At 64.7% G+C, this 54688-nt stretch carries 56 protein-coding genes and 1 pseudogene (2 of these 57 only partly in view); 30 read left to right on the top strand and 27 right to left on the bottom strand.

Annotated features, from left to right (window positions below; translation table 11 throughout):
* Positions 1-2414: the 5' portion of a DUF2126 domain-containing protein gene (locus AB4Y36_RS12760; RefSeq protein ID WP_368683128.1), read on the bottom strand. The gene continues 1036 nt to the left of window position 1, outside the view; 2414 of the gene's 3450 nt are visible here — the first part of the coding sequence; it begins with the start codon at positions 2412-2414; its stop codon lies off the left edge, out of view.
* 173 nt (positions 2415-2587) lie between these two features.
* Between AB4Y36_RS12760 and AB4Y36_RS12755 the strand changes: the two genes are divergently transcribed.
* Positions 2588-3661 (top strand): putative zinc-binding metallopeptidase, encoded by a 1074-nt coding sequence (locus AB4Y36_RS12755; RefSeq protein ID WP_368683127.1) that lies wholly within the window; start codon positions 2588-2590, stop codon positions 3659-3661.
* A 37-nt stretch (positions 3662-3698) separates the two neighbouring features.
* On the opposite strand, the gene AB4Y36_RS12750 is transcribed toward AB4Y36_RS12755, so the two are convergent.
* Together AB4Y36_RS12750 and AB4Y36_RS12745 are read right to left on the bottom strand one after the other, a co-directional pair.
* On the bottom strand, positions 3699-5171 hold the full coding sequence (locus AB4Y36_RS12750; protein ID WP_368602693.1) for a circularly permuted type 2 ATP-grasp protein: 1473 nt from the start codon (positions 5169-5171) through the stop codon (positions 3699-3701).
* Between the two features lie 133 nt (positions 5172-5304).
* Positions 5305-5964 carry a glutathione S-transferase family protein gene (locus tag AB4Y36_RS12745; protein ID WP_342948641.1) on the bottom strand — a complete coding sequence of 220 codons (660 nt, stop codon included), beginning with the start codon at positions 5962-5964 and terminating at the stop codon, positions 5305-5307.
* 265 nt (positions 5965-6229) lie between these two features.
* Here AB4Y36_RS12745 and AB4Y36_RS12740 point away from each other — a divergent pair, with 265 nt between their 5' ends.
* On the top strand, positions 6230-7570 hold the full coding sequence (locus AB4Y36_RS12740) for a polyhydroxyalkanoate depolymerase (protein ID WP_069263163.1): 1341 nt from the start codon (positions 6230-6232) through the stop codon (positions 7568-7570).
* A 19-nt stretch (positions 7571-7589) separates the two neighbouring features.
* On the opposite strand, the gene AB4Y36_RS12735 is transcribed toward AB4Y36_RS12740, so the two are convergent.
* A complete protein-coding gene (locus AB4Y36_RS12735; protein WP_368602692.1) occupies positions 7590-8027 on the bottom strand; it encodes a cupin domain-containing protein in 438 nt (145 codons plus the stop codon).
* Between the two features lie 207 nt (positions 8028-8234).
* Here AB4Y36_RS12735 and AB4Y36_RS12730 point away from each other — a divergent pair, with 207 nt between their 5' ends.
* The 4 genes from AB4Y36_RS12730 (at position 8235) to AB4Y36_RS12715 (ending at position 12483) form a co-directional block, all read left to right on the top strand.
* Positions 8235-9347 carry a BMP family ABC transporter substrate-binding protein gene (locus AB4Y36_RS12730; protein ID WP_069263165.1) on the top strand — a complete coding sequence of 371 codons (1113 nt, stop codon included), beginning with the start codon at positions 8235-8237 and terminating at the stop codon, positions 9345-9347.
* 26 nt (positions 9348-9373) lie between these two features.
* Entirely contained in the window at positions 9374-9910 is a 537-nt protein-coding gene (locus tag AB4Y36_RS12725; protein WP_368683126.1) for a nucleoside deaminase, read from the top strand.
* A 348-nt stretch (positions 9911-10258) separates the two neighbouring features.
* Positions 10259-11026 carry a ParA family protein gene (locus AB4Y36_RS12720; RefSeq protein WP_069263168.1) on the top strand — a complete coding sequence of 256 codons (768 nt, stop codon included), beginning with the start codon at positions 10259-10261 and terminating at the stop codon, positions 11024-11026.
* A 101-nt stretch (positions 11027-11127) separates the two neighbouring features.
* Positions 11128-12483: a tryptophan leader peptide gene (locus tag AB4Y36_RS12715; protein ID WP_368683125.1), complete on the top strand. Its 1356-nt coding sequence runs from the start codon at positions 11128-11130 to the stop codon at positions 12481-12483.
* Between the two features lie 33 nt (positions 12484-12516).
* On the opposite strand, the gene AB4Y36_RS12710 is transcribed toward AB4Y36_RS12715, so the two are convergent.
* Together AB4Y36_RS12710 and AB4Y36_RS12705 are read right to left on the bottom strand one after the other, a co-directional pair.
* Positions 12517-13278 carry an ABC transporter permease gene (locus AB4Y36_RS12710; protein WP_042270119.1) on the bottom strand — a complete coding sequence of 254 codons (762 nt, stop codon included), beginning with the start codon at positions 13276-13278 and terminating at the stop codon, positions 12517-12519.
* Complete coding sequence (locus AB4Y36_RS12705; protein ID WP_368683124.1) at positions 13275-14270, bottom strand: ABC transporter ATP-binding protein; 996 nt, start codon at positions 14268-14270, stop codon at positions 13275-13277. Before AB4Y36_RS12705 ends, AB4Y36_RS12710 begins: the two co-directional genes overlap by 4 nt.
* Positions 14271-14441: 171 nt before the next feature.
* Here AB4Y36_RS12705 and AB4Y36_RS12700 point away from each other — a divergent pair, with 171 nt between their 5' ends.
* The 8 genes from AB4Y36_RS12700 (at position 14442) to AB4Y36_RS12665 (ending at position 21397) form a co-directional block, all read left to right on the top strand.
* Complete coding sequence (locus AB4Y36_RS12700) at positions 14442-15191, top strand: IclR family transcriptional regulator (protein WP_368683123.1); 750 nt, start codon at positions 14442-14444, stop codon at positions 15189-15191.
* Between the two features lie 70 nt (positions 15192-15261).
* The gene (locus AB4Y36_RS12695; protein ID WP_069263170.1) at positions 15262-16017 is read left to right on the top strand and encodes a transporter substrate-binding domain-containing protein; all 756 of its coding nucleotides are present in this window, start codon (positions 15262-15264) and stop codon (positions 16015-16017) included.
* 17 nt (positions 16018-16034) lie between these two features.
* Positions 16035-16703 (top strand): amino acid ABC transporter permease, encoded by a 669-nt coding sequence (locus AB4Y36_RS12690; protein ID WP_069263172.1) that lies wholly within the window; start codon positions 16035-16037, stop codon positions 16701-16703.
* Entirely contained in the window at positions 16700-17467 is a 768-nt protein-coding gene (locus tag AB4Y36_RS12685) for an amino acid ABC transporter ATP-binding protein (RefSeq protein ID WP_368618262.1), read from the top strand. Before AB4Y36_RS12690 ends, AB4Y36_RS12685 begins: the two co-directional genes overlap by 4 nt.
* On the top strand, positions 17464-18105 hold the full coding sequence (locus AB4Y36_RS12680) for a HutD family protein (RefSeq protein ID WP_368683122.1): 642 nt from the start codon (positions 17464-17466) through the stop codon (positions 18103-18105). Before AB4Y36_RS12685 ends, AB4Y36_RS12680 begins: the two co-directional genes overlap by 4 nt.
* Positions 18106-18136: 31 nt before the next feature.
* Positions 18137-19528: a formimidoylglutamate deiminase gene (locus AB4Y36_RS12675; RefSeq protein WP_368683342.1), complete on the top strand. Its 1392-nt coding sequence runs from the start codon at positions 18137-18139 to the stop codon at positions 19526-19528.
* Positions 19529-19555: 27 nt separating this feature from the next.
* Complete coding sequence (hutG, locus tag AB4Y36_RS12670; protein ID WP_368683121.1) at positions 19556-20365, top strand: N-formylglutamate deformylase; 810 nt, start codon at positions 19556-19558, stop codon at positions 20363-20365.
* A gap of 228 nt (positions 20366-20593) precedes the next feature.
* Positions 20594-21397: a transporter substrate-binding domain-containing protein gene (locus AB4Y36_RS12665; protein WP_069263183.1), complete on the top strand. Its 804-nt coding sequence runs from the start codon at positions 20594-20596 to the stop codon at positions 21395-21397.
* Between the two features lie 70 nt (positions 21398-21467).
* Here AB4Y36_RS12665 and AB4Y36_RS12660 read toward each other — a convergent pair whose 3' ends face one another.
* Genes AB4Y36_RS12660 through AB4Y36_RS12650 form a run of 3 tightly spaced genes read right to left on the bottom strand, consistent with a single transcriptional unit; the run spans position 21468 to position 25523 of the window.
* Positions 21468-22790: a cytochrome c gene (locus AB4Y36_RS12660; protein ID WP_368683120.1), complete on the bottom strand. Its 1323-nt coding sequence runs from the start codon at positions 22788-22790 to the stop codon at positions 21468-21470.
* A gap of 11 nt (positions 22791-22801) precedes the next feature.
* On the bottom strand, positions 22802-25066 hold the full coding sequence (locus AB4Y36_RS12655) for a xanthine dehydrogenase family protein molybdopterin-binding subunit (RefSeq protein WP_342948650.1): 2265 nt from the start codon (positions 25064-25066) through the stop codon (positions 22802-22804).
* A 1-nt stretch (position 25067) separates the two neighbouring features.
* Positions 25068-25523: a (2Fe-2S)-binding protein gene (locus tag AB4Y36_RS12650; RefSeq protein ID WP_368683119.1), complete on the bottom strand. Its 456-nt coding sequence runs from the start codon at positions 25521-25523 to the stop codon at positions 25068-25070.
* A gap of 282 nt (positions 25524-25805) precedes the next feature.
* Here AB4Y36_RS12650 and AB4Y36_RS12645 point away from each other — a divergent pair, with 282 nt between their 5' ends.
* From AB4Y36_RS12645 to AB4Y36_RS12630, 4 genes are all read left to right on the top strand, one after another.
* Positions 25806-26378: a TetR/AcrR family transcriptional regulator gene (locus tag AB4Y36_RS12645; RefSeq protein WP_069263191.1), complete on the top strand. Its 573-nt coding sequence runs from the start codon at positions 25806-25808 to the stop codon at positions 26376-26378.
* A 76-nt stretch (positions 26379-26454) separates the two neighbouring features.
* Positions 26455-27336, top strand: a complete 882-nt coding sequence (locus AB4Y36_RS12640) for an NAD(P)H-binding protein (RefSeq protein ID WP_368683118.1) — start codon at positions 26455-26457, stop codon at positions 27334-27336.
* Positions 27337-27381: 45 nt separating this feature from the next.
* Positions 27382-28098: an SDR family oxidoreductase gene (locus AB4Y36_RS12635; RefSeq protein ID WP_368683117.1), complete on the top strand. Its 717-nt coding sequence runs from the start codon at positions 27382-27384 to the stop codon at positions 28096-28098.
* 375 nt (positions 28099-28473) lie between these two features.
* Positions 28474-29310, top strand: a complete 837-nt coding sequence (locus AB4Y36_RS12630) for a hypothetical protein (protein WP_069263561.1) — start codon at positions 28474-28476, stop codon at positions 29308-29310.
* 47 nt (positions 29311-29357) lie between these two features.
* Here AB4Y36_RS12630 and AB4Y36_RS12625 read toward each other — a convergent pair whose 3' ends face one another.
* Positions 29358-29876: an SET domain-containing protein gene (locus tag AB4Y36_RS12625; protein ID WP_083245191.1), complete on the bottom strand. Its 519-nt coding sequence runs from the start codon at positions 29874-29876 to the stop codon at positions 29358-29360.
* A 246-nt stretch (positions 29877-30122) separates the two neighbouring features.
* Here AB4Y36_RS12625 and AB4Y36_RS12620 point away from each other — a divergent pair, with 246 nt between their 5' ends.
* Positions 30123-30578: a MarR family winged helix-turn-helix transcriptional regulator gene (locus AB4Y36_RS12620; protein WP_069263201.1), complete on the top strand. Its 456-nt coding sequence runs from the start codon at positions 30123-30125 to the stop codon at positions 30576-30578.
* Between the two features lie 255 nt (positions 30579-30833).
* Here AB4Y36_RS12620 and AB4Y36_RS12615 read toward each other — a convergent pair whose 3' ends face one another.
* The 7 genes from AB4Y36_RS12615 to AB4Y36_RS12585 form a co-directional block, all read right to left on the bottom strand.
* Entirely contained in the window at positions 30834-31247 is a 414-nt protein-coding gene (locus AB4Y36_RS12615; RefSeq protein WP_342948654.1) for a VOC family protein, read from the bottom strand.
* A 27-nt stretch (positions 31248-31274) separates the two neighbouring features.
* Complete coding sequence (locus AB4Y36_RS12610) at positions 31275-31808, bottom strand: helix-turn-helix transcriptional regulator (protein ID WP_368602678.1); 534 nt, start codon at positions 31806-31808, stop codon at positions 31275-31277.
* A gap of 98 nt (positions 31809-31906) precedes the next feature.
* Entirely contained in the window at positions 31907-32272 is a 366-nt protein-coding gene (locus AB4Y36_RS12605; protein ID WP_069263210.1) for a hypothetical protein, read from the bottom strand.
* Positions 32273-32538: 266 nt separating this feature from the next.
* Positions 32539-33306, bottom strand: coding sequence for an ABC transporter ATP-binding protein (locus AB4Y36_RS12600; RefSeq protein ID WP_342948656.1), 768 nt, complete (start codon positions 33304-33306; stop codon positions 32539-32541).
* A gap of 30 nt (positions 33307-33336) precedes the next feature.
* Positions 33337-34050, bottom strand: a complete 714-nt coding sequence (locus AB4Y36_RS12595; protein WP_133183127.1) for an ABC transporter permease — start codon at positions 34048-34050, stop codon at positions 33337-33339.
* Positions 34047-34736, bottom strand: coding sequence for an ABC transporter permease (locus tag AB4Y36_RS12590; RefSeq protein WP_254315089.1), 690 nt, complete (start codon positions 34734-34736; stop codon positions 34047-34049). Before AB4Y36_RS12590 ends, AB4Y36_RS12595 begins: the two co-directional genes overlap by 4 nt.
* Positions 34737-34801: 65 nt before the next feature.
* Positions 34802-35560, bottom strand: a complete 759-nt coding sequence (locus AB4Y36_RS12585) for an ABC transporter substrate-binding protein (protein WP_069263218.1) — start codon at positions 35558-35560, stop codon at positions 34802-34804.
* A 266-nt stretch (positions 35561-35826) separates the two neighbouring features.
* Between AB4Y36_RS12585 and hutH the strand changes: the two genes are divergently transcribed.
* Together hutH and hutU are read left to right on the top strand one after the other, a co-directional pair.
* Positions 35827-37383: a histidine ammonia-lyase gene (gene hutH, locus AB4Y36_RS12580; protein WP_368602675.1), complete on the top strand. Its 1557-nt coding sequence runs from the start codon at positions 35827-35829 to the stop codon at positions 37381-37383.
* Positions 37384-37421: 38 nt separating this feature from the next.
* Positions 37422-39110, top strand: coding sequence for a urocanate hydratase (hutU, locus tag AB4Y36_RS12575; RefSeq protein WP_342946305.1), 1689 nt, complete (start codon positions 37422-37424; stop codon positions 39108-39110).
* Positions 39111-39163: 53 nt separating this feature from the next.
* On the opposite strand, the gene AB4Y36_RS12570 is transcribed toward hutU, so the two are convergent.
* Positions 39164-39829, bottom strand: coding sequence for a helix-turn-helix domain-containing protein (locus AB4Y36_RS12570; RefSeq protein ID WP_368683116.1), 666 nt, complete (start codon positions 39827-39829; stop codon positions 39164-39166).
* Between the two features lie 219 nt (positions 39830-40048).
* On the opposite strand from AB4Y36_RS12570, the pseudogene AB4Y36_RS12565 reads away from it, so the two are divergent.
* The 3 genes and pseudogenes from AB4Y36_RS12565 to AB4Y36_RS12555 form a co-directional block, all read left to right on the top strand.
* Positions 40049-40300, top strand: a pseudogene (locus AB4Y36_RS12565) (amidase); the annotation flags it as partial.
* A gap of 2 nt (positions 40301-40302) precedes the next feature.
* Complete coding sequence (locus AB4Y36_RS12560) at positions 40303-40656, top strand: RidA family protein (RefSeq protein ID WP_069263227.1); 354 nt, start codon at positions 40303-40305, stop codon at positions 40654-40656.
* 27 nt (positions 40657-40683) lie between these two features.
* The gene (locus tag AB4Y36_RS12555; protein WP_368683115.1) at positions 40684-41916 is read left to right on the top strand and encodes an NAD(P)/FAD-dependent oxidoreductase; all 1233 of its coding nucleotides are present in this window, start codon (positions 40684-40686) and stop codon (positions 41914-41916) included.
* Between the two features lie 24 nt (positions 41917-41940).
* On the opposite strand, the gene AB4Y36_RS12550 is transcribed toward AB4Y36_RS12555, so the two are convergent.
* The 5 genes from AB4Y36_RS12550 to AB4Y36_RS12530 all read right to left on the bottom strand — a co-directional run bounded on the left by AB4Y36_RS12550 (position 41941) and on the right by AB4Y36_RS12530 (position 46313).
* Entirely contained in the window at positions 41941-42714 is a 774-nt protein-coding gene (locus AB4Y36_RS12550) for a MipA/OmpV family protein (RefSeq protein WP_368683341.1), read from the bottom strand.
* Positions 42715-42728: 14 nt separating this feature from the next.
* Positions 42729-43556, bottom strand: a complete 828-nt coding sequence (locus tag AB4Y36_RS12545; RefSeq protein ID WP_368683340.1) for an alpha/beta hydrolase — start codon at positions 43554-43556, stop codon at positions 42729-42731.
* 94 nt (positions 43557-43650) lie between these two features.
* Complete coding sequence (locus AB4Y36_RS12540) at positions 43651-44427, bottom strand: DUF4118 domain-containing protein (protein WP_069263232.1); 777 nt, start codon at positions 44425-44427, stop codon at positions 43651-43653.
* Positions 44428-44667: 240 nt separating this feature from the next.
* Entirely contained in the window at positions 44668-46002 is a 1335-nt protein-coding gene (locus tag AB4Y36_RS12535; protein ID WP_368683114.1) for an AAA-associated domain-containing protein, read from the bottom strand.
* Positions 46003-46172: 170 nt separating this feature from the next.
* Positions 46173-46313 (bottom strand): hypothetical protein, encoded by a 141-nt coding sequence (locus AB4Y36_RS12530; protein ID WP_176732856.1) that lies wholly within the window; start codon positions 46311-46313, stop codon positions 46173-46175.
* 511 nt (positions 46314-46824) lie between these two features.
* On the opposite strand from AB4Y36_RS12530, the gene AB4Y36_RS12525 reads away from it, so the two are divergent.
* The 4 genes from AB4Y36_RS12525 (at position 46825) to AB4Y36_RS12510 (ending at position 49847) form a co-directional block, all read left to right on the top strand.
* Positions 46825-47193, top strand: coding sequence for a hypothetical protein (locus tag AB4Y36_RS12525; protein WP_069263236.1), 369 nt, complete (start codon positions 46825-46827; stop codon positions 47191-47193).
* Between the two features lie 98 nt (positions 47194-47291).
* Positions 47292-48770, top strand: coding sequence for a carbohydrate porin (locus AB4Y36_RS12520; protein WP_368683113.1), 1479 nt, complete (start codon positions 47292-47294; stop codon positions 48768-48770).
* A 202-nt stretch (positions 48771-48972) separates the two neighbouring features.
* Entirely contained in the window at positions 48973-49488 is a 516-nt protein-coding gene (locus AB4Y36_RS12515) for a hypothetical protein (protein WP_368683112.1), read from the top strand.
* Between the two features lie 161 nt (positions 49489-49649).
* A complete protein-coding gene (locus AB4Y36_RS12510) occupies positions 49650-49847 on the top strand; it encodes a hypothetical protein (protein ID WP_141710627.1) in 198 nt (65 codons plus the stop codon).
* A gap of 7 nt (positions 49848-49854) precedes the next feature.
* Here AB4Y36_RS12510 and AB4Y36_RS12505 read toward each other — a convergent pair whose 3' ends face one another.
* The 4 genes from AB4Y36_RS12505 to AB4Y36_RS12490 form a co-directional block, all read right to left on the bottom strand.
* Positions 49855-50877 carry a hypothetical protein gene (locus AB4Y36_RS12505; protein ID WP_368683111.1) on the bottom strand — a complete coding sequence of 341 codons (1023 nt, stop codon included), beginning with the start codon at positions 50875-50877 and terminating at the stop codon, positions 49855-49857.
* A 130-nt stretch (positions 50878-51007) separates the two neighbouring features.
* Complete coding sequence (locus AB4Y36_RS12500) at positions 51008-51595, bottom strand: LysR family transcriptional regulator (protein WP_368683110.1); 588 nt, start codon at positions 51593-51595, stop codon at positions 51008-51010.
* Between the two features lie 181 nt (positions 51596-51776).
* A complete protein-coding gene (locus AB4Y36_RS12495; protein WP_368683109.1) occupies positions 51777-52595 on the bottom strand; it encodes a sulfotransferase in 819 nt (272 codons plus the stop codon).
* A gap of 358 nt (positions 52596-52953) precedes the next feature.
* A complete protein-coding gene (locus AB4Y36_RS12490) occupies positions 52954-53343 on the bottom strand; it encodes an ester cyclase (protein WP_368683108.1) in 390 nt (129 codons plus the stop codon).
* Positions 53344-53596: 253 nt separating this feature from the next.
* On the opposite strand from AB4Y36_RS12490, the gene AB4Y36_RS12485 reads away from it, so the two are divergent.
* Complete coding sequence (locus tag AB4Y36_RS12485) at positions 53597-53995, top strand: GNAT family N-acetyltransferase (protein WP_342948668.1); 399 nt, start codon at positions 53597-53599, stop codon at positions 53993-53995.
* 114 nt (positions 53996-54109) lie between these two features.
* A protein-coding gene (locus tag AB4Y36_RS12480) for a cation:proton antiporter (protein WP_368602661.1) crosses the window boundary here: on the top strand, positions 54110-54688 show its beginning. 771 nt of this gene lie beyond the right edge of the window; only the first 579 of its 1350 coding nucleotides appear in the window; its start codon is at positions 54110-54112; its stop codon lies off the right edge, out of view.

Genomic DNA, 54688 nt, shown 5'->3' with positions numbered 1-54688 from the left:
ACGCGCGGCGCCTGGCTCGTCGGCCCGATGAAGAGGCCCGAAAACAGGTACGACAGCGAGGGATGGTTGTGCCAGTAGGCCACGAGGCTTGCAAGCAGGTCCGGGCGGCGCAGGAACGGGCTGTCGGCTGGCGTGGCGCCGCCGAGCACGAGGTGATTGCCGCCGCCGGTGCCGGTGTGCCGGCCGTCGAGCATGAACTTCTCGGTGGAAAGCAGCGTTTCGTGCGCGGCCTGATAAAGGAATTCGGTGCGCTCGACCAGTTCGTCCCAGTTCGACGACGGGTGGATGTTCACCTCGATCACGCCGGGGTCGGGCGTGACCTGGAGCATCTTCAGGCGCGCGTCGCGCGGCGGCGGATAGCCTTCGATCACGACGGGCAGCGCCAGCTCGGCGGCGGTGGTTTCGACGGCGGCCAGCAGATCGAGGTAATCGTCGAGTTCGGCGAGCGGCGGCATGAACACGTGAAGCTGGCCTTGCGCGCGGCCAAAGGAGGCGGCTTCGGCTTTTGGCCCGGCGGCGCGCGCGGGGTCGCGTGCTTCGACGCACAGCGCGGTGCGGTGGATCCAGGCGGCGGATTCGCCGCGCTCCGGATAGCGGTTTGTTTCAGGTCCGTTCGCGCTTCCCGTGCCCTCCACCTGACGCGATCGCGCGCTGGCATCGAAGCCTGTTTCGTACTGCATGCGAAGCTCGGCGGCACTGCGCAGCGGCGCCGGGGCGGAGAACGGATCGCGGGAATGCTGCCACGGGTAGTCGCCCTCTGCGACCCACGGCAGCGAATCGAGCGGCAGACGGTAGCCCATCGGCGAGTCGCCGGGGAGGAGGTACATGCGCGCGTCGCGGAAGAACCACGGGCCGCTCACCCAGCGCGGGCCCTGCAGGGCGGGTTGGGCCGCAGGCAGCTCGCCGCGCTCGCACGCGAGCGGCAGCACGTAGCCGGTGACGGTATCGAGGCCCGCGTCGAACACGCGGCGCAGCCGCATGCGTTCCAGCTCGTCGTCGAGGCGCGAGTCGAACGGATCGACGTTCACGGGCAGCCGGCGCTCGCGCCACAGGTAATACCAGGTGTCCTCGTAGCCGGGCTGCACGTGTTGTGGATCGACCGCGAGCTTCGCCGCGAGGTGTTCGATGAAGCGCTGGGCGTCCTTGGCCGTGTGGTGGGTCGGCGAGCGCTCGTCGGCGAAGAGCGCGGGATCGCGCCAGCACGGTTCGCCGTCCGCGCGCCAGAAGAGCGAAAGCGCCCAGCGCGGCAACTGCTCGCCCGGATACCACTTGCCCTGGCCGATATGCAGAAAGCCCAGCGCGCCATAGTGCGCGCGCAGCTTTTCCATCAGCGCGATGGCGTAGCGGCGCTTGGTCGGGCCGAGCGCATCGGTGTTCCATTCGGGCGCGTCGCGGTCGCCCGCCGCCACGAAGGTCGGCTCGCCGCCCATCGTGAGGCGCACGTCCTGGTTGGCGAGCGCGGCGTCCACCTGGACACCTATGGCGTGCATGTCGGCCCATTGCGCTTCGGTGTAGGGCTTTGTCACACGCGGCGTTTCGAGCACGCGCGAGATCGACATCGAATGCGAGAACTCGACTTCGCATTCGTCGAGCGCGCCCGAGATCGGCGCCGCGCTGCCGGGCTCCGGCGTGCATGCCACCGGAATATGGCCTTCGCCCGCGAGCAGGCCCGAGGTCGGATCGAGCCCGATCCAGCCCGCGCCGGGCAGATAGACCTCGCACCAGGCGTGCAGGTCGGTGAAGTCGGCCTCGGCGCCGCGCGGGCCGTCGATCGCCTTGACGTCGGGCGTGAGCTGCAGCAGATAGCCCGACACGAAGCGCGCCGCGAGCCCGAGCTGACGCAGCGTCTGCACGAGCAGCCAGCCCGTGTCGCGGCAGGAGCCGGAGCCTTTCTCCAGCGTTTCCTCGGGCGTTTGCACACCCGGCTCCATGCGGATCAGGTAGCCGATCTCGCGTTGCAGGCGCTGGTTCAGATCGACGAGGAAGTCGATGGTCACGCGCGGCGTGCGATCGATCGTCTCGACGAACGCGGCGAAGCGCGGCGTCGGCTCGCTGTGCGCGAGATACGGCGCCAGCTCCGCGGCCAGCTCGGGCGCGTACGTGAACGGAAAGCGCTCGGCGCTCGGTTCGAGAAAGAAGTCGAACGGGTTGTAGACCGCCATTTCCGCAACCAGATCGATCGTGACGCGGAATTCGCGCGTCGGCTCGGGAAACGCGAGCCGCGCCTGATAGTTGGCGAACGGGTCCTGCTGCCAGTTGACGAAATGACCGGCGGGTTCCACGCGCATCGAGTACGAAAGGATAGGCGTGCGGCAGTGCGGCGCGGGGCGCAGGCGCACCACGTGTGGCGCGAGGCGCACGAGCCGGTCATAGCGATACTGCGTGACATGGTTTAACGCGACACGGATGGACACACCCGACTCCTCGATCGACGTGGATGGAACGGCTGAAAAGGCGCACGGCGCAGCGCGCCTATGATGCGCATGGCGCGAGTGCAGGATGTGACAGCGGTGGCGCCGCGAGTGGGAGGCACGCGGCGTGCTGCGCGAGGCACAGCGGAACGCGCGGCCATCACGGGAATGCGGCAATGAAGACCCTTCACTGCGATCACTGCAATCAGCTGGTGTTTTTCGAAAACGAGCGCTGCGAGCGATGCGAGGCGCGCCTCGGCTATGTGCCGCAGACGGGGGAGATGCACGCGTTCGAGGATGCGGGCGCGGGGCGCTGGCGCAGCCTGAGTGCGCAGGCAAACGGTGCGCTCTTTCGTCAGTGCCACAACTACGCAGTCGAAAAGGTCTGCAACGGCATGATTCCGGCCGATTGCGACGACACGCTTTGCCGCGCCTGCCAGTTCACGCGCACGATTCCCGACCTCTCGCGGCCCGAGAACCGTCTTTACTGGTATCGCCTCGAGACGGCCAAGCGGCGCCTGCTCTACACGCTGGGGGTGCTCGGCCTGCCGCTCGTCACGCGCGCCGAAGACCCGGAACACGGCCTGCAATTCGAATTTCTCGAAGAGACGGGCGACGGCCAGCGCATCATGACGGGCCACGATCACGGGCTCATCACGATGAACATCGCCGAGGCCGACGACGCGCATCGCGAGCGCACGCGCATTTCGCTGCACGAGCCGTATCGCACCTTGCTGGGGCATTTTCGCCACGAGGTCGGCCACTACTATTTCGATCGTCTCATCGCGCAGGAGCCGACGGGGCGTTGGCTCGAACCGTTTCGCCGCCGCTTCGGCGACGAGCGCGCCGACTATGCCGCCGCGCTCGCCGCGCACTACGCCGACGGCCCCGCGCCCGACTGGGCCGAGCGCCACGTGAGCGCCTATGCGTCGGTGCATCCGTGGGAGGACTGGGCCGAGACGTGGGCGCATTACCTGCATATCGTCGATACGCTCGACACCGCAACGGCCTGCGGCCTCGCGCTGCTGCCCGAAAGCCCCGACGAGCCCACGCTGGTCGACCAGACGCCGGTGGACGAGGCGAGCTTCGACAGCCTGCTGGCGCGCTGGTTTCCGCTCACCTACGCGCTGAACAGCCTGAACCGCAGCCTCGGCATGCCCGACGGCTACCCGTTCGCGCTGGCTTCGCCCGTCATCGACAAATTGCGCTTCGTTCATCGCGTGATCTCGGCTTCGTCTTCGCGGTCGTGAACGTCCACGCGCCGCGCGAGTTCGTTGAGGCGCCGGCTCAGCGCTCCAGCACCCAGGTGTCCTTCGTGCCGCCGCCCTGCGAGGAATTGACCACGAGCGAGCCCTCGCGCAGCGCGACCCGCGTGAGCCCGCCCGGCACCATGCGCACTTCCTTGCCCGAGAGCACGAATGGACGCAGGTCGATGTGGCGCGGCGCGACGCCCGTTTCGACCCACGTCGGGCAGGTGGAAAGCGAGAGCGTGGGCTGCGCGATGTACTTGTCCGGGTTCGCGACGAGCGCCGCGCGAAACGCCTCGATCTCGGCGCGCGTGGCAGCGGGACCGATCAGCATGCCGTAGCCGCCCGCGCCGTGCGTTTCCTTCACGACCAGCTCCGGCAGATGGTCGAGCACGTAGCGCAGGTCGTCGGCCTTGCGGCACATCCACGTGGGCACGTTCTTGAGCAGCGGCTCCTCGCCCAGATAGAAGCGCACCATGTCCGGCACGTAGGGGTAGATCGACTTGTCGTCGGCGACGCCCGTGCCCACCGCGTTGCACAGCGTCACGTTGCCCTTGCGGTAGACGTTCATGAGGCCCGCCGCGCCGAGCGCCGAATCGGACCGGAAAACGTGCGGATCGAGAAAGTCGTCGTCCACGCGCCGGTAGATCACGTCCACGCGCTGCGGGCCCTTCGTGGTGCGCATATAGAGGTGATCGTTCTCGACGAACAGGTCCTGGCCTTCCACGAGCTCGATGCCCATTTGCTGCGCGAGGAACGCGTGCTCGAAGTAGGCCGAGTTGTACATGCCGGGCGTGAGCAGCACGACCGTCGGATTGTCGGTGCCGGACGGCGCGGCGGCGCGCAGCGTGTCGAGCAGCAGGTCGGGGTAGTGCGCAACGGGCGCCACGCGATTGCGCACGAACAGATCGGGAAAGAGCCGCATCATCATCTTGCGGTTTTCCAGCATGTACGAGACGCCGGAGGGCACGCGCAGGTTGTCCTCGAGCACGTAGAACTCGCCCTCGCCGGCGCGCACGATGTCGATGCCCGCGATATGCGCATAGATGTCGTGCGCGACGTGCACGCCCTGCATCTCGGGGCGGTACTGCGCGTTGCGCAGGATCTGGTCGGCTGGCACGATGCCGCGCTTGACGATCTCCTGCTCGTGATAGATGTCGTGGATGAAGCGGTTGAGCGCGTTCACGCGCTGGCGCAGGCCGCGCTCGAGCGTGTTCCACTCCTGGCGCTGGAAGATGCGCGGGATCACGTCGAACGGAATCGTGCGCTCGGTGCCCGCACCCGTTATGTCCTTTTCGCCATAAACGGCGAAGGTGATGCCCACACGCCGGAAGATGGCATCGGCTTCGGCGCGCTTCTTGAGCATCTGCTGCTCGCTCTGCCTGCGCATCCAGGCGAAGAATTCGCGGTAGTGGGCGCGCGGCTCGCCGACCTGCGCAAACGCCGTGGCGGCAAGGCCGCGAACGTCGAAATCCCCGTACTCGAACATCTCGTTGAAGGCTGTTGGCTTCATGTGCGTTTTTTCCGTTCGCTGCTCTTTTGCGCGCGATTGTTCGTGTTTGTTCGTGCCGGGTTGCGTAGGGGCAATGCAACTTCCATGCCGAATCCCGCGGCACGACATGCTCGATGTTGGTGCGCGGCGGCGCTCAGAACTCCATATCGAGTTCGTCGATGTCCTCCGTTTCCGACTGGGCCGCCGCGATCCATTCGGCGACGTACGGCTGCTTGAGCACGCGCATGCAGTAGTCGCCGATGTCGGGGTCGATCGGCACGTCATAGGTGAGCAGGCGCGTGACGACGGGCGCATACATCGCATCCGCCGCGCCGATCTCGCCGAAGAGCCAGGGGCCACCGTACTTCTGCAGGCATTCGCGCCAGATAGTCACGATGCGCGCGATGTCGTCCTGCGCACGCGACCAGACGCGAAAGTTCGGAAAGTGGCCGCGCAGGTTCATCGGCAGGGCGGAGCGCAGGGCGCTGAAGCCCGAATGCATTTCCCCGCACACCGAGCGGCAGTGCGCGCGCGCCGTGCGGTCCGCGGGCAGCAGCTGCGCCTGCGGCTGGATCTCGTTGAGGTACTCGCAAATCGCGAGCGTGTCCCAGACCGTGATGCTGTCGTGGCGCAGGCAGGGAACGAGGATCGAAGGCGAGAGCAGCAGCAGTTCGGCGCGCGTGGCCGCGTCGTCGAGCGGCACCGTCACCGTGTCGAATTCGAGTCCGGCGAGTCTGGCAAGCAGCCAGCCGCGCATGGACCACGACGAATAGTTCCGGCTGCTGATCGTCAGGGTCGTATTCGTCTGACTCATCGAGTGCTCCTGAACGGTGAGGACATGGCGGCCAACAGTGCGACGCGCAGGAACCCGCATGCACCGAATGCGCGCATCGCACCTGCATGCACCGCTCGCGCCGATTCGACGCACTACATTGCAGCATGCAGGCAGGCGCAACCGCCGCTTTGTGCGAAGCGCCCGCGCGCCTGGCCGTGCAGGTGCAAGCACTGTGCCAATGAACGCTTCTGGCATACGTATTGCCTGCTTCGCTTCGCGTTCAAAACAATCGAGAGCTGCGCCCATGAACCTGCTCGCCTATCTTGCCTACCAGACGATCGCGGACTTGACGAGGTTCGGGCGCGCCGGCGCGTCGTTCTCGCGCGCGGCGCTCGCGGCGTGGCCTGCGCTCGCGTGCGGATTCGACGCGCGCTATCTCGACGCCTGGTGGGAGCAGATCGAGCTTGCCGGGCTCTCGCACGCGCGGCCGCCGTTCGAAATCGATGGGGTGGAGGTGGATGGCGTGCGCACGCCGGTGACGGAAGCCGTCGTCAAGCGCACGCCGTTCGCCTCGCTGCTGCACTTTCGCAAGGACGTCGCCACGCCACAGCCGCGCGTGCTGCTCGTCGCGCCGATGTCGGGGCACTTCGCGACGCTGCTGCGCGGGACCGTGCGCACCATGCTCGCCGATCACGACGTCTATATCACCGACTGGCACAACCCGCGCGACGTGCCCTTGTCGGCGGGGCGCTTCGGTTTTGACGAATACGTCGAGCACGTCATGTCCTTCATTCGGAGAGTCGGCCCCGATGCGCATCTGGTGGCGATCTGCCAGCCGACGGTCGCGGCGCTCGCGGCCGTCTCGCTGATGGCCGCCGACAACGATCCCGCGCAGCCCGCGAGCATGACGCTGATGGCGGGACCGATCGATTGCCGCGTGAATCCCACCAAGGTCAACGAACTCGCCAACAGCAAGCCGATCAAGTGGTTCGAGCGCAATCTCATCAGCGCGGTGCCAGGCGGTTTTCCGGGCGCGCAGCGGCGTGTATATCCTGGCTTCGTGCAGCTCAGCGCGTTCATGTCGATGAACCTCCAGCGCCATCTCGCTTCGTTCGAGGAGATGCGCCACGAGCGGGCGAAGGGCGACCCCACGAGAGCGGATGCGCTCAACGTCTTCTATCGCGAGTATTTCGCCACGTCCGATCTCACGGCCGAGTTCTACCTGGAAACGGTCAGCTCGGTGTTTCAGGAATACGCCCTGCCGTTAGGCAAGCTCAAGGTGGGCGAGCGTCTTGTGGAGCCGCACGCGATCCGCCGCACCGCGCTGCTCACGATCGAAGGCGAAAAGGACGACATCTGCGCGGTTGGCCAGACCGTGGCCGCCCATGACCTGTGCCGGGGGCTGCGCCCCTATATGAAGACGCATCATGTGCAGACGGGCGTGGGTCACTACGGCGTATTCAATGGCCGTCGCTGGGACACGCAGATCTATCCGCTGGTGCGTTCGACGATTCACGACCACGAGCCGCGCGCGCGGCGCGTCGCGGCGCCTGAGGCGATGAGCGACGATCGGGTGACGCTGCGCGCGCTGCTCGATGCCGACGCGCATGCGGCAACGGCAATCAGCCGCGCCGCCGCAACGTAGCCCGACCAGGTCGAGCGCCCTAGATTGCGGGGCTCGCCTGCCAGGGTGTCGGCGCGGGCACGGCGCAGGGCGCTTCCACATCGATCGACTTGAAGTCGGCGGGGCTCACGATTTCGAGGTACTCCATGTCGGGCGAGTAGTCGAAGAGGTAGTGGGCGATGCCCGGCGCCTGATGCACGCAGTCGCCCGCTTCGACGAGCGTTTCCTTGTCGCCGTACATGAAGCGCGCCCAGCCCTTGAGCATGATGACGATATGAAACTCTGCCTCATGCCGGTGCCAGCCCGTGCCCTGTTCCGGCGCAAGATTTGCCCGGACGAGTTGCGCAACCACCTTGCCATGCGTGGCCCTGGCGATGCCCAGGTCGCGATAGACAAAGAAGTCGCGCAGCCCGCCGCCCGTGAATGAAGTGTCCTGCGGCTTGACGTGCGAAAAGTCAGTAGCGAGTGCGGTTTGCATGGCAGGTCTCCCGAGCGCAGCGGTTGAAGGGGCAACGGGTTCGGCAAGCACGACGCGTTCCATCGTGAAGCCATTGGCGATAGCGTGCGCCAACGGCACGTGGAGCGTTATATCGATTCCGTTATTCATTACATAATGAATCGACATTTCGGCCTCGATTTTGACTGACCACTATTTGACCTTTCCATTCCCTGTTCCGGAGACCACATGGCAACAAGATTCGCTCGCACGTCAGTGCGCTCACTGCGTCTCGTGGCTACGCTGTTCGCCACGCTCGGCGCCTGGGTCGCGTTCGGCCCCACTGCCGCCGCAGCGGCCCCGATGGGCGTTGCGTTCGTCTATCTCGGCAACCCCGGCGACGCAGGCTGGACCTACGCGCATGAACAGGGCGTGAAGGCGATCGAAGCGAAGTTCGGCGACAAGATCAAGGTCACGCGTGTGGAGAACGTGCCCGAATCGGCCGACTCGGAGCGCGTGTTTCGCGATCTCGCGAACAAGGGCAACAAGATTATCGTAGGCTCGAGTTTCGGCTTTCAGGACTTCGAACTGAAGACCGCAAAGGATTATCCCGACGTCGTCTTCGAGCATGCGACGGGGTACAAGAAGGCCGCGAACTTCGCGACCTATGACGTGCGCACGTACCAGAGCGCATATCTGGCCGGCCTCGTTGGCGGCTATACGACGAAGACGAATACGCTCGGCTTCGTCGCCTCGGTGCCGGTGCCCGAAGTAGTGCGCAACATCAACGCCTTCACGATGGGCGCGCGTTCGGTCAATCCGAATGCGAAGGTCAAGGTCATCTGGATCAATAGCTGGTTCGATCCGGGTAAGGAGAAACAGGCCGCCGAAACGTTGATCGGCCAGGGCGCGGACGTGCTGATCCAGAACACCGATTCGACGGCGACGATGCAGACGGCAGAGCAGAAGAAAGTGCATGCGTTCGGATGGGACTCCGACATGAAGAAGTTCGGGCCGAATGCCCAGTTGGGGGCTTGCGTGAGTTACTGGGGCGTCTATTACTCTCACCTGATCGACCAGGTGCAAGCCGGCACGTGGAGCAACACGCCGACGTGGTGGGGCCTCAAGGAAAAAGCCATCGACCTCGCCGACATCAATACCGCAACCGTCTCGCCTGCCGCGCAAAAGGCGCTTGCGCAAAAGCGCGACGACATCATCGCCGGCAAATTCGATCCGTTCGCCGGCCCGATCAAGGATCAGAGCGGTGCGATCAAGGTGGCAGCGGGCACGTCGCTGCCCGACGCCGAGTTGCTGCGGCTGAACTGGTTCGTGCAGGGCGTGGACGGCGCGTTGCCGAAATGAAATTGCCCGCAAGGAGGAGACAAGCTTTGAGCTTGACCATGTCCCCACAACAGAACGCTTCTGAATTCCCCGAGCAAGGGCTCGCGCCGACGCGCGAACAGATCGTCCGCCATTTGCGGCACGCAAGCGTAGTCGCGGAACGCGCGACGCAGTTGGGCCATCACCCGTTTGGCGCCATTCTCGTCGGACCCGATCAGGAATCGGTTCTCATCGAACAGGGCAATGTCGATACCGTCAATCATGCGGAAGCCGTGCTCGCGCGCGTCGCCGCGCTCAACTTCACGCCGCAGTACTTGTGGAGTTGCACGCTCTATACGACGGTCGAGCCGTGCTGCATGTGCGCGGGCACGGCCTATTGGGCGAACATCGGGCGCGTGGTGTTCGGCATGACGGAAAAGCGGTTGCTGCAGGCCACGGGCGACCACGCGGAGAATCCGACGATGAGCGTGTCGTCGCGCTATGTTTTCGATCATTGCCAGAAGCGCGTTGACCTGATCGGGCCCGTTGCCGAGGTCGAGGAAGAAGTGATGCAGGTGCAGCGCAGGTTTTGGGAACACGCTTGAGCCAGAATTTCCGGTCGTAATCACGCGAAATTGCTCTTTAAGTCACCTGACCTATCCTTAACCTACCGGCGTCCATTTGAACAGGAGAAACGCAAATGAAAGCTCGGCGCATCTTTGCAGCCCTGTTGGCTCTATCGCTAGTGCTGGCGCTGCCAGCCACCGCAAGTTACGCATGCGACGGTACGGGTTATAACCAGCCAGGCTCTGGAAAATGAAGCGGTTATGTAATTAGCCGCGTGACTGTGCTTGCCTGGAAAACCGCCACCAAAAATCTTTTTTGCACCGCCGCATCGGGTATGCTCATCCCATCCATCTCATTGAATGAGAGAGAAAGAGGGGAGCGAAGACATGCGGCGCGTGGTGTTCAACCAGAAGGGTGGCGTAGGCAAGTCAACGATCGTTTGTAATCTCGCTGCGATCAGCGCGATTGAGGGTCGGCGTACGCTCGTCATCGACCTCGACGCGCAGTCAAATTCGAGCCAGTACCTGCTCGGCGCGGCTTGCGCCGACGCGAAGCCCAACGTCGCCGACTTCTTCGAAACCGCGCTGACCTTCAGCTTCCGGCCGGTCGAGGTCACGTCGTTCATTCATTCGTCACCCTTCGAGAATCTCGACGTGATGCCCGCGCATCCCGATCTCGACACGCTGCATGGGAAGCTCGAGTCGCGTTACAAGATCTACAAGCTGCGCGACGCGCTCAAAGAACTCGACATGTACGATGCGATCTACATCGACACGCCGCCTGCGCTGAACTTCTACACGCGCTCCGCGCTGATCGCGGTCGAGCGCTGCCTCATTCCATTCGACTGCGACGACTTCTCGCGCCGCGCACTCTATACGCTGCTCGAGAACGTGAAAGAAATTCAGCAGGACCACAATGCGGCGCTCACGGTCGAAGGCATCGTCATCAACCAGTTCCAGCCGCGCGCGAGCCTGCCGCAGAAACTCGTGGACGAACTCGTCGATGAAGGGTTGCCAGTGCTGTCGTCGCGGCTGTCTTCGTCGGTGAAGATTCGCGAATCGCATCAGCAGGCCAAGCCCGTCGTTCACCTCGATCCGGCGCACAAACTCACGCGCGAATTCGTCGCGCTCCATCAGGAATTGAGCGGGGCTTGAAAGGCAAGCGCGGACATCACCGGTTTACGCCCTCGGCGGAGTGTGCAAGTATCCCTCGCAGCGAGTCGCACCGAGACTCTTGCTCTCTTGCGAGGTTCAGAATGGACTGGAGGTTCTGGAAGGCAGAGAAGCGCCAGGAAGAGGCGCGCAACTGGCCCACCAATACGCATGAATCGATACGCCAACTCCTGAGCATGTACCAGGGCGTCGGCACGCCGCCGTTTGCGAACTGGGCCGCGCCCGGCATCGCATTCGCACCCGAAGTCGAAGCGATCGCCCAAAATGGGGTCAAGGGCTATCAGCTCGCTCTCTGGTTCTGGCTCTTTGCCGAGAAGCACGGCACCATCGCGGCGAGAATGGCGCGCGAAACGTTCTGCCTGCTCGCCGACGCGGCGCAGCCGTCGTCGGGAGACGCGATCGATGCGCTCCTCGATCAGGAAAACCGCCTCGCGCATGCCGTCGAGACGGTTTCTGCCGAGCAGCGCGCGTTCAGGCTGGAAGGCCTGAGCGTCGAATTGCCGATGGAGTTCTTTCTGGCCACCGGCACGTTGAGGCTCAGGCCCGACTCGCCTTATGCCGGGGATGAGTCCGCCTCCCTGCAAGGCAACGACTACAAGCTGGCGGACTGCTTTCGCCACGCGACCGCTGAAGCGCTGTCCGTTTTCCGCCCGATGATCCAGGCGGTCGAATTCGACGCGAAAACGCTGCCCAACTGGAAATGGAGCGCCCGGCCGGGTGCGGCCGAGCGGCATCTGCAGCGGCGCTACAGCAATCCGCTCTTTCCGCTGCACCGGCAGATGGTGACGGCCCACGACGTGCACGAGGCGCGTCTCGCCGACAACCTGGCGCTGCAGGATATTCGCAACGAACTCAATGACGTGCGCCGCGCATTCTTCGAAAAGCCGGAACTGCCGTTGAACTGGCTCGCGTACCTCGAAAGCTACCGGGACGAGGTGGACAGGCTCGATGAGCGCCGCCTGGTCGCGGGTGGGCAGAACGCGGCGCTCGGCGAAGCGATCGCGGCGCTGCGTGCCGACGTTCTGGCGCCGTGGCGCGCCGAGATTCAGAAGAATCGCCACAGCCTCGCCACGCTCGAGCAGGACGAAGCGCGCAGGGCCGAACGGCGCTCACTGCTGTACGGCTGCGACTGGACCGCGCAATTGCTCAGTCACGGCTCGCTAATCCCGCCGGACGAAGTCGTTCCCGCTTTGCTGAGCGAATCTCCCGCGGAGTTGGAGAAGGCGGTGACCGGCCTGCAGTCGGATCCACGTCTGCACGAAACGTTGGCGCACTGCCGGGCCGTTGCGCATCGGCTCGTGAACGAGCTGCGCGCGGCAGGTCACAACTTTCCCGATATGACCGACAAGCTGCGCATTCTGGACGGCACGTTCGACGCTTCGCTGAACGGCCAGCACGAACGGCCGCTCGACGGCGCGCCGGGAGAGGTGCCGGCCTGAGGCTAGAGGCGGGGCCCGGTCGATGCGCTAACGTCAGGTTTTCAGCCGGTAGCCCGTCTTGAAGATCCACGCGGTGATCGCGAGGAACAGCGCGAGAAAGGCGGCTGTCATGCCGAGACTCACGCCGACGTCGACGTCCGCGAGCCCGTAGAAGCTCCAGCGGAAACCGCTGATGAGATAGACGATCGGGTTGAAGAGCGTGATCACCTTCCACGCCGTCGGCAGCATGTCGACCGAGTAGAAGGCGCCGCCGAGGAACGTGAGCGGCGTGATGACCAACAGTGGGACGATCTGCAGTTTCTCGAAGTTGTCCGCCCAGATGCCGATGATGAAACCGAGCAGGCTGAACGTGACCGCGGTGAGCAGCAGGAACAGCGCCATCCACACGGGATGCTGGATCTGGATCGGCACGAAGAGCGCCGCGGTCGCGAGGATGATGAGCCCGAGCACGACCGACTTGGTCGCCGCCGCGCCGACATAGCTGACCACGATTTCGAGGTAGGACACGGGCGCCGAGAGCAGCTCGTAGATCGTGCCCGTGAAGCGCGGGAAGTAGATGCCGAACGACGCGTTCGAGATGCTCTGCGAGAGCAGCGACAGCATGATCAGGCCCGGCACGATGAACGCGCCGTAGCTGACACCGTTCACTTCCTTGATGCGCGAACCGATGGCAGAGCCGAATACGATGAAGTAGAGCGAAGTCGAAATGACCGGCGCGACAATGCTCTGCATCAGCGTGCGCCGCGTGCGCGCCATTTCGAACCGGTAAATGGCGCGAATTGCGTAATGGTTCATCGGGAAGTTACCTGTCCTTTGCCGTCTTCTGCGACCGAATCTGGCGTGGGCCGTGAAGCGGCCGCCGGGTCCTTATGGACGAGACTCACGAAGATGTCCTCCAGCGAACTCTGGCTCGTTTTCAGGTCCGTGAATCCGATGCCGGCCTCGTTCAGGTTCCTGAGCAGCGTTGTGATGATGTCGTTGCGTTCGTTTTCGCTGTCGTAGGTGTAGGTGAGTTCGGCGCCGCCGTCGGCCAGCTCCAGTCCCCACGCGGCGAGGCCGTCCGGAATCGCGCTCAGCGGGGCGGCGAGCTGCAGCGTCAGCTGTTTGCGGCCGAGCTTGCGCATGAGCACGTCCTTGCGCTCGACGAGCATGATCTTCCCAGCGTTGATCACGCCGATGCGGTCGGCCATCTCCTCCGCCTCGTCGATGTAGTGCGTCGTCAGGATGATCGTTACGCCATTCGCCTTGAGCCCGCGCACGAGTTCCCACATGTCGCGGCGCAGCTCGACGTCCACACCCGCCGTCGGCTCGTCCAGAAACAGCACTTGCGGCTCGTGCGCGAGCGCCTTCGCGATCAGCACGCGCCGCTTCATGCCGCCCGAGAGCGTCATGATCTTGTTGTTCCGCTTCTCCCACAGCGAGAGGTCGCGCAGCACGCGCTCGACATACGCGGGATTGGGCGGCTTGCCGAACAGGCCGCGGCTGAACGATACGGTGGCCCAGACCGTTTCGAACGCGTCGGTCGTCAACTCCTGCGGCACGAGGCCGATCAGCGAGCGTGCGGCGCGGTAGTCGGTGAGGATATCGTGACCGGCCACGCGCACACTGCCTTCGCTCGCATTGACGATGCCGCAGACGATGCTGATCAGCGTCGTCTTGCCGGCGCCATTCGGCCCCAGCAGCGCGAAGATTTCGCCCCGTGCAATGTCGAGATTGATGTTCGTGAGCGCCCGGAGTCCCGATGCATAGACTTTCGAGAGATTCTCGATGGAGAGGATCGTTTGCATGTGCGTGACATTACCAGAAGCCGGTAAAAGACACCGCGCGGACCCACGCGGGACATCGGACATCGCCAGGGAAAACCCTCGCATGTCATTCCCATTCGTTGGGAATCGTATTTTTGATTTCCGGGAGTGACGTGGCATGCTGAGTGCATCAATTCAGCCTTCGTCATTCAGGTGAAACAGGAACCCGGGGTTACCGGCGCAGAGCGCCTGCTACTGGTGCTTTCGGCACTCGCGAGCCGCGGCAAGGCGATGTCCGCGAAGGACATGCTCGCGGCCACGGGGCTCGCGCAAAGCACACTCTACCGCCAGGTCGCGGTGCTCAAGCGCTGGGGCTTCGTGACCGAAGACGCCGGCTACTACGCGCCGGGCCCCATCAGTCTGCAGCTTGCGCTCGGCTTCGACGTCAATTCCCTGCTCGTCGAATCGAGCCGCGAAGGCATGCTGCAACTCGCGCGGACCTCGCAGGAGAGTGTCGGCCTCGTCGTCGCCGTGAACGACCAGGTGGTCTGCCTCGAAATGGTCGAAAGCACGCATTCGCTGCGCTGCTCGTTCGAGAAGGGGCGCGCAGTGCCGCTCAGGGCCGGGGCGTCGGCCAGGTCATTGCTCGCCTTCATGCACGAAAAGGCGCGCGGCGAGACGCTCGACCGTCTCTTCGCCGGCGACGCGCCGGGCCGCGCCGCCATGGAAGCGGAACTGGAGCAGATTCGCGCGCGCGGCTACGCGGTGAGCGAAAGCGAAGTCGACCCTGGCGTATGGGGCGTGAGTGCGCCTGTGTTCCGGCGCGTTGCACGGGGCGCGGGCGCCAACGCGTCGATCACCTTGATGGCGCCGTCGTCGCGCGTGGCGGGCCGTGAGCTGCAGCTCGCCGACTGGACCTTGCGCACCGCGCACAGCATTTCCGCCCGTCTGCAAACCGATTGACCGCAACGAACGAAGCCAAAGAACGAAGCCCAAAACCGCAGCGTCCCGAGAAACCACACAGGAGTCCAACATGAAACTGCATAAACTGCTGTCCGCCACGTGCGTCGCCCTCGCCATGTTCGCGGCCGCCGCTCCCGGCACCGCGAGCGCGCAAGCGCAGAACGTCCTCCAGGTCGCGACCGATGCGACGTTCCCGCCGATGGAGTTCACGGAAAACGGTCAGCGCACCGGGTTCGACGTCGACCTGATGAACGCGCTCGCCAAGGCAATGGGCAAGCAGGTCCAGTGGACCGACATCGACTTCAAGGGGCTGATTCCGGGTCTGATCGCGCACCGCTTCGACGCCGCGATTTCCGGTATCTACATCACGCCTGAACGCAGCCAGGTGGTGGACTTCACGCAGCCGTATTTCGCGGGCGGCCTCGTCGCGCTCGTGAAGGCCGACTCGCCCATCAAGACGCTCGCCGATCTCGAGGGCAAGAAGGTCTCGGTTCAGGTCGGCACGAAGTCGGTGAACTTCCTGCGCGACAACTACCCGAAGGTCACGCGCGTCGAGGTCGAGAAGAACCAGGAAATGTTCGATCTGGTCGGCATTGGCCGCGCGGACGCCGCCGTGACGGGCAAGCCCGCCGCGTATCAGTTCGCCCGCACGCGCGCAGGATTTCGCGTGCTCGACACCGAGCTGACGAAGGAAGCCTATGGCATTGCCGTGCGCAAGGACGAACCGCAGCTGCGCGATGCGCTGAACGCTGCGCTGGCGAAGATCAAGGCGGACGGCACCTACGCCCAGATCGTGAACAAGTGGTTCGGCACGGGTTCGAAGTGAACCGGCGGATCTGATCCATGCAACTCGACTTCTCTCCGGCTATCGCCGGTTGGGCCGACATCGCACACGGCGCGCTGGTCACGGTGGAAGTGACCGCCGCGGCGCTCGTGCTCAGCTGCATGCTCGGCCTCCTGATCGGCATCGGCCGGCTCGCGCCGCAACGGCGGCTCGTGTACGGCTTCTGCACGGGCTACCTCGTCTTCTTTCGCGGTACGCCGCTGCTCGTGCAGCTGTTTCTGCTGTTCTTCGGACTGCCGCAATTCAATATCCTGCTGCCGGCGTTCGTCTGCGGCATGCTCGGGCTCGGGCTCTATTCGGCCGCGTATGTCTCGGAGATCGTGCGCGGCGCGATCCAGTCCGTCGATCGCGGGCAGATGGAAGCCGCACGGTCGATCGGCATGTCGTCGGCGCAGGCCATGCGCGCGATCATCCTGCCGCAGGCCGTGGTGCGCATGATTCCGCCGCTCGGCAACGAATTCATCGCGCTCATCAAGAATTCCGCGCTGGTCTCGCTGCTGACGATCGACGACCTGATGCATGAAGGCCAGAAGATCATCAGCGTTTCGTATCGCTCGCTGGAGGTGTATCTCGTGATCGCGCTCGTTTATCTCGTGCTGACACAGACGACCAACTATGCGCTGCATCGCGTCGAGCGCCGCCTGCGCGCGGGAGGGATGGTGCAATGAGCGCGCAACTGGATCCGATCGTCAGCATTCGCGGACTCAAGAAGTCGTTTGGTTCGCACCTCGTGCTCAACGGCATCGACTTCGATATTCAGCCGCAACAGGTCGTCGTGGTGATCGGCCCGAGCGGTTCGGGCAAGAGCACGTTTCTGCGCTGCTGTAATGGCCTCGAGCAGCCCGAGGGCGGCACCGTCGATATCTGCGGTCATCGACTCGTGGAAAACGGCGCGATGCTCAAGGACCGCGCGCTCAATGCGCTGCGTACCGAAGTCGGCATGGTGTTCCAGTCGTTCAATCTGTTTCCGCACCTCTCGGTGCTGCACAACATCACGGTTGGACCGCGCATGTTGCGCGGGGCATCGAAGGCGCAGGCCGAATCCGCCGCGCTTGCGCTGCTCGAGAAAGTCGGGCTCGCGCATAAGGCGCATGTGATGCCGGCGAGCCTTTCCGGTGGCCAGAAGCAGCGTGTCGCCATTGCGCGGGCGCTCGCCATGCAGCCGCGCGTGATGTTGTTCGACGAGCCGACTTCCGCGCTCGACCCTGAGCTGGTTGGCGAGGTGCTGCAGGTCATGAAGCTGCTGGCTTCCGAGGGCATGACGATGGTAGTCGTCACGCACGAAATGGGCTTCGCGAAGGAAGTGGCCGACGTCGTGGTGGTGATGGACGGCGGCGAGATCGTCGAGGCGGGGCCGCCTTCGACGATCTTCACCGCGCCGGCACAGCCGCGCACGCGCAGTTTTCTGCAAGCGGTGTTGTCGCGCACATGAACCGGTCGTCCGCACCCGAAGGCCGCGCAGGTGCAAAGGTGACGCTGCTGCGCGGCGTCGAGCTTGTGCCCGCGCCCTGGAAAAACGGCGGCGGCGTGACGCGCGAAATCGCGACGGGTTGCGCAGCGGGCGCGCTGCCCGATGGGTTCGCTTGGCGCGCGAGTCTCGCGGATATCGCGCAAGCCGGGCCGTTTTCGTGCTTCGAGGGCATAGACCGCACGCTCGTGTTGATCGACGGTGCGGCCTTGCACTTGAACGAGGCGCGCGCAGGAGAACAAGAGCCTCATGCCACGCATACGCTGGAACGCGCGCTGGATATCGCCCGCTTTGCCGGTGAAGCCGCAATCGATGCACGGATCGCCGCTGGCCCCGTGCGCGTGTTCAACCTGATGGTGCGCCGCGAGGCCGCGCGCGGCGCGCTCGAAGTGTGGCGCGAGGCAACGCGGCGCAGCGTGCATGCGCAGACCGTGTTGCTGCATGCCGTGCAACGTCAGGCCGAGGTGAGCGTGGCGGGCGAGGGCTTCATCGCGCTCGCGCCCGGCGACACGTTGCGCGTCGATGCGGAGCAAGCCGTGGAGCTCGAAACGTGCGGCGAAGGCGCGCTGCTGGTTGTCATACTCGATATCGCGCAAGCCTGATTTCATGAGCACCCTGATCCCTCCGCTTTCCATGACGAACGCGCTTTTTGCGGAACATGCGTATTTGCCCGGCGGTTGGCGCCGCAATGTGCTGCTCGAATGGGACGCCACGGGCACGCTGCGCGGCGTGACGCCCGACCTCGCGCAAGCGCCTGAAGGCGGCGCGCGTGCGTCGGGCCCGATCATACCTGGCATGCCTAATCTCCATTCGCATGCGTTCCAGCGCGCGATGGCCGGCCTCACCGAATATCGCGCGAATCCCACCGACAGCTTCTGGAGCTGGCGCGACCTGATGTACCGCTTTGCGGCGCGCATCATGCCCGACGATCTTGCCGCGGTCGCGAGCTGGCTCTACGTGGAAATGCTCAAGGCGGGCTACACGTCCGTCTGCGAGTTTCACTATGTGCATCACGCGCAGGACGGCCAGCATTATGCGAGCCCCGCCGAACTGGCGCAGCATGTGGTGGAGGCAGCGAGCGTGACCGGCATCGGCATGACCATGCTGCCCGTGCTCTATCAGTACAGCGGCTTCGGCGCGCAAGCGCCGCGCGACGATCAGCGGCGCTTCATCAACACGCCCGACCAGTTGCTCGGCATCGTCGAGGCGCTGCGTGCGTGGCGCCCGGAGCACGGCGCGTTGCGCTATGGCGTTGCGCCGCATTCGCTGCGCGCGGTTTCGCATGATTCGTTGCGTGTGCTGCTGGAAGGTCTGGATCAAGTGCTTCCCGGTGCGCCCGTCCACATCCACATCGCCGAGCAGACGGCCGAAGTCGAGGCCTGCATGGCGACCGAGGGCACGCGGCCCGTGCAATGGCTGCTCGATCGCTTCGATGTAAACGCGCGCTGGTGCCTTGTCCATGCGACGCATATCGATGCGCGGGAGACCGCCGCGCTCGCACAAAGCGGCGCGATTGCGGGCCTGTGCCTCACGACCGAAGCGAATCTCGGCGATGGTATTTTCCCTGCGCGCGAGTATCTCGACGCGGGCGGCGCGTTCGGCATCGGCTCGGACAGCCATATCGGCGTAGACTGGCGCGCCGAATTGCGCTTGCTCGAATACGGGCAACGGTTCACGCGGCGCGAACGCAACGTGCTCGCGTCGCCAGAGACCGCGCAGGTGGCCGACCGGCTTGTCGACGCGGCGCTCGCGGGCGGCGCGTGCGCGACGGGGCGCGCGGTGGGCGCGCTGCAGGAGGGCGCTCGCGCGGACTGGCTCGTGCTCGACGCGCAGCATCCGAACCTCGCGCAGCAGACGCCGCAAAGCTGGCTATCGTCAGTGGTGTTCTGCGAGCACGGCGAGACGCCGGTGCGCGACGTCTATGTGGGCGGCGAGCAGGTCGTCGCGCAGCGCCGCCACCGAGACGAAGCGCGCCTGTACGCCGATTATCGTAGGGCGTTGAACCATCTCCTTGCCGGCGCGTAAGTGCGCGGCCAACCGAACGGAGCTCCCATGACCGACCTCTTTACGCTCGAACGCGGCACGGCGCCGCTGCTGATCTCGATTCCCCACCTCGGCACCCAGGTTCCCGAGACGCTGCGCGACGCGTATACGGACATCGCGCTCACGGTCGCCGATACCGACTGGCATCTCGACCGGCTCTATGCGTTTGCGAAGACGCTGGGCGCGACGATACTCGGTGCGCGGGTGTCGCGCTATGTGATCGACCTGAACCGGCCGCCCAACGACGAAAGCCTGTATCCGGGGCAGACGACGACTTCGCTGTGCCCGACCGAAACGTTCCGCGGCGAGGCGCTCTATCGCGAGGGCCGCGCGCCTGATGCGCACGAGCGGCAGCGCCGCGTCGCCACCTACTGGCAGCCGTATCACGACGCGCTGCGCGCCGAGCTGCAGCGCCTGCGCGCGCAGCACGCCAACGTGCTGCTGTGGGAGGCGCACTCGATTGCGAGCGTGCTGCCGCGGCTATTCGACGGCAAGCTGCCCGATCTGAACATCGGCACGCAGGACGGCCGCACGGCGGCGGCGCCGGTGCAGGCGGCGGTCGAGCGCGCGGCGGCCGCGAGCGACTTCACATGGATCGCGAATGGCCGCTTCAAGGGCGGCTACAACACGCGCCATTACGGCGCGCCGCAGGCCGGCGTGCATGCGGTGCAACTCGAAATGTGCCAGTCGACGTACATGAGCGAGGCTGCGCCGTTCGACTACGCGCCGTCGCTAGCGCAGAAGGTCGAGCCGGTGGTGAGTGCGATGGTGAGCGGCGCGCTCGAGGCCGTGAAGGCGATGAACGCCGCCGCGCGCTGATTGCGCCGCGCGTGGACGCGCTATTAAGCGGATCCCTACATTTCAGAAAGCCGCGGATCTCAAAGGCGATGTGCCCCGTTCCGCACCCCGCCCAGCGCGGGAAAGTACTCAGTTGTGCGGGCTACGAACGCGCTGCCGATCGTAGTATTCTCTAGCGACGCGGCCTCGGGGGGCGCTGATGTGCCATCGCGAAGCAGTCCAGACATCCACATAAAGAGGAGAGGTTGAATGAAGTTGAAGAAGCTCCTGTTCACAAGCGCGCTAGCCGTATCGGCACTCGGATTTACCGCCGTTTCCGCCCATGCGGAAGACCTGCTGGATTCGGTCAAACAGGCCGGGGTGCTCAAGATCGGTCTGGAAGGCACCTATCCCCCGTTCGATTCGCGTGACAGCAAGGGCGACCTGGTCGGCTTCGACGTGGACGTCGCGAAGGCCGTGGCGGCCAAGCTCGGGGTCAAGCCCGAGTTCATTCCCACCGAGTGGAGCGGCATTATCGCCGCGCTGCAGGCCGGCAAGTTCGACGTGATCGTCAATCAGGTGACCATTACGCCGCAACGTCAGCAGGCGCTCGACTTCAGCCAGCCGTACACGTACTCGGCTGCGCAGCTGATCCAGCGCTCCGACGACAAACGCGAATTCAAGACGCTCGACGAATTCAAGGGCGACAAGAAGCTCGGCGTGACGCTCGGCACCAACTATGACCAGATGGCGCGCGCCGTGCAGGGCATCAACGTGCAGACGTATCCCGGCGCGCCCGAGAAGCTGCGCGACCTGGCCGCGAAGCGCATCGACGCGACGATGGACGATCGCCTGATGCTGCCGTACATCATCAAGACGTCGAACCTGCCGCTGCGTCCGGGCGCCGTGTTGCCGGGCGCCGATCAGCAAATGGCCATTCCGTTCCGCAAGGGCAATCCGAAGTTCGAGAAGGCGATCAACGACGCGCTCACCTCGCTCAAGCAGGACGGCACGCTCAAGAAGATCTCCATGCAGTGGTTCGGCCAGGACGTGACGCAACCGCTCGCTCACTAACGCTACAGTCGTTTCACGACAATCGCGCCGGCCGCAATCATGGCCGGCGCGATCGCTTCAACACTCCCTCCTACCGCGCCGCCTGCGTCCTCGTGCGCATCTTCGCGACCTCTGCTGCGCCCACCGCGCCTGCCTTGTTGTTCCAGCCCGCACGAACGAACGTGAGCACATCGGCGATCTGCTTGTCGCTTAGGACATCTGCATAAGCGGGCATGGGGTACGGCGCGGGCATGCCCTGGATCACGAGATCCCCGGTGCCGTTGAGCGTGACGTTGATGAGCGACGACGCGTCCTTCTCCAGCACGTTCGGATTGCCCGCGAGCGGCGCGAACATCGGCGCGAAGCCGCGCCCGTCGGCGCCGTGGCAATGCATGCAATACGCCGTGTAGACGCGCGCGCCCGCATCGTTCGCCGGACGCGAGAGCGACACTTTCGTCGCCTGCGGGTCATAGGCGTAGGCCGCTCCGCCGTCGTCGCCCTTCGCCGGCAGCGACTTCAGGTAGACGGCGATCGCGTTGACGTCCGCGTCGTTCATGCTCTGGGTGCTCTTGTTGATCACGTCGGTCATCGCGCCGAACGCCGAGGCGTGCTGGTTCGCGCCCGTCTTCAGGAACTGCGCGAGGTCCGCTGCGCTCCAGCGCCCGAGGCCCGTGTTGTGCGCGCCGGTCAGGTTCGAGGCGAACCAGCCGTCGAGCAGGGCGCCCGTGAGCCAGGCGTCGCCGCTTTCGTCGAGCGCTTTCTCGTTGAAGCCGATGCCGCGCGGCGTGTGGCACGAGCCGCAATGGCCGAGACCCTGCACGAGGTACGCGCCGCGGTTCCATGCCACGTCCTTGCCCGCTTTGTCCTGGTACGCGCCCTTCTCGAGGAAGACGGCGTTCCAGATCTTGAGCGGCCAGCGCATGTTCATCGGCCACTTGATGTCGGCGTCGCGGTTGCTCTGCTTGACCGGTTGCACACCTTGCATGAAGTATGCGTAGAGCGCGGCGACGTCCTCGTCGCGCACCTTCGCATACGAGGGATAAGGCATCGCCGGATAGAGGTTGTGGCCGTCCTTGGCAACGCCCTCGCGCATGGCGCGCGCGAAGTCCGCTTGCGTGTAGCCGCCGATTCCGGTGTCCGGGTCGGGCGTGACGTTGGTCGAGTAGATGCGCCCAAGCGGCGTGTTCATCGGCAGGCCGCCTGCAAACGGCTTGCCGTGCGGCGCCGTGTGGCACGCTGCGCAGTCGCCCACGGCGGCGAGGTAGGCGCCGCGCTGGATCGTGGCGGCGTCCGCAGCGCCCGCCGCGAGGGCGGGGCGCGCAGTCACGCACGCGAATGCTGCTAGCGCGAGCGTGGCACCGGCAATGCGGCGCAAGCCGCGGGCTCGTTGGGATGCGTCGATCGTTTTCGTCATGGTTCGCTCCCTCAAGCCGAGTGCGCGGACGCGCCCGCGTTCACGAGCTGGCGGCCCACTGGCAAGTGGCGCAGACGCTTTCCGGTCGCCGCGTAGATCGCATTCGCCACGGCCGGTATGACTGCCGAGGTCCCGGGTTCGCCGATCCCGCCGGGCGCTTCGGCGCTCTTCACGAGATGCACTTCGATCACCGGTGTCTGGTCGATGCGCATGATCCGGTAGTCGGTGAAATTGGTTTGCGTGACGCGTCCGCGCTCGATCGTGATCTCGCCCCACAGCGCCGCCGTGATACCGAACACGATGCCGCCCTGGATCTGCGCCTCGATGGTCTCGGGATTCACGGCCATGCCGCAATCCACGGCGCAGACCACGCGGTTCACACGCACCTCGCCGTCGTCCACCGTGACGTCGGCGACCATGCTGAGGAAGCTGCCGAACGCGTGCATCACCGAAACGCCGCGTCCCTGGCCCTTCGGCATGGGTGGTCCCCAGTTCGCGGCGCGCGTGGCTACGTCGAGCACATTGAGTGCGCGCGGCGACTTGCCGAGCAGGTTGCGGCGGTAGGTGACCGGATCGGTTTTCGCGGCCACGGCCAGTTCGTCGACGAAGCTCTCCACCACGAACGTGCCACGCGTGGGCCCCACGCCGCGCCAGAACGCGGTGGGCACCGCGTGCGGTTCCTGGCGCACGTATTCGATCAGCTGGTTCGGCAGGTCGTAGGGCAGGTCGGCGGCGACTTCGACGGCGTCGGGGTCGACGCCGTGCTGGAACGCGGGGGGCGCAAAGCGCGCCATGATCGAGGAGCCCGCGATGCGATGCTGCCAGGCCACGGGCTTGCCGTTCGCGTCGAGTCCGGCCGAGAGACGGTCGTAGTAATACGGCCGGTACATGTCGTGCTGGATATCTTCTTCGCGCGTATAGAAGACCTTGACAGGCACGCCGACCTGTTTGGCGATCTTGACGGCCTGGGTAATGAAATCGGTTTCGAGTCGCCGCCCGAAGCCGCCGCCAAGCAGGTGATTGTGCAGCGTGACCTGCTCGGGCTTCAGACCCGTGACGGCCACGGCCGCATCCACGGCGCGCGTGGGCACCTGGCTGCCCACCCAGATTTCGCAGCTATCGGGTTGCACGTGGACCGTGCAGTTGACCGGCTCCATCGTTGCGTGTGCAAGGAAGGGCTGCTGATAGACGGCGTCGATGCGCGTTTTTGCGGTGCCGAACCCCTGCTGCACGTCGCCGTCCTTGCGCGCGACGGCGCCTTCGCGTTGCGAGGCGCTCGCGAGATCGGCGACGATCTGCTGCATCGAAACCGTCGCGCCCGCGCCTTCGTTCCACTCGACGACGAGCGCAGCAGCGCCTCGTTTCGCGGCCCAGGTGTGCGCGCCGATCACGGCCACGGCGTTGTCGATCTTCACGACCTGCTTGACGCCGGGAACCTGCTTCGCGTGCGTGTCGTCGACCTTCGCGAGCGTGCCGCCGAACACAGGACAGTTCACGATGGCGGCGTAGACCATGTCGGGCAGGCGCACGTCGAGGCCGAAAAGCGCCGAGCCGTCCACCTTCTCCGGCGAGTCGAGGCGCTTTGTGGGCTTGCCGACCAGCGTGAAGTCTTTCGGCTCCTTGAGCGCGACCTTCTGCGGTACGGGCAGATGAGCGGCCGCATCGACGAGCTGGCCATAGGCGATGCGCCGCCCGCTCGCGTCGTGCAGCACCTCGCCCGCTTTGGCGTGGCAGGTGGCCGGATCGACTTGCCACTGCTGCGCCGCCGCCTGGATCAGAACGGTGCGCGCGGCGGCGCCCGCTTCGCGCATGGGCTGCCAGGCAAAGCGAATCGACGTCGAGCCGCCCGTGAGCTGGCCGCCCAGCAGCGGATCGGTGAAGAGCTTCGCGTTGGGCGGCGCGTGATCGATCGTGACGCTATCGAGCGGCACTTCGAGTTCTTCCGCAATCAGCATCGGAATCGAGGTGTACACGCCTTGCCCCATCTCCACCTTCGGGACGATGAGCGTGACCTTGCCCGAGCGGTCGATCTGCACGAAGGCGTTCGGCTCGAACACGCCGTCTTGCGGGGCTTCGTTGCCGTCGCCGCCTACGACCGATCGACGCGTCTGGCTGTCGCCCTGCGCGCCGGCAGAAAAGCTGATGCCGAGCAGCAGGCCGCCGCCCGCCGCCGCGCCTAGCTTGAGAAACGTGCGTCGCGAGAGTGGGCCGCTTGCGGTGACATGAAGCTTGCGTTCTGGCGCGCCGTTTTGCGCATCGAGGAGACCTTGTGACATCTCAGGCCTCCTTCGCGGCTTGCTTGATGGCGGCGCGAATGCGCGCATAGGTGCCACAGCGGCAGATGTTGCCCGCCATGGCGGCGTCGATATCCGCGTCGCTCGGGTTCGGATTCGCGGCGATGAGCGCTGTCGCCGACATCACCTGCCCCGATTGACAGTAGCCGCACTGCACGACGTCGATCTCGCGCCAGGCCTTCTGCACCTTCTGTCCGGCGGGGGTGGCGCCGACCGCCTCGATGGTGGTGATCTTGCGGCCCGCAACGGCCGCGACGGGCAGCACGCACGAGCGCGCGGCCTCACCGTCGAGATGCACCGTGCATGCGCCGCACTGCGCAATACCGCAGCCGAACTTCGTGCCGGTGAGGCCGACGATGTCGCGCAGAACCCAGAGCAGCGGCATGTCGGGCGGCGCGTCGACCGTATGAGTTTCTCCGTTGATTGTCAACGTCGTCATGGAGGGGGCTCTCCGAGAGTGGGGATTTGTCGTACTTGATCGTGCAATCGAAGCGTCCGCGCGCTGGCTGTTTCGCCTCGGCTGCCTAATGAGCCAGCCAAAGCGATGGCCAGTGGGCGCGGCCTTTCGACAACCGCACGAGTGTAGCGCCGCCGTTAAATACGTGCAGAAAACGGTCCGTGTGGCTGCCCTGCGATGTTCGCGTCGTCAAAACGCGCCTTGACTTCCATTTAGATGATGACTACCATCTAAACAACATCGAAGCACGGAGCGCGGGTCATCATGAGGAAGTCGAAGGTAGAAACGGCGCAGACGCGGGAGCGCATCGTGGAAGTCGCCGCTGGGGCATTCAGGGCGAATGGCATCCATGCAACGGGACTCGCCGACGTGATGGCCGCCGCCGGACTTTCGCACGGCGGCTTTTACCGCCATTTCGAGTCGAAGGACCAACTGGTTGCCGAGGCGTGCGAAGTGGGGCTGGCCGGCATCGTCGAGAACCTCGTCGCCGCTGCGGATGGGGCCACGGGCGAGGACGCGTTCCGCGCTGTCGTGGACGCGTACATGTCCACCGGTCATCGCGACGCGCGAGCGAACGGTTGCCCGCTTGCCGGCATGGGCAGCGAGCTGGCGCGCGCGGACGACGCGACGCGCGCGGCGGCGTCGCGCGGGTTCGACGCGCTGGTGGACATGCTGGCGGCGCGCATGGCGACACCGGAGGAAGAGGCAGACCGCTCGCAGGCTGTTTTCGCACTCGCGGCCATGATCGGCGCGCTGACCATGGCGCGCATCATCCCCGATCCGGACGCTTCTGCGTCGCTGCTGGAAGACGTCAGGCAACACATCGAATCGATCTGAACGAAAGCTGTCGCCAGAGACTGGCGATTTTATTTGCTTACCTATGTGCATATGCACTTTCGGCGGAGAACTCATCATGCAACAGCGTAAATTTCTGATTACCGGCGCCACGGGCAAAACCGGCGTGCACGTGGTCAACAACCTGCTCGAAGCCGGACACGCGGTTCGCGCAATGGTCCGTGCGGAAGACGCGCGCAGTGCCTCGCTGCGCGCCGCCGGCGCCGAAGTCGTGGTGGGCGATCTGCTCGATCACGACGACCTGATTCGCGCCACCTCGGGCGTGACGGGCGCTTACCTGTGCTATCCCGTCAGTCCCGGGTTCATTCAGGGCACCGCGTATTTCGCGGACGCCGCGCGCCGCGCCGGACTCGAAGTCGTCGTGGAAATGTCGCAGATCTCCGCGCGCGAGAACGCGAAGAGCCACGCCGCGCGCGATCACTGGATCGCCGAGCGCGTGCTCGACTGGTCAGGGGTGCCGACCATTCATGTTCGCCCGACCTTCTTTTCCGAATGGCTGATTTTCCCGTGGGTGCGCGACACCATCGTCAACGAAGGACAGATCACGCTGCCTTACGGAGCGGGACGCCACGCGCCGATCGCCGCCGTTGATCAGGCGCGCTTCATCGCCACGGTGCTCGCGCAGCCGTCGGGCCATATTGGCAAGCGCTACGAGCTTTGCGGGCCGGTCGAACTCGACCACCATGGCATTGCCGACGAGATCGGCAAGGTCATCGACCGGAAGATCGTTTATCGCCCGGGCACGCTCGACGAATATCGCGCACATTTGCAGAAGTACGACCTTCCCGAGTTTGCGATCCAGCACTTCATCGAAGTCGCCGTCGATTACCAGAACGGCGTGTTCAAGGGTACCGACAGCATCATCGAGCAAGTGACTGGAAAAGCGCCGCAGACGGTCGAGACGTTCATTCGCGCCCACCGCGAGCGCTTCCAGGCCTGATTTCAAACTATCACCGTCCATGACTCATTCTTTTGGAGATTCGAAATGAAGATCAGGAATTCCGTTGTGTTTGTAACCGGCGCAAGCCGTGGTCTCGGTCTGGCTTTTGCACGCGAGGCGCTGGCCCGCGGGGCCGCGAAAGTCTACGCCGGGGTGCGCAATCCGGAAGGCTTTAGCGAACCCGGCATCATTCCGGTCAAGATCGACGTGACGGATCCAGCCTCCGTTACGGCGGCCGCCAAGATCGCCTCGGACGTGACCGTGCTCGTGAACAACGCGGGCATTGCGGAAATTCTCGCGTCGCCGCTTGCGGCAGAGGCGGAAGACCAGGCGCGGCGCATCTTCGAAACGAACTTTTATGGCGTCATTCGCACGACGCGCGCGTTCGAAGCCGTGCTGCCCAGCGATGGCAACGGTGGCGTAATTAACGTGCTCTCCGATGTTTCGTGGCGAGCCGTGCCGTTCCTCGCGCCGTATTCCGCTTCGAAGGCGGCGGCCTGGAGCTATACCAACAACATCCGTCTGCACTTCAGGGAACGCAAGATCGGCGTGGTTGGCGTGCATGTCGGCTTCGTGGATACCGATCTCACGAAGGATTTCGACGTGCCGAAAGCGAGTCCCGTCGATGTCGTTCGCCAGGCCTACGATGCGCTCGAAACGGGAGAGAGCGAAGTGCTCGCGGATGCGGGCAGCCGTGAACTGAAGCAATCGCTTTCGGCTGCGGTGCCGGGATATATCGACCCCGCGCTGCTGCAGGCATAGCGTGCCGTAGCAGGCCGCAAGGTGCCGGTGCTGCCGCACGCGCATGAAGACCGCGCGGCTCCGGCCCTCTATGTCGGCTGGACGTGGAGCGAAGTGCCGAGTGCGACAGGTTTCGAATCATCGTTTCGATCCACGGATGATTCGAACTGCGAAGGTTTGAATTCTTGTATCGGCAGTTAAGGCGAGCAGTTCCTCCGTTGCTTTCTCTGTGTGAGATTGCCCACACAACCCGCATTTACGGTCTTGAGCGTCGTGCCAAAACAGCTGATTGTTGAAGAGAGGGCTCCCGCCACGCGAATGTCACGAACAGGCTTTGAAGAGCAGCCGGCTGCGCAGTCTCTCATCTCTTTGAAGCGCAAGCACGCGGAGCCGCACATGTTCAACAGCACCGTACTCGAAGTCGGCATTGGTTTAGTGTTCTGCTATTTCGCGGTGAGCCTTGCCGTCAGCACCGTGACCGAGCTTTTTGCGTCGCTCTTGCAGTTGCGCGCGAAATGTCTGCTATCTGGCATCAAGCAGATCCTGAACGACCCGCAGTTCAACGGCATGGCGCGCGACCTCTACAACCACGCGCTCGTGAGCCCGCGCGACTCTGGGGACGCGACGAATGCGAGCGACCTGAAGTACAAGCCCTCTTATATTCCGTCGAATGACTTTGCCCTCGCGATGATCGATATCCTTCGGCGCGCGCCCGGTGCGGACCAGGACATCGGTCAGTCGATTGCCACCATACAGAACCAGCAGTTGAGGGAGGTATTGCAGGCGATGTACCGCCACGCCAACCAGGATGTCGGCCAGTTTTCGGACGCGCTCGGCAAGTGGTTCGACAACGGCATGGACAGGCTCTCCGGCACCTACAAGCGCTGGTCGCAGTTCATTTCATTTGCCGTGGCGCTCGTCATCGTGATCGCACTGAACATCGATACGGTGTTTCTGTTCAGGATTCTATGGTTGCATCCCTCGCTCGCGGGTGCGTTGCACGCAAACGCGTCTTCCGGCGCGGTTTCCCTGATGAACCAGTTGCCGATCGGCTGGCAAAGGGATGGTGCCTATGCAGACGGCGTGGCCTGGATGATCGTCGGCTGGCTGCTCACGGCGAGTGCAACGTTGTTCGGCGCGCCGTTCTGGTTCGACCTGCTGCAAAACGTGACGAACCTGCGCGGAACCGGACCGTCCACCGACGCCGCCGCACGCAAAACCGCTTCGAACTGAGGGACAGCCGGCTCAATCGCCCCTCGGCAAAGTCAGTTCCGCATCGCCTAAAACAGGCTGACTACGCTGACGATGCTGCTCACGCCGGTGTCGGCGACAACACCGGCGCTGACACCAACGCCAACACTGGCGCCGGCGAGCATCGTCCCGCGGCACACCGGCGCGCCGCAGCGGCAGGTGTATTCGCGCACGTTGTCTTCGCAGGCGTCGTCGGGCAATTCGAGCGCGTAGTCGATGAACAGCTCTTCGCCTGGCAGGATGTCGCGGCACGCGTCGATGAACACGTGGCCGTTGATTTCGATGGTTTCGCAGTTCGCCTGGCACGCGTGATTGAGCCAGCGCGCCCAGTTGCCGCCCTGGCCGCCGTCGATTACGCGGCCATCGGAAAGGCCGAAGAGAAACGTATGCGCGCCGTCTTCACGCAGACGATAACGCCGGGCCGCGCTACGCCAGCTCATGATCTTGCCTTTGTATTCGAAGATGCGCTCGCCGGCCCGCAGGGGACGCAACGCATAGACGCCTTTTCCGTGCACCGGCGACTGCCGGACAGTCATTCGTTTGCTCATGGCCATCTTCGCGCGTTGAACGCGTGCAGTATAAGCGGCTACGATGAATGCGAGTGATGAAAATGGATATGGCCATCGACGCTGCGTATTGCGTCTTCGCACACTGCATGCACCGTATTGAAGCGGACGGCGCCCACTCTTCGCTCCTGACAAGTGTGCGCCCCACAGTTGACCTCGCGGGCAGGATCAGGGCAACATACCCGGGTTTCTTTCGCGGGTTTGCGGATCCAATTCTCGAGTGGGCATATGGCAAGCACGAATGAGCCAGGCGCAGACGCCTCGCTGACCTATCGGCTGAAGGCATTGACCAAGATCGCCGACCGCATGAGCAGTGAGATGTCGCGCGACAAGCTGGGTGTGCCGTATCCGGAGGCAAGCATCATCGCCGCGATCGGCACGTTCGGTCCGCAAACTGTGATGGATATCTCGCGGCGCGCCAACCTCGACAAGAGTCAGGCGAGCCGCACGGTGGAGGCCATGCTCTCGAAGGAGATCCTCGCGCGCACGGGCAACGACAAGGATGGGCGCAGCGTCATCATTTCGCTCACCGCCGAAGGCCGCAAGATCTTCAAGAAGATCGGCCCGACCCTGGACAAGCGCGACAGCGACCTTTACCACGGGCTGAACGAGGCCGAGCGCGTTGCGCTGCGCTTCCTGCTCGACAAGATCCTCGCGTCACACGGCTGGGACGCCACGCCCTGACCGCCTCCTGATCCGTGCATGATTTTCCGGTACGCGATCAGTCATTGAATTGTCATCAAATTGCCACCGCGAAGTGCAGTGCCGCCTGGTGGTGCGCCAGGCGTTAACGCTCAGTGGCACCCAAGCATAAAAGAATGGCAATGAATCGAAAAGCGCTTCAATGGATTCATGAGCATTGGCGAAACGTATCTGGACCGGGTGGGCGATCGCGCGCGCGTGCGAGTCATCGCCTTCGAAGCCGCGCATGCCTGGCCGCTATGACTGCTTCGGCGCCTGGATCATCTTCCAGCCGTTGCCGGCGGGATCGCGGAAACCCGCGTCGACGCTGCCGTAGCGGTCGACCGGCTCCTGGGTGAATTCCACGCCCAGGCCCTTCAGGCGCTCGTAACTCGCGCGGCAGTCGGCCACGGCGAGTACGAGGGGCGGCATGGCGCCCTTGGCGACCATGGCGCGCAGCGTTTGCGCGGTGGCCTCGTCGTGAACGGGCGGCCCGGGCAGGAAAAGCCCGAGCTGGAAGGACGACTGCTCCGGGTGCTGGACCGTGAGCCAGCGGTACGCGCCATTGCGCACGTCGGTATGCACACGGAATCCGAGTTTGTCGACGTAGAACTTGAGTGCCGCGTCCTGGTCGTCGACGTATAGGCCCACCACATTGATACCCTGATTCATAACACCTCCCTGGTTAGTGACCGCACTTCAGGGCCGCACTTTAGCGTTGCCCGCACGCCGCCGCTTCTCCAAAACTGCTGTCGTGAGGTCGGGGCGCTGTGCGGCTTTCAGCACGCAGGCAGGCACGCGGTCGATCCCGGGCAGGCTGGCCCGCGCCTGAACGCGCACGGCGCTGGGGCTCGAGCCGGTCACGTCGCGGAACGTGCGGCCAAAGGTGCCCAAACTCTCCCAGCCGGTGGCGAAGGCGATATCCGTGATGTCGAGATCGGTGTCGCGCAGCAGGGTGGTGGCCTGCTCGATGCGCCGCGTGAGAAGGTAGCGATGCGGCGGGAGGCCGAAGGCGCGCTTGAAGGAACGCGCGAAATGCGCTTCGGATACGCCGCTGACCTCGGCCAGGCGCTTGACGGGCCAGGCCTCGTGAGAGGCGGCGTCCATGCGGTCCTTCGCGCGCAATAGACGGCGCAGGAGTGCCGGGTCGAGCAGGGGCTCGGCGTCGGGCGGTTCAGGATGCGCATGGGTGAGCGTGGGCGCATCGGCGTGCAGAGCTGCGCTAGCTGGCATGCACTCGTCTGGAGTGGGCGGCATGCCGGTAGTTTAGGCCCAACGGCGATCGATGGCCGACGATTGGCTTTCGATTGGTTGGGCCTGCCAGGCGTCGCTCACTGCGAGTCGACGAACTGGATGATCTCGCCGTTGTCGCGCTTGAGATACAGGTCGGCGCCTTTCATGCGCACTTCGTTGCACGAATACGGCATCTTGCTGCCTTTGCTGCAGATCTTGCCGTCCTCGGCTTTCCAGTCGCCGTGATCGGCAAAGCCCTTGCTCGACTTGAAGTCGTAGTCGCCGTTGTTGCCGTACTGCACATGCCACGTGCTGCCGTCGGCGATCTTGATGTCGAACGCCTTGCCCGAGAGGCGTTGCTGGATGTCGGCCGCGCTGGGGCTCGCGGAACCGTCCGGGAATGCCGCCGAGTCCGCAAAAGCCGTAGCGGGAACGATGAGCAGGAGGGCAAGCAGCTTTTTCATGGGGGGTCTCCTGAAAAGCCGGATTACTGCCTTGCTTCGACACGATGGAGCGGCGCGCTCGCCCGGAGGATAGCCCGATGCCAGGCGCGGAGTCGGGCGTTGTGCGTCGTTCGCGTGCACGTTTTCACTATAGCGCTGCGCGATTTCGCCAATGTGGCCTGGCGCACACAAGGCGTGTAACCGGGGCTGCACGTCGATGCCCGCGCATCGTTGCGCATGCCCCCGAGGTGCGTTGGCGGGCCGTGAAACGACTGCCCGCCACGACCTTACTTCAACCGTCCCGCGAGGAACTGCTGGAGCCGCTCGCTGCGCGGCGCATTGAGCACTTCCTTGGGGTCGCCTTGCTCTTCGATCTTACCCTTGTGCAGAAACACGACGTGATTCGACACGTTGCGCGCGAAGCCCATTTCGTGCGTGACGACGATCATGGTGCGGCCTTCCTCCGCGAGCTTCTGCATGACCTTGAGCACTTCGCCCACGAGTTCGGGGTCGAGCGCGGAGGTGGGCTCGTCGAACAGCATCACTTCGGGCTCCATCGCCAGCGCGCGGGCGATCGCCACGCGTTGCTGCTGGCCGCCGGAAAGGTGCGAGGGGTACTTGTGCTCGACACCCGCGGCCAGCCCCACCTTGTCGAGGTACTTGCGCGCGCGGGCCTCGGCATCGCTGCGGGAGAGGCCAAGCACGCTGACCGGCGCCTCGATGATGTTCTCGAGCACAGTCATGTGCGCCCAGAGATTGAAGTGCTGAAAGACCATCGAAAGGCGCGTACGCATTTTTTGAAGCTGCTTCGGATCGCTCACGCGCAGCGCGCCGCCACGGTCGGCGCTCGTGCGGATCTCCTCGCCGTTGAGCGTGATGCGTCCCGAGCAGGGCGATTCGAGAAAGTTAATGCAACGCAGGAACGTGCTCTTTCCCGAACCGCTCGATCCGATCAGGCTGATCACGTCGCCAGCCTTTGCCTTGAGCGATACGCCCTTCAAAACCTCGTTCTCGCCGAACTTCTTGTGCAGGTCGTCGACTATCAGCTTGTACATACTCGGTTCACTCCATCGGGACTGAAATTCTTAATGGCCTTGCGGCTTCAAATAGGCCAGCACACGTGTTTCGAGGCGGCGGAAACCCCAGATCAGGGCGAAGACGATGGACGCATAGAGCGCCGCCGCGATGCCGTACGCCTGGAACGTCATATAGGTGGCGGAATTCGCATCGCGCGCCACTTTCAGGATGTCGGGCACGGTCGCGGTGAACGCCAGCGTCGTCGCGTGCAGCATGAGGATCACCTCGTTGCTGTACGAAGGCAGCGCGCGTCGAAATGCCGAAGGCAGGATGATGCGCGTGTAGATCTTGGTCTTCGACATGCCGTACGCCTGGGCCGCTTCGATCTCGCCATACGCGGTCTCGCGAATCGCGCCCGCGAAAATCTCGGTGGCGTAGGCGCACTCGTTCAATGCAAAGGCCAGCAGCGTGCAATTCATGGCACTGCGAAAGAAGTCGCCAAGGACCGGATTGGCCTGCACGAAATGCAGGCTGTAGAGGCCGGTGTAGAAGAGCAGCAACTGCACATAGAGCGGGGTGCCGCGGAACACGTACGTGTAGACCCAGACCGGCCGCGAAAGCCACGGGTTGCGCGACGCGCGCGCAATGGCGAGCGGCACGGCAAGCAGGAAGCCCGCCACGATCGAGACGACCAGCAGCCAGAGCGTGATGGCGAGGCCGCTCGTGTTGAAGCCGTCGCTGTACAGATAGTTGGGCCAGTATTGACGAAGCAGTTCGATCACAGCGCTGCCCTCCGCACACCGGTCGAATAGCGCTTTTCGAGGCGGTGCAATGCCAGGTTGGAAACCGTCGTGATGGCGAGATAAATCGCGCCGGTCACAAGCGTGAAGAAGAAGAACGCCTGGGTGGCCTTGCCCGCGTCCTGCGCGGCCTTCACCACATCGGCGAGACCGATGATCGACACGAGCGCCGTGGCCTTCACGAGCACCTGCCAGTTGTTGCCGATGCCCGGCAGCGCAAAACGCATCATCTGCGGGAACAGGATGCGCGTGAACACGCGTGTGGAACTCATGCCGTAGGCGAAACCGGCTTCGATCTGCCCGCGCGGCACGGCGAGAAACGCGCCGCGGAAGGTCTCCGTGAAATACGCGCCGTAAATGAAGCCGAGCGTGATGACGCCGGCCACGAACGGGTCGATGTCGATCTGGTCCATGCCCATCATGTCGGTTACGTCGTTGAGCCAGATCTGGATGCTGTAGAACAGCAGCAGCATGAGCACGAGATCGGGCACCGCGCGAATCAGCGTGGTGTACGCCGTGCCGATGCGCGAGAGCATGCGGTTGGGCGAGAGCTTCGCGGCAGCGCCCGCAAGCCCGAGCAGAAACGCGGCGCCGAGCGAGAGCACCGCGAGCTTGATGGTTTCCCACGTGCCCGCAAGGAGCAGCGGGCCGAAGCCTTGAAAGACCATGGAAGGATGTCCTTGTTCAGGGGAGCAGCGCTCCCCCTGGTTGTTGCAGATGAAGACGGCGGCGCTTAACCGCCGTACACGTCGAAGTCGAAATACTTCGACTCGATCTTCTTGTACGTGCCGTCCTTGATCATGTCGGCGATCGTCTTGTCGATCTTCGCCTTGAGGTCGGCATCTTCCTTGCGCAGGCCAATCGCGGCGGCGCCTGTGGGGATTTCCGTGCCCGCGAACGCAAAGCCCGCGCCGCGCGGCGTCTTCAGGAAGCCGAGATTGGCCTGCACTTCGTCTTGCAGCGCGGCGTCGAGGCGCCCCGACTGCAGATCCAGATAGACCTGGTCCTGGTTCTGGTAGGGAATCACGTTGACGCCCTTGGGCGCCCAGTTCTGCTTCGCGTAGGTCTCCTGAATCGAGCCCTGCTCGACACCCACCGTCTTGCCTTGCAGCGAAGCGATGGTCGGCTGCAGCGGCGAGCCCTGCTTCGCGACGAGGCGCGTCGGCGTGTTGAAGAGCTTGGCCGAGAAGGCGATCTGCTGCTCGCGCTGGGGGGTGATCGTGAGCGCGGAGAGCGCGCCGTCGAACTTCCTGGCCTTGAGGCCTGGGATCATGCCGTCGAAATCCTCCTCGACCCACACGCACCTGGCGTTCAGGCGCCGGCAGATTTCGTTGCCGAGGTCGATGTCGAAACCGACCAGCTTGCCATCGGTCGCCTTCGACTCGAACGGCGCGTAGCTCGCGTCGGTGCCGAAGCGGATCGTGGACCAGTCTTTCGCATACGCGCCACCGGCGGCAAGGGCGAGGGCGACACAGAAGGCAAGTTTCTTCATGAAGTCTCCGATAGGAATGGTTGGCGTGTGCCCGGTCATGGACTGGAGGTCCGGCCCGGCAAGTTGTCTATACAATTATCGATGTGGCGAAGAGACCGGCAATCGGTGTTATCACCTGGGGATTTCACTGTGCTGCAATCGAAAGACGGCGTAATTCAGGCGTCAGAAAGCCGGAATTCGGGTATACGTGGAGCGGATTGAACTTGTATAGACAAGTTCGTTTCGGTAATCTGATTCCACCTTGTCCAGACAACTTTGACACCGCAATGAACCTCAAACTCACTCCCGGCAATCTGACCCTGTCCCAACTGCGCCAGATCGCGCGTGCCGATGAAAACGGCGGCGTGAAGCTCGAACTCGATCCGGCCAGCTTCGCGGCCATCGACGCAGGCGCACGTGCCGTTGCCGAGATCACGGCGAAGGGCGAGCCCGCCTACGGCATCAACACGGGCTTCGGGCGTCTGGCGAGTACGCACATTCCGCGTGAGCAGCTCGAACTCCTGCAGCGCAACCTGGTGCTCTCGCACGCCGTGGGCGTGGGCGAGCCGATGTCGCGTCCGGTCGTGCGCCTCTTGATGGCGCTGAAGCTGTCGAGCCTGGGCCGCGGCCATTCGGGCATCCGCCGCGAAGTGATGGACACGCTCATCACGCTGTTCAATGCCGACGTGCTGCCCGTGATTCCGGTGAAGGGTTCCGTGGGCGCCTCCGGCGACCTCGCGCCGCTCGCGCATATGTCCTGCGTGCTGCTGGGTGTCGGCGACGTGTTCGCGAAGGGCGAGCGCATGAGCGCGGTCGAGGGCCTGCGTCTCGTCGGCCTCAAGCCGCTCGCGCTGCAGGCCAAGGAAGGTCTCGCGCTGCTCAACGGCACGCAGGCTTCGGCCGCGCTTGCGATCTACAACATGTTCGCGATCGAGGACCTGTACCGCACGGCGCTCGTCTCGGGCGCGCTCTGCGTGGACGCGGCGGCAGGTTCGGTGAAGCCGTTCGACGCGCGCATTCACGAACTGCGCGGCCATCGCGGCCAGATCGAGGCGGCCGCGGCCTATCGCACGCTGCTCGAAGGCTCGGCGATCAACCTCTCGCACCGCGACTGCGGCAAGGTCCAGGACCCGTACTCGCTGCGCTGCCAGCCGCAGGTGATGGGCGCGTGTCTCGACCAGATGCGCCACGCAGCGCAGGTGCTGCTCATCGAAGCGAACGCGGTGTCGGACAATCCGCTGATCTTCCCGGAAACGAACGAAGTGCTTTCGGGCGGCAACTTCCACGCGGAACCGGTGGCCTTCGCCGCCGACAATCTCGCGCTGGCCGCAGCCGAAATCGGCGCGCTGGCCGAGCGCCGCATCGCGCTGCTCATCGACGCCACGCTCTCGGGCCTGCCGCCTTTCCTCGTGAAGGACGGCGGGGTGAATTCGGGCTTCATGATCGCGCACGTCACGGCGGCTGCCCTGGCGTCGGAAAACAAGACGCTCGCGCATCCGGCTTCGGTCGATTCTCTGCCGACCTCGGCAAACCAGGAAGACCACGTGTCGATGGCGACGTTCGCCGCGCGCAAGCTCGCCGACATCGCCGACAATACGGCCAACATCCTCGCGATCGAACTGCTCGCCGCGGCCCAGGGCGTGGACCTGCGCGCGCCGCACCACACGAGCCCGGCGCTTGCGCATGTGATGCAGTCGGTGCGCGCCGAGGTGCCGCATTACGACCTCGACCGTTACTTCGCGCCGGACATCGCCGCGATGACGAAGCTCGTGCAGAACGGTGCGATCGCCAGGCACAGCCCGCTGGCATTCGAGTCCGAGCAACAAGCGCTAGAAGCCAAATAAAAACAGTCATCCTGAATAACATCCGAGACGAAGACGTTATGAACCAACCGAACTTCACCGACCCGCGCCTCGACCCGACCCGCACGATCCGCGCGCCGCGCGGCAGCGAGAAGGTCTGCAAGACCTGGCTGGCGGAAGCCGCCTACCGGATGCTCCAGAATAATCTGGACCCCGAAGTCGCCGAGCATCCGCATGCGCTCGTGGTGTACGGCGGCATCGGCCGCGCGGCGCGCAACTGGGAGTGTTTCGACCAGATCCTCGCGTCGCTCAAGGACCTGAACGAGGACGAGACGCTGCTGATCCAGTCGGGCAAGCCCGTGGGCGTGTTCCGCACCCATGCCGACGCCCCGCGCGTGCTGCTCGCGAACTCGAACCTCGTGCCGCACTGGGCCACGTGGGAGCATTTCCATGAACTGGACCGCAAGGGCCTGATGATGTACGGCCAGATGACCGCGGGCAGCTGGATCTACATCGGCTCGCAGGGCATCGTGCAGGGCACCTACGAAACGTTCTATTCGGTCGCGAACCAGCACTTCAACGGCGACCCGAAGGGCCGCTGGATTCTCACGGGCGGCCTCGGCGGCATGGGCGGCGCGCAGCCGCTCGCGGCGACGATGGCGGGCTTCTCGATGATCGCGGTGGAATGCGACGAGACGCGCATCGACTTCCGCCTGAAGACGCGCTACGTGGACCGCAAGGCGAAGACCATCGACGAGGCGCTGGCCATCGTCGAGGAAGCGAAGCGCACGGGCAAGCCGGTTTCGGTGGGCCTGCTCGGCAATGCCGCCGATGTCTTCGCCGAGTTCGTGAAGCGCGGCATCACGCCCGACTGCGTGACCGACCAGACGAGCGCGCACGACCCGATCAACGGCTACCTGCCGCAGGGCTGGACCGTGGAGCAGTGGCGTGAAGCGCAGAAGGTCGCGCCGGAAAGCATCGTGAAGGTCGCGAAGGAATCGATGGCCCACCAGGTGCGCGCGATGCTCACGCTGCAGGAGCGCGGCGCGGCCACGCTCGACTACGGCAACAACATCCGCCAGATGGCGCTCGAAATGGGCGTGGACAACGCGTTCGATTTCCCGGGCTTCGTGCCGGCGTACATCCGTCCGCTGTTCTGCGAGGGCAAGGGCCCGTTCCGCTGGGTGGCGCTTTCGGGCGATCCTGAGGATATCTACAAGACGGACGCCAAGGTCAAGGAGCTGATCCCCGACGATCCGCACCTGCACAACTGGCTCGACATGGCGCGTGAGCGCATCGCGTTCCAGGGCTTGCCCGCGCGTATCTGCTGGGTGGGCGTGAAGGATCGCTATCGTCTCGGCCAGGCGTTCAACGAGATGGTCAAGAACGGCGAGCTGAAGGCGCCGGTCGTGATCGGCCGCGACCACCTCGACACCGGCTCGGTGGCGAGCCCGAACCGCGAAACGGAATCGATGAAGGACGGCTCGGACGCGGTGAGCGACTGGCCGCTGCTCAATGCGCTGCTGAACACGGCGGGCGGCGCGTCGTGGGTGTCGCTGCACCACGGCGGCGGCGTGGGCATGGGCTTTTCGCAGCACTCGGGGGTGGTGATCGTGGCGGACGGCACGCAGGCGGCGCACGAGCGTCTGGGCCGCGTGCTGCTCAACGATCCGGCCACGGGCGTGATGCGCCACGCGGATGCCGGCTACGAACTCGCGCAGCAGACCGCGCGCGAGGCAGGCCTCAAGCTGCCGATGCTCGGCCGATGAGCAATGTGACGCCGCCGTTCAAACGCGGCGGCGTCACACTTGCGAGTGCTCGCTCAGAGCGTTTCGGGCAGCCGGTTTGATTCGTTGTCGACGCAACAGACTAGCACTTCGGCATCCCCGGCACCCGTGCTGAGATACACGTGCCCCACGGCGCTGTCGAAGTAGAGGCTGTCGCCGGGCGACAGCCTGAAGACGGTGCCGTTTTCAAAATGCAGTTCCAGCTCACCGCGCAGCAGGAACAGAAACTCCTCGCCGCTGTGACGGATGTAATCGGGAAACGCGTCCATCGTGCGGGCGTGGATGCGTCCGCGCATCGGCACCATGCGCTTGCCGGTGAGGTCGTTGGCGATCATGCCGTACTCGTAGTTCGGCGTGTCGTAGATCATCTGCTTGCCCGCGCGCGTGAGCGACGGCTTCATCGGGCCGGCCGCCTTGCGCTTCCTGCGCCCGAAAATCGTGTCGAAGTCCACGTTCAGCGCGTGCGCGAGCGCCGCGAACTTGTCATAGGTGAGCGCAATGTCGCCGCGCTCGGCCTTCGAAATCGTCGAGACGGCGATACCCGACAACTCCGATAGCTGCATCAACGTCAAGTCGCGCGCCTTGCGCGCCTCGCGCAGACGCGTGCCGACGGCCGCGTGGTCGATTTCTGTTGCCGCCTGTCCGGATGCTTTCCCGGTTGCGTGCTCAGTTGCGTGATTTCGTGCTGCGCTCTTTGCCATGGAAGGGACGGTTCCCGGTTACGGGTTTTGTCGTATACGAGAAATAATTTTTTCTCGTATATGATAACTCGCATCTCGACTCCCCTTTGAAGGAGCAGCGTCGTGGCCTCAATCGCACTGGGAAAAACGGGTCTTTCGAAGGGCCAGGTCATTGCCGCGACGACGCTGGGCACGGCGCTCGAGTACTACGACTTCACGGTCTACAACTTTTTCGCGATCCTGCCGTGCGGCGTCGATCATGCGGGCATGCCGTTCGGACTCCAGATCGTGGGCCCGTTCCGCGGCGACATGAAGACGCTCGCGGTCTCGCAGGCGCTGGAGACGGCGTTTTCAGCGTATCCTCATCTGCGTCGCCCGCGTCCCGATCTCGCGCGCCTGACGCGAGCCAATCCGGCACTGACGCCCATTGTCACGGCGCCTCCCGTTTACAACCCGGCCGGTAGCGACGCTGCCGGTCTTTCGGCGGTATGAACATGAGCAACGACATCCAAAGACTGCAAACCAACGCACGCATGAGCCAGGTGGTGATCGCCAATGGCGTGGTGTATCTCTCGGGCCAGGTGCCCGATACCGCGGGCGCGCCGATCGACGTTCAGGCAACCGAAATCCTCACGCGTATCGACAAGCTGCTCGCATCGGCGGGCGTGGACAAAACGCGCGTGCTGACCGCGAACGTGTGGCTGAGCGACCCGAAGCATTTCGACGCATTCAATGCCGTATGGGACGCCTGGGTTGCGCAAGGGCACGCGCCCACGCGCGCCTGCGTGCAGGCCTTGCTGATGCGACCGGGCCTCGATGTCGAAGTGGCCGTCACCGCACTCGCCTGAGTGCCTTCGAGCCAGGAACTTTACGTGATGAATTTCGATTCGGTCGTGCTTGGCGGCGGTATCGTCGGCGTCTCGGTGGCATTGCAATTGCAGCGGCGCGGCCTCTCGGTCGCGCTCGTTGACCGCAGGGCGCCAGGCAATGAAACATCGCACGGCAACGCGGGATTGATCCAGCGCGAGGGCGTCTACCCCTATGCATTTCCGCGCGAGCTTTCCACGCTGCTGCGCTACGCGCGCAACCGCTCGACGGACGTGCGCTATCACCCGGGGGCGATGCCGAAGTTGCTGCCGTTTCTCTATCGCTACTGGCACCATTCGCGCGCCGACCGGCACGCCGAGATCGCGCGCGCGTATGCCACGCTCATCGAGCATTGCGTGATCGAGCATCGCGCGCTGATCGAGGAGGCGGGCGCACAGGCACTGTTGCGCACCAACGGCTGGATGAAGGTGTTTCGCAGCGCGGCCGCCATGGACGCCACGGTGGCCGAGGCGCAGCGCTGGCAGCGCGAGTACGGCGTGGGCCACGAGGCGCTGGATAGCGTGGCGCTGCGCGCCGCCGAGCCCGCGCTCAGCCACACGCTGGTGGGCGGCGTGCGCTACACCGATTCCGATTCGGTTAGCGATCCGAATGGAGTGGTGACGGCCTACGCGAAGCTATTCGAACAGCTAGGCGGCCGCGTGATGATTGGCGACGCCGCGACGCTCGAACCGTCGTGGCGTGTGATGACACAGGATGGCCCCGTGCTGGCGAAGTCGGCGGTCATCGCCATGGGGCCGTGGTCGGGCGATCTCACGGCGCGGCTGGGCTACGCGTTGCCGCTCGCCGTGAAACGCGGCTATCACATGCATTACGCGCTCACGAACGGAGCGAAGCTGAACCAGCCGGTGCTCGACGCCGAAGCGGGTTTCCTGATCACGCCCATGGTGCGCGGCACGCGCCTCACGACCGGCGTCGAACTCGGCTTTCGCGATTCGCCCAGGACGCCGGTTCAACTCGAAGCCGTGGAGCCGCTCGCGCGCGATATCTTCCCGCTCGGCGCGCGGCTCGATGCCGAGCCGTGGCTGGGCCGCCGCCCCTGCACGCCCGACATGATGCCGATCATCGGGCCCGCGCCGAAGCACGACGACCTCTGGTTCGCGTTCGGCCACGCGCACCACGGCCTCACGCTCGGCCCGGTCACGGGGCGCCTGATCGCGGAAATGATGACGGGCGCGCCGACGGTGGTGGACCCGCGGCCCTTCCGCGCCGAGCGGTTCTGACGCGGCACGCACCGGCGCACGTGTTTAGAACCGGTAGTTGAGCCCCGCGAACGCCGTGATCTCGCGGCGGCTCTCGGTGATCGGGCTGTCGGCGGCATAATGCTGAAGGCGTCCGAACGTCGCGTTCACCGAACCGACCCAGTGCTTCGAGAAGTCGTGCGTCATGTAGAACGTCATGTGCAGATCGCGAATGCCCGCGCCCGGCGAATAGGCCGGCAAGCCGGATGCCGCACTCTCATCCGGCGTCACACCGAACAGCGTGCGCGTGTAGACGCCGTTGGCCCACGTGAGCCCCGGTCCCACCGAGAACAGCCAACCCGTTAGCGGCAGCGACACATAGAGGTCCGCCGTTGCCGTCGTACCTTGCCCGTGGCCGCTGATGTCCTGGTACATCGCAACCGCGCCCGTGAACGCCCACGCCGTATAATCGGCGAAGAGGCGCAGCTTGGGGCCGTCATCGACATTGCTCAAGCCGTGCAGATGCGGGTCGTCCGACACGGTGCGCGACTGGAAGTCGAAGCTCAGCGAAGCGCCCACATGGTAGTTCTCCGCGGAAATCACGTTCACGCCCAGCACGTCCGGCCCCTGCGAGAAGAAGCGGTCGCGGTACGAGATATCGAGCGATGGGAACGGATAGAACTTCATGTGGCGCGCGCCCGGATACTCGGGCGCGAAATAGGCGCCCGGACCGATCGAGATTTTCCACGGCGAGTCGGTTGTTGCGGTACTGGACGTATCGGTATCGGCCCACGCGTGCGAGGCCAGGGTCAGCGCGGCGACGCACGCCAGCCCTTTCATTGCTACGGATTGCTTCACGTATTTTTCCTTCCCACTGCCGCCAGTTGGCGCAGACGCCGGGCGAGCGCCTTGGAGACGACCGGCGCGTCTTTCGCGCCGCGCGCGACTTCGCTCTCGCGCAGGAACAGGGCCGTTTCGCGCGCAACGATCTCGCGTTCGTTGTCCGAGGTGATCATGTGATACGAATCGTCGAGCCACAGCGTGCGCAGGAAGTTCGAGCCGATGCGGTCGATCACGTGGCGTGGATTGCGCGGGCTCGACGTTTCGTCGTCGATCGCGTGGATCACGAGCGCGTCGTTCTCGATCGCGGGGACATCCTTGCGCGCCGCGCGCGCGAGGCGCAGCGCCTGATGCAGCGCGGGCAACGCGATCGTCGAGGGGCCGACCTCGCTGAAGTCGCTGCGCTGCATGGCGCGCGCGATCTTCTTGCGCAGCGCTTCGTTACGCACGCCGAACGGTTCGGCCTCGCGATAGCGGTAGCGGTGGCGCAGCGGCGTGAAGTATGCCCAGTCGAGCAGGAAGCGATACCACGGGATTGCCCAGCCGTCGTAGGCGAGCGTGAGCGAGAGCAGGACCAGCGACTGGGCTGCGGGGCGCTTGCGAATCAGACGCAGCGCAAGCGCGCCGCCGATCGACAGCCCGCAGATCGAGACGCGCTCGTAGCGCGCCGCCAGGGCGTCGAACTCGCGCGCGGCGTTTTCGACCCATTGTTCCATCGGCAGCTGGTCGGTGCCGGCGCTATAACCGTCGATGACGGGGGCGCATACCGTGAACCCTTCGCCCTGCAGATAGCGCGCAAGGTAGCGCAGCTCGATCGGCGAGCTGGAGAGTCCATGAAGCATGAGCACGGCGTGGCCGTCGCCTTCGCAGAAAAAGCGCGTGGATTGCACGGCTGGCGCTTCGGCAGCGGCCAGCTCCAAGTCGAGCGTCGCCATGTCAGCTCTCCGTGCGCAGCACGAGAAAATCGCCTGCGTGAGTGGTGAAGCGTTCGCAGTTGCAATTGACGTGCCGGTACTCGCGCCTGGGCTGCTCGTTGCGCAGACGCACGCGATGATGGCCCGGCGACAGTGCGTGCGTGAGGCGCTGCACGTCGTCGGGATGCAGCGCGTCGAAGAGCGGACCGGGCGCGACTTCGGCGGCGGCCGGCAGCGCTTGCGACATGCTCTGTCCCACGCTCGCGCGCTGGGCGGCATTGCGCTCGAGCCCCTTGATGAGGATGAAGCCTTCATGATGCTGCGCGAGATGCCGCAGCAGGCGATGCGTTTCGTCGACGGCGCGGCGCGCCAGCGCGCGCTCGTTGTCGTGGCGCAGCAGCATTTCGTAGCGGGACTGCGCGACGGAGGTGATCAACTGCGCGCGAAACTGCTCGCGTCGCAGACGCTCGATCAGCGTAATCACGATGATCGTGACGAGCGGATAGGACACCATCAGGATCACATCGCGGGTGTCGAGGAATGTAATGTAATTGTAGGGAGGCACGAACATATAGTCCGCAATGGCGAGACCCAGCACCATCACGGTCAGCGCAGGCGCGAGGCCGAGGAAGTATTCGACCAGCGAAGCGGCAATACAGAACGTCGTGCCCGGCATCATCGGGCCGAGCAGGGGATGGAGTGCGAAGCGGATGGCGCTCGCGAGCACGAGCGCGCCAGCGGCAATGCACCACCGGCGCGGGCCTCTTGGCGCCCAGAGGCGGGCGTTACGGACTTTCATGGTTTCCCGGGTCGCCCGCCGCGTGACGGGCCGTCGCGCGCGTATTGCGCATGGGCAATCGCTGACGCCTTAGTTGTGAGCAGTGCAAGGAATTCGACAGGAACGGCAAAACGGAGCAGCGGTGACCGGCCTGTCACCGTCAGCCCTCTGACGATTTTTGCGTGTCCCGGATATTACCACTGTTTACAATCATCGGATCAGCCGTGCGAGGCCGCCGGGAAACCGTGGGAGCTTTAGACGTCAGGCTTCCACGTCGGCCAGGCTGAAGATTCCGGTCTTGTCGTTATACGAAAAGATTTCGGCGTAGCGGCCCCAGGCAATCACGGTGTCGAGCGTTTCCTCTGCGGCGTCGTCGGCAAGCAGATCCTCCAGTTCCTGCTCGAAGCGCACGCGCGGGGCGCGATGTCCAGGGCGCTCGTTGAGCACCGTGTTGATCCGCGCGGCCAGCGGCACGTTGCGCAGCAAATGTTCGGCGAACATCAGCTTGCGCTCCTGCGTACTGAATTCGTTGAAGGTCTTGCCCGCGTGCGTGAGAACCACGTCGCCTTCGCTGACCTCCGCAAAGCCGAGATACTGCAGCATTTCCGCGACCGGGAAGAGCTCGTCGACCTCCAGTTGCAGCGCTCGCGCGATTTCCGGCATGTCTGCGCGGCCGTTGTAAGGCGCGGCGGCCAATGTTTCGATCAGGCCCGCCATCAGGTTCACCGACATGCCCGGCAGCCAACTGCCCGGTTCGAGTTCGGGTTTCGCCGGGCCGCCCGGCTGGCGCGCGGTCATTTTCGCGTAGATCTCGTCGACGAGCGCGCGGAACGCCGGGTCGAGGCGATTGCGCGGGTGCTTGAACGCCACCGGAATTTCGGCCACCACGCGGCCGGGATTCGACGACAACACGAGAATGCGGTCGCACATGAATACCGCTTCCTCGATGTTGTGTGTGACGATCAGCACCGACTTGATCGGCAGGCGGCCTTGCGTCCACAGGTCGAGCAGGTCGGTGCGCAGCGTTTCGGCAGTGAGCACGTCGAGCGCGGAGAAGGGCTCGTCCATCAGCATCAGCGTGGGATCGACCACGAGCGCGCGTGCAAAGCCCACACGCTGGCGCATGCCGCCCGACAGCTCGCGCGGATAAGCGTTTTCGAAGCCGTCCAGACCGATCAGGTCGATCGCCGCGAGCGCGCGCTTGCGCCGCTCGTGCGGGCCGACGCCGATCGCCTCCAGTCCGGCCTCGACGTTTTCCAGCACCGTGAGCCACGGGAACAGCGCGAAGGTCTGGAACACCATCGCGACGCCTTCGGCCGGACCGCGCAGCGGTTTGCCGAGGTAGTTCACGTCGCCGCTGGTAGGCGGAATCAGGCCCGCGATGATGCGCAGCAGCGTGGACTTGCCGGAGCCCGAGCGGCCCAGCAAGCCGACTATCTTGCCTTCACGCAGCGTGACGTCCACGTCGTCGAGCACCAATTGCTCGCTCGGGTTCTTGCCGAAGCCGCGGCACACGTGCTGGACGCACATCACGTCCTGGCCGATGCGGGGCCGCGTCTGCGCCATGTCGGGAGCGATCGTTTTGAGGTTTTGCATGAGATTGATACTCAATCAAGGCGAAGACAGGACTCGGCATACGCGTACAACAGCCGATTCATGGCGAAACGAAAAGCGCGCGAAAGGGAATATTCAACTCACGGCCACGATCAGGGAGCGCTTCGCTTTTTCAACGATGGCGAATCTTCGTGACCGGAGTTTGGCAGAACTTAGGAAAGCCGGGACTTGATGCGGCGCCACAGATTCTTCCAGGGGTGACGGCGGACAGGTTCGAGCGACAGCAGCGCTTCGTAGTGCGCGCGCGCCTCGTTGACGTGAGGCAGATGCGACAAAAGCAGACCGAAAATCATGATGTTTCTCCGGACGTCTGGCGTGTATGGGCGAGTGCGAAGCCCGCAGACGCGGGCGCTAGCGCTCGCGAGGTTGCGCCAATGCCAAGCAGAGCAGAGATTCGATTCTGAAGGTTGAAACAACGCGATTGAAAGAAATGGGAGTCTGCGGGGCTGTTGCTGCCCGGCCTCGTGTTTATGCTTTTTTTACTTGCTTTTTGGCCTGCGTGCCCAATACAATCCGCCCCGTCATAGCAAAGGAGTCCTCCGTGGACGCATGTTCTAGTAGTGGAAGTCCGATGCCGGCCAGCGCCGGCAGCACCACCGCGAGATAGTCGCCGCAGGTTCACTCCTTCGCCGCTAACTCGCTTACGCCGGGTTAGCGCGCTCCGTTACTGACTGGTCTCAGTCGCCTTCGCGACCAGTCTGCCAGCAGCACGCTCCCTCTTGTCGATTGCCATTTGCAAGCTTGCTTGCAGGAATGGCTGCGCTTTCGCATTTCGTCCGCTTTTGAAGCGGTCAACGCGGGGGGATGATGTTCGTCTTTCTCTTTCCTGTTTTTCAGCTGCGCGCGTTGCGGGCTGTCTGCCGTCGCGCACGGGCGCTGATGGCCGCAGCGGCGCTCGCCTGCCTGCACGGCTTCGCTTTCGCGGCTGCGGTTCGCGCCACGCCCGCCGGCGTGCGCCGCCGTTCGCTGCACCTCGCACGCCGCGTCGCGCATGTGGCGGCGCGCGGCGCGCTGCGCACCGTTCACGCGGGGCATCCGCTCACGCCCACGGGTTACGTGCTTCTCGGCGCGACCGTAGCCGCAGCCGCACTGGTTTCGCTGCTGTGCGCGTCCGCTTGCGCCTGCACCTCCGAGCCGGAGCGTCCTTTATGGCGGCATTCGGGCTTCGCGTAGAAAACCTGCGCGCCGGACACAGTTTCATCAAGCTTCGCAGGCACGCTCTGCGTTGAATAGCGGCCTCGTCCGCAACTTACTACAGCCCCACAAATACTATGAAAAACATCCTCAAGAGCAGGCTGCTCGGTTCTTGCGCACCTATTACACTGAGCGCGGTTCTCTCGCTGGGCGTCGTGCCCACCGCCTTTGCGCAGACCAGCAGCGATAATGCGTCCGCTCAACCGGCTCCGCCTGCAGCTGCTTCGTCATCGGGTGCAGCGGATCAGCAACAAGCGCCCGCTGCCGATCAGAACGCTGCCGCGCCCACGGGCCTTTGGGAACGCTCGAATCTCTTCGGCGACATGGGCGGCTTGCGGCCTTGGTTCGCCCAGTACGGCTTGTCGTTCGGCCTGCAGGAAACCAGCGAGTACATGGGTAACGTGAGCGGCGGAACGAGTCGCGGCGGCGCCTATCAAGGCGTCACTGAGTTCAGCCTCGGCATGGACACGCAAAAAGCGTTCGGTTTGCCTGGCGGCATCTTCAATGTGTCCGGCTTCCAGATTCACGGCACGAGCCTGACTTCGCGCAATCTGCAAACGCTGCAGAACGCGAGCGGCATCGAGGCCGATGCCTCGACCCGCCTGTGGGAATTGTGGTACCAGCAGACGTTGCCCGGCGGCAAGGTCGACGTGAAGGTCGGTCAGCAAAGCCTCGACCAGGAGTTCATGGTCAGCCAGTATGCGAATACGTTCATGAACGCGACGTTCGGCTGGTCGGTGGTGCCGTCCGTCGATCTGCCAGCGGGCGGCCCTGCGTATCCGCTTTCGTCGCTCGGCGTGCGCGTGCGTGCTACGCCTACGGACGCGATCACCGTGCTCGGCGGCGTATTCGACGGCAACCCGGCGCCGGGCGATGGCGACCCGCAAAAGCTCAACGCGAGCGGCACGAATTTCAACCTGGGCAATGGCGCGCTGGTGATCGGCGAAATTCAATACGCAATCAATCAGCCGCCCGCCAATAATTCGGATCCCCAACCAGGTGGCATGCCCGGTACCTACAAGCTTGGCTTCTGGTACAACAGCAACCGCTTCGCCGATCCGGCAACGGGCGTGACGGGCGTGGGCGGCCCGGTCAGCCATCGTGGCAACTACAGCATTTATGCCGTGGCGGACCAGATGGTGTGGCGTCCGAGCGCCGATAGTCCGCAGTCGGTGGGCGTGTTCGCGCGCGTGATGGGCGCGCCCGGCGACCGCAACCTGGTGGACCTCGGGATCAACGCGGGCGTGACGCTCAAGGCGCCGTTCAAGGGACGCGACAACGACGTGGCCGGCCTGGCCGTTGGCTACGCGCACATCGGCTCGCATGCGCAGGACTACGCGAGCGCCCAGGCGGTCTCGACGCCCGGCTACCCGTCGCGCAGCGCGGAGACAGTTCTGGAAGCGACTTACCAGTATCAGATCGCGCCATGGTGGCAATTGCAGGCGGATTTTCAGTACTTCTTCCGCCCGGCCGGCGGTATTCCGGACCCGCAGAACGCGTCGCGGCGTATTGGCGACGAGGCGGTGTTCGGCGTGCGTACGACAGTCGCGTTCTGACTGGAAAACGCCGCTCCTGCCGCTGGCTTGGCGGGGGCAGGAGCATGCAGGATGACGAGGCGTTGCGTGGTCTGCCCGAAAATATGGGCGAAAGACGAGGGAAGACCCCGATTGGTCGTACTTGCGATTGATCTAGACTCCAGGGGCAAGTGCTGCGCAGCTATTCGATGCGGCACCAGTTTCCAGACGCAGATTTCGTTCCATGAAGCATCCGATCCAGGGATGGCTTTTGGGTGTCTCTCTGCTGGCGCTTGCCAGCGTCTCGGCGGCCGAACCCACCAAGTCGGCGCACACCCAGAAGCCCGTCCAGAAGCACGTCCAAAAGCACGTCCAGAAGGACGCGAGCGGCCGCGCCCCGAAACACGCCGTTGCGGCCGCACCGGCGCCGGCGGCGCCATCCGTCTCTTTGCCCGCCATTGCGAAGCGCTTCGAGTACCAGTCGCCGTTTGAACGGCAGTACGACGCGCATCTGGCGAAGACCACCGCTGCAACGCCTGGCACTCCGGATGAGACCGGCGGCGCGGTCGATGCGGCAGGCAACGGGGCGCGCACGCCCGGAGCTCAGGTTGACGGCAACGGGATCCCCAACCAGGCGCTCCATCCGCAAACGCCGCCGCTCGTCACGGTCGGCGACTGGGATCTCTCCGCCGATGCGCATCTTCCGCTGTCGCGCTCGCATGACACCGGGGCGGCGATCAGCGCCCGGCATGGGTTCTAACGCGCGAGCCGAAAACCCCCGCCACCCCGCTTCCTTACCGTCGCGAGGTAATTGGTAAGGCATAGCCGTTGTGACACGTTGCTCCCGGGAATGCGAACGAGGCGAGTCAGTAAGCTGACAGCCTCAACTTCCGCAAAAAAATCCTCCCGGACCCACGCCCCATGTCACAACGACGCCCAACCTGTTCGCGCATTCTGGGTCAGTTCCTGCTCCCCGTGCTGCTCAGCTCGACGCTGATGCTGCAGGGCTGCGCGACCACCGCGGAAAATATTGCCCTGGGTTTTGGTCTCGGCTCGGTCGGTACGATCTCCGCCCTGGGTTGCCTGCTCGCCTGCCAGATGAACGACGCGCGCTGGTAGCCGGCGCTCAGTAATACATCCAGCGCCCATACTGCGGCGACCAGTACACCCAGCGTGCCGGCGGTTGCTGGTACTGCGCGCCCCACGGTGCGGGTGGCGGGTAATAAGCGGGCCGGGGCTGAGCGTACACGGGCTGCTGCTGCGGGTATTGCTGCTGGGCGTATTGCTGCGCATATACCGGTTGCTGCTGCGCGTAGGCGGGCGGCTGCGCGTAGGCCGGCCGCTGCTGCGCATACGCCGGCTGCTGGGCATAGCCATACGGCTGGGGCGGCGGCGCGTATTGCTGGGCCTGCGGTGGGACTTGTTGCTGGACGCGTGGCTGCGCCGGTTGGTAGTAGGGCTGGGCGTAACCCTGGCCTTGCGTCGAGTAGATCTGCGCAGAGCGCGGCGGCTCCGGTTCGTCGACGGTTTCGTCGCTCGCCAGCGACTCCGGCGGCGCGACGTCGTTCTGCGCGGGCGGCGTGGCCGCAACGGGGCGATGGTTCGCACTCGCCTGCGCGTAGGCGTGCGCTTGCGGCTGCGGTTGCCGGGCGGCCGCAGCCGGCGCTGCGTTGGCTGCGTGCGCGACGGTGGCGCGCGCGTTCGTCTGCTCGGGCGCCGCCGCCGCCGCCGCTGCGGCCGGAGCCGCGGCGGTGGAGTCCTGGACGTCTTGCGCCTCTTGAGTCTCTCCCGCGCTGTGTTCGCTTTGCGCGCCTTGCCCATCCGCGAGCGGCTTGACCACGACCGGTACGGTCATGACCGTCGAGACCTCGCCCGCGTCGCTATACGTATGCTTGATGTCGAGGATAGGTTTCTGCGCCGCCGCGCCGGCGGCCTTCTTCGCTGGCGCTGCAGCAGGCGCCGCAGCGGGAGCCGCCGCCTGCGCCATCTCCTCCCTGGCTGCCTTGTAACCCCGGTCATAGGCTGCCTGGACTTCGCGGTCCTGCGCCGTGGCGTCTTCCTCCTTGCTATAGGCGTGAGACGCTGCCGATATTGCGCAGCCCGTTGCAAGCAATGCGATGGCCGTCGCGTGCCGTGCGGTCGTGTCCATGGAGGGACCTCTAATTCTGTTCTTTGATGATCTCATCGTACTACGCGGCTGATGACATTCAAGCGGCGGAAAACCCCCTGGGTATGCAGACGAACGCAAGCGCTCACCCCGCCGACGCTTGCGCCAGCAATCACTGCCGGAATGCGGCGAGGCGGCTCTGCTTGACGTCGGTCGTGCGGCACGAAAGGAAATGCGTTTCGCGTAAAACGCGCGTGAAGCGGTCGGCGCCGACCTCCACCAGATCGCCGCGCGCAAGCTCGCGCTCGGCGAGGCGCGTGCTTTCGAGCACGATGCCCATGCCGTCGGCCGCCGCCGAAATCGCCAGCGCCGCGCGATCGAACAACGGGCGCGGCCGGTCGGTCAACGGCAGACCGTTCGCGGCGAAGCGGTCGCGCCAGGTCACGCGGCTCCGTGGGCTGTCGATCAGCGTGGCCTCCTGCATCAACGCTTCCACCGAGGCTGCGCTCGCCAGCAACGCGGGCGAGCACATCGGCACGCGGCTCAGGCTGTCGAGCAGGCGCAGCGCCACCGGGGTCGGATCGATGCGGCGATTGCGCCGGTTGAAGATCGGCCGCCCGAAATACGCCTCGAGCTCCTTGACCTGATGGCTGATCGCCGACGGCGTGAGATGGAGTTCGCGAGCCGCGAGCGCGAAGCTCTGGAGCCGTGCCGCGGCTTCAAAGTCGCGCCGCAGCACAAAATTCGGGATTTTGCGCATGGGGCCCCAACTCTTCTGAACGGTGGGCTTGGGAAATCGCTTCCAGGCCTGCCATCACGAATCGCGCGTAGTCCAAAACAATTGCGTCACGTTTGGTGCAAGCGGCGGCCAGAACCGCCGCTTGCACTCGCCTCGGGACGCCAGGCGAAACCGCGCATGCCAGGCGCTGCTTGCGCGCAAGTTATCGGGATTCCGAAAGAGTTGCCGATGCGCAATAGCCGAGCTGCGTCGCCGCCTTTTCGGCGAGTGCGAGGAGCGCGTTGTCCGTCGTTGGCGTGGGCGGCACGACGTAGAGATCGGCGATATCGGTCACCGGATCGCTGAACGGCGTTGGGGCGCTGCGCTGGGCGTGCAGAAAATCGCGCATCGGCGCAGGGTCCGCGAGGCCCAGAAAACGGCTGATGCTGGCGATCGTCGTATCCGCATCCTCGATGAGATTGCGATAGCCGATCGTCAGCGTCTGCTCCTTCGGGATTTCGGCGAAGAAGTCGATGATCTCGCTCACATACTGGCCCCAGACGCGCACGCCGTCGTTGACGGACCCGATCCAGTGCTTGCGCACCAGAGAATTGGCAACCCAGCCAGGATCGCGATGAAGATGGATGAAGCGAGCGTTGGGCAGCAACTCGTGGATAAGCCTCAGGCACGATCCGGAGCGCGGCAAGCGCTCGATTGCGCCGGTGCGCCCGGAAAGAATCGTCGGATCGGCGTAAGGGGGATGCTTGTCGCCCCAGATCGGTGCCGACATGTCGAGGTCTTCACGATAGAAGCGCTCGACCCAGGCGCCGAGCGTGCGCCGGCTATAAGCGTTGAAGCGGTCTCGGCAGGCCGCGCCAAGAAGATCGGGGCGCTGGCTGTCCACATCCAGCATTTCCTTGACCAGCGCGAAAATACGGCATTCGTTGGTGAGCTGGATGTGCGGGTGCGCATTGAGAACCGAGCAGAGGAACGTCGTTCCCGAGCGGGGTGCGCCGACAATGAATAGCGGAAAAGAATGCATTCTGCCCTCACCTCTGTTGCGTCCTGCGCCATGGCTTCGTTTGCATCGATCTTACCTGCCGACGCTGGCGCGAGACTGACGCCGCGATGGCCAGGGTGACAAAGCGGTTATGCCGGCCGGGCTACCGGGCAGCGTGAGAGCTAGCGCCGGGAAGGTTGATTGCGGCCACAACGAAGCCCGCATTGGCGAGCACTTCGCCCAGGTCATGGGGAAGAAAGAACTGCGGATACGAGGAGTCCGAATGCGCAGCACTTTCCGCACTGCAAGGTGAGTCATCCTGATTTCCTGCCGCATGCGCGTCTGCGCAACTGGTCACGCTGCCCGAAAACCACGGCAATCGTCACTGCAAGCCGGTTTCTCATGACAGTTGCGCCTCGATTGCAGCCTTGTCGATGACCGACCAGACCTGTGCGATTTTCCCGTCGCGCCAGGCGTAGAAGACATTTTCCGAAAACACGATGCGCCGCCCGTCGACAGGCACGCCGAGAAAGACTTGTCGAGGCGTGCAATCAAAACGTAAGCGGGTGGCAACGAGCGGCGGCTCGACGGCAAGCAGTTCGATTTCGAAGCGCAAATCGGGAATGTCGTGAACGTCCCGTTCCAGCATGGCGCGATATCCCGCGAGGCCAAGCGGGCGTTCGTTGTGAATCGCGTCCTGAGCGACGAATTCCCCGAGAGAAGCCCAATCGCGCCGGTTCAGGCAGTCGATGTAGCGCCGGTAAAGGGTGCTCAGTTGCTGTGCGTCCAATACGGTCTCCTGATCGGATGACGAAGCATACGCGATGGTAGACGAAAGCGGCGTGAGGGGCCTCGAACGCGCCGTATGGGCATGCGAACCGTGCGCGCCCGGTCTCCCGCGCCCTGGCACCCTCCTTGCGCATCCAGGATGCGACGAGATCGGGAGGGCATGAGCAATGAAAGACATATCGGCACTCGCAGTGGTGCGAAGAGAGAACGCGTGCACGCTCGATGCACGCATTCTGCTCGACGAGATGAGCGCCATGCTGGCGCTCTACCGTGGGGACAGCGTGCAGTCGCAGTTCTACCTGGGCGACCTGGGTTCGGCGCGCAGCGCCTTTGTCATGGCGCGCACCATGGATGGCCTCGCGATCGGCTGCGGCGCGCTGTGCCGCTTCTCGTTCGAGGTGGCCGAATTCCAGTGCCTCTACCGTCGGCCCGAATGGCCTGGAACCGGCACGGCGATTCTTCGTTTTCTCGAGACGGTGGCGGCCGGGGCGGGCTATCGGCGCGTCATTCTTCAGGCGCGCGAAGCCAACCGGCGCGCGATCGCGTTTTATCAACGGCACGGTTACGAGCGGGCTGAGCCGTTCGCGGATTGTGCCGGTTTGAGCGACGTGCGGTGCTTCGCGAAGGCGCTCCCGCTCCGCGCGGACGAATGACGCTGCCCCTCCGCCCGCGCGACGGGAGGCACAGAGATTGCGGGAACGAGGGGTTGGGGCGCGGGCTGCGGCCCGCGCACCGCCGCAACTATCGACTAGGAGGGACGTCTTTCGATGCCGGAGGAAGCACTGTGGTTTTTGCTGATCGGCGTGCTGCTGATGTTCGTGGCGCTCGCGCGCGGCCCGATCGCGCGTCTACCGCTCACGGGCGCGATGATCTATCTGGCCGTGGGCGTGGTCGTCGGACCCGGTGTGCTCGGGCTCGTGCATGCCGACCTTGCGCAGAACGTGCGCACGCTCACCGTCGTGGCAGAAGCCGGGCTCGTGATTTCGCTGTTTTCGGTCGGCATGCACCTGCGCGTGCGGCTACGCGACCGCCTCTGGCATTTGCCGCTGCGCCTGGGCGTGCTGGCCATGGCGCTCAGTGTCGCGCTGATGTACGCGTTCGGCGTGGCGTTGGGTGCGGCCACCGGCGTGGCCCTGTTCCTTGCCGCCGCGCTCGCGCCGACCGACCCGGTGCTCGCCAACGAGCTGCGCGTTCATGAGGCCGGCGACGCCGAGCCCGTGCGATTCGCGCTCTCGGGCGAGGGCGGCCTCAACGACGGCGCGGCGATGCCGTTTGCGCTGCTCGGCCTCGCGTTGTGCGGCGTGCATGGTGTCGGCACGCAGAACGCGGCGGCATTCGCCGGGTGG

The sequence above is a fragment of the Paraburkholderia sp. BR10936 genome, from assembly GCF_040965735.1.
Taxonomy (GTDB): domain Bacteria; phylum Pseudomonadota; class Gammaproteobacteria; order Burkholderiales; family Burkholderiaceae; genus Paraburkholderia; species Paraburkholderia nodosa_A.
Note: the sequence above shows the minus strand (reverse complement) of the source record. Positions and strands in the feature narration are given on the sequence as shown.

What these genes read in the sequence shown, in the direction of transcription:
- AB4Y36_RS12705 (WP_368683124.1), bottom strand. Translation starts at nt 14,270, where the DNA reads ATGCAAACGATCCTCTCCATCGAGAATCTCTCGAAAGTCTATGCATCG.
- AB4Y36_RS12665 (WP_069263183.1), top strand. Translation starts at nt 20,594, where the DNA reads ATGAAGTTGAAGAAGCTCCTGTTCACAAGCGCGCTAGCCGTATCGGCA.
- AB4Y36_RS12605 (WP_069263210.1), bottom strand. Translation starts at nt 32,272, where the DNA reads ATGAAAAAGCTGCTTGCCCTCCTGCTCATCGTTCCCGCTACGGCTTTT.
- AB4Y36_RS12680 (WP_368683122.1), top strand. Translation starts at nt 17,464, where the DNA reads ATGAACCGGTCGTCCGCACCCGAAGGCCGCGCAGGTGCAAAGGTGACG.
- AB4Y36_RS12630 (WP_069263561.1), top strand. Translation starts at nt 28,474, where the DNA reads ATGTTCAACAGCACCGTACTCGAAGTCGGCATTGGTTTAGTGTTCTGC.
- AB4Y36_RS12730 (WP_069263165.1), top strand. Translation starts at nt 8,235, where the DNA reads ATGGCAACAAGATTCGCTCGCACGTCAGTGCGCTCACTGCGTCTCGTG.
- hutH (WP_368602675.1), top strand. Translation starts at nt 35,827, where the DNA reads ATGAACCTCAAACTCACTCCCGGCAATCTGACCCTGTCCCAACTGCGC.
- AB4Y36_RS12750 (WP_368602693.1), bottom strand. Translation starts at nt 5,171, where the DNA reads ATGAAGCCAACAGCCTTCAACGAGATGTTCGAGTACGGGGATTTCGAC.
- AB4Y36_RS12600 (WP_342948656.1), bottom strand. Translation starts at nt 33,306, where the DNA reads ATGTACAAGCTGATAGTCGACGACCTGCACAAGAAGTTCGGCGAGAAC.
- AB4Y36_RS12715 (WP_368683125.1), top strand. Translation starts at nt 11,128, where the DNA reads ATGGACTGGAGGTTCTGGAAGGCAGAGAAGCGCCAGGAAGAGGCGCGC.
- AB4Y36_RS12590 (WP_254315089.1), bottom strand. Translation starts at nt 34,736, where the DNA reads ATGGTCTTTCAAGGCTTCGGCCCGCTGCTCCTTGCGGGCACGTGGGAA.
- AB4Y36_RS12735 (WP_368602692.1), bottom strand. Translation starts at nt 8,027, where the DNA reads ATGCAAACCGCACTCGCTACTGACTTTTCGCACGTCAAGCCGCAGGAC.
- AB4Y36_RS12695 (WP_069263170.1), top strand. Translation starts at nt 15,262, where the DNA reads ATGAAACTGCATAAACTGCTGTCCGCCACGTGCGTCGCCCTCGCCATG.
- AB4Y36_RS12690 (WP_069263172.1), top strand. Translation starts at nt 16,035, where the DNA reads ATGCAACTCGACTTCTCTCCGGCTATCGCCGGTTGGGCCGACATCGCA.
- AB4Y36_RS12745 (WP_342948641.1), bottom strand. Translation starts at nt 5,964, where the DNA reads ATGAGTCAGACGAATACGACCCTGACGATCAGCAGCCGGAACTATTCG.
- AB4Y36_RS12485 (WP_342948668.1), top strand. Translation starts at nt 53,597, where the DNA reads ATGCTGGCGCTCTACCGTGGGGACAGCGTGCAGTCGCAGTTCTACCTG.
- AB4Y36_RS12640 (WP_368683118.1), top strand. Translation starts at nt 26,455, where the DNA reads ATGCAACAGCGTAAATTTCTGATTACCGGCGCCACGGGCAAAACCGGC.
- hutG (WP_368683121.1), top strand. Translation starts at nt 19,556, where the DNA reads ATGACCGACCTCTTTACGCTCGAACGCGGCACGGCGCCGCTGCTGATC.
- AB4Y36_RS12510 (WP_141710627.1), top strand. Translation starts at nt 49,650, where the DNA reads ATGTCACAACGACGCCCAACCTGTTCGCGCATTCTGGGTCAGTTCCTG.
- AB4Y36_RS12520 (WP_368683113.1), top strand. Translation starts at nt 47,292, where the DNA reads ATGAAAAACATCCTCAAGAGCAGGCTGCTCGGTTCTTGCGCACCTATT.
- AB4Y36_RS12645 (WP_069263191.1), top strand. Translation starts at nt 25,806, where the DNA reads ATGAGGAAGTCGAAGGTAGAAACGGCGCAGACGCGGGAGCGCATCGTG.
- AB4Y36_RS12615 (WP_342948654.1), bottom strand. Translation starts at nt 31,247, where the DNA reads ATGAATCAGGGTATCAATGTGGTGGGCCTATACGTCGACGACCAGGAC.
- AB4Y36_RS12550 (WP_368683341.1), bottom strand. Translation starts at nt 42,714, where the DNA reads ATGAAAGGGCTGGCGTGCGTCGCCGCGCTGACCCTGGCCTCGCACGCG.
- AB4Y36_RS12525 (WP_069263236.1), top strand. Translation starts at nt 46,825, where the DNA reads ATGATGTTCGTCTTTCTCTTTCCTGTTTTTCAGCTGCGCGCGTTGCGG.
- AB4Y36_RS12515 (WP_368683112.1), top strand. Translation starts at nt 48,973, where the DNA reads ATGAAGCATCCGATCCAGGGATGGCTTTTGGGTGTCTCTCTGCTGGCG.
- AB4Y36_RS12755 (WP_368683127.1), top strand. Translation starts at nt 2,588, where the DNA reads ATGAAGACCCTTCACTGCGATCACTGCAATCAGCTGGTGTTTTTCGAA.
- AB4Y36_RS12495 (WP_368683109.1), bottom strand. Translation starts at nt 52,595, where the DNA reads ATGCATTCTTTTCCGCTATTCATTGTCGGCGCACCCCGCTCGGGAACG.
- AB4Y36_RS12635 (WP_368683117.1), top strand. Translation starts at nt 27,382, where the DNA reads ATGAAGATCAGGAATTCCGTTGTGTTTGTAACCGGCGCAAGCCGTGGT.
- AB4Y36_RS12650 (WP_368683119.1), bottom strand. Translation starts at nt 25,523, where the DNA reads ATGACGACGTTGACAATCAACGGAGAAACTCATACGGTCGACGCGCCG.
- AB4Y36_RS12545 (WP_368683340.1), bottom strand. Translation starts at nt 43,556, where the DNA reads ATGCTTCATGGACTCTCCAGCTCGCCGATCGAGCTGCGCTACCTTGCG.
- AB4Y36_RS12685 (WP_368618262.1), top strand. Translation starts at nt 16,700, where the DNA reads ATGAGCGCGCAACTGGATCCGATCGTCAGCATTCGCGGACTCAAGAAG.
- AB4Y36_RS12555 (WP_368683115.1), top strand. Translation starts at nt 40,684, where the DNA reads ATGAATTTCGATTCGGTCGTGCTTGGCGGCGGTATCGTCGGCGTCTCG.
- AB4Y36_RS12740 (WP_069263163.1), top strand. Translation starts at nt 6,230, where the DNA reads ATGAACCTGCTCGCCTATCTTGCCTACCAGACGATCGCGGACTTGACG.
- AB4Y36_RS12535 (WP_368683114.1), bottom strand. Translation starts at nt 46,002, where the DNA reads ATGCAAAACCTCAAAACGATCGCTCCCGACATGGCGCAGACGCGGCCC.
- AB4Y36_RS12710 (WP_042270119.1), bottom strand. Translation starts at nt 13,278, where the DNA reads ATGAACCATTACGCAATTCGCGCCATTTACCGGTTCGAAATGGCGCGC.
- AB4Y36_RS12585 (WP_069263218.1), bottom strand. Translation starts at nt 35,560, where the DNA reads ATGAAGAAACTTGCCTTCTGTGTCGCCCTCGCCCTTGCCGCCGGTGGC.
- AB4Y36_RS12570 (WP_368683116.1), bottom strand. Translation starts at nt 39,829, where the DNA reads ATGGCAAAGAGCGCAGCACGAAATCACGCAACTGAGCACGCAACCGGG.
- hutU (WP_342946305.1), top strand. Translation starts at nt 37,422, where the DNA reads ATGAACCAACCGAACTTCACCGACCCGCGCCTCGACCCGACCCGCACG.
- AB4Y36_RS12530 (WP_176732856.1), bottom strand. Translation starts at nt 46,313, where the DNA reads ATGATTTTCGGTCTGCTTTTGTCGCATCTGCCTCACGTCAACGAGGCG.
- AB4Y36_RS12720 (WP_069263168.1), top strand. Translation starts at nt 10,259, where the DNA reads ATGCGGCGCGTGGTGTTCAACCAGAAGGGTGGCGTAGGCAAGTCAACG.
- AB4Y36_RS12505 (WP_368683111.1), bottom strand. Translation starts at nt 50,877, where the DNA reads ATGGACACGACCGCACGGCACGCGACGGCCATCGCATTGCTTGCAACG.
- AB4Y36_RS12620 (WP_069263201.1), top strand. Translation starts at nt 30,123, where the DNA reads ATGGCAAGCACGAATGAGCCAGGCGCAGACGCCTCGCTGACCTATCGG.
- AB4Y36_RS12675 (WP_368683342.1), top strand. Translation starts at nt 18,137, where the DNA reads ATGACGAACGCGCTTTTTGCGGAACATGCGTATTTGCCCGGCGGTTGG.
- AB4Y36_RS12560 (WP_069263227.1), top strand. Translation starts at nt 40,303, where the DNA reads ATGAGCAACGACATCCAAAGACTGCAAACCAACGCACGCATGAGCCAG.
- AB4Y36_RS12610 (WP_368602678.1), bottom strand. Translation starts at nt 31,808, where the DNA reads ATGCCAGCTAGCGCAGCTCTGCACGCCGATGCGCCCACGCTCACCCAT.
- AB4Y36_RS12660 (WP_368683120.1), bottom strand. Translation starts at nt 22,790, where the DNA reads ATGACGAAAACGATCGACGCATCCCAACGAGCCCGCGGCTTGCGCCGC.
- AB4Y36_RS12540 (WP_069263232.1), bottom strand. Translation starts at nt 44,427, where the DNA reads ATGAAAGTCCGTAACGCCCGCCTCTGGGCGCCAAGAGGCCCGCGCCGG.
- AB4Y36_RS12655 (WP_342948650.1), bottom strand. Translation starts at nt 25,066, where the DNA reads ATGTCACAAGGTCTCCTCGATGCGCAAAACGGCGCGCCAGAACGCAAG.
- AB4Y36_RS12500 (WP_368683110.1), bottom strand. Translation starts at nt 51,595, where the DNA reads ATGCGCAAAATCCCGAATTTTGTGCTGCGGCGCGACTTTGAAGCCGCG.
- AB4Y36_RS12625 (WP_083245191.1), bottom strand. Translation starts at nt 29,876, where the DNA reads ATGAGCAAACGAATGACTGTCCGGCAGTCGCCGGTGCACGGAAAAGGC.